Annotated in this window: 43 protein-coding genes and 2 pseudogenes (2 of these 45 cut by a window edge); 28 read left to right on the forward strand and 17 right to left on the reverse strand. The window is 69.1% G+C overall.

Annotated elements, in window-relative coordinates; all coding sequences use genetic code 11:
* The 6 genes from ABZ172_RS18080 to ABZ172_RS18105 all read left to right on the forward strand — a co-directional run.
* On the forward strand, nt 1-695 hold the 3' portion of the coding sequence (locus ABZ172_RS18080) for an RNA methyltransferase (RefSeq protein ID WP_356884715.1). The gene continues 145 nt to the left of window position 1, outside the view; only the last 695 of its 840 coding nucleotides appear in the window; its start codon lies off the left edge, out of view; its stop codon occupies nt 693-695.
* A 180-nt stretch (nt 696-875) separates the two neighbouring features.
* On the forward strand, nt 876-2,042 hold the full coding sequence (locus ABZ172_RS18085) for a PAS domain-containing sensor histidine kinase (RefSeq protein ID WP_356884716.1): 1,167 nt from the start codon (nt 876-878) through the stop codon (nt 2,040-2,042).
* A gap of 153 nt (nt 2,043-2,195) precedes the next feature.
* Entirely contained in the window at nt 2,196-3,323 is a 1,128-nt protein-coding gene (pheS, locus tag ABZ172_RS18090) for a phenylalanine--tRNA ligase subunit alpha (protein ID WP_356884717.1), read from the forward strand.
* Complete coding sequence (pheT, locus tag ABZ172_RS18095; RefSeq protein WP_356884718.1) at nt 3,323-5,872, forward strand: phenylalanine--tRNA ligase subunit beta; 2,550 nt, start codon at nt 3,323-3,325, stop codon at nt 5,870-5,872. Before pheS ends, pheT begins: the two co-directional genes overlap by 1 nt.
* A 360-nt stretch (nt 5,873-6,232) precedes the next feature.
* Entirely contained in the window at nt 6,233-7,573 is a 1,341-nt protein-coding gene (locus tag ABZ172_RS18100; protein WP_356884719.1) for a transcriptional regulator, read from the forward strand.
* A gap of 88 nt (nt 7,574-7,661) precedes the next feature.
* The gene (locus ABZ172_RS18105) at nt 7,662-8,192 is read left to right on the forward strand and encodes an NUDIX domain-containing protein (RefSeq protein WP_356884720.1); all 531 of its coding nucleotides are present in this window, start codon (nt 7,662-7,664) and stop codon (nt 8,190-8,192) included.
* A 155-nt stretch (nt 8,193-8,347) separates the two neighbouring features.
* Here ABZ172_RS18105 and ABZ172_RS18110 read toward each other — a convergent pair whose 3' ends face one another.
* Complete coding sequence (locus ABZ172_RS18110; RefSeq protein ID WP_356884721.1) at nt 8,348-9,334, reverse strand: type II CAAX endopeptidase family protein; 987 nt, start codon at nt 9,332-9,334, stop codon at nt 8,348-8,350.
* 1,111 nt (nt 9,335-10,445) lie between these two features.
* Here ABZ172_RS18110 and ABZ172_RS18115 point away from each other — a divergent pair.
* Nucleotides 10,446-11,996: an alpha/beta hydrolase gene (locus ABZ172_RS18115; RefSeq protein ID WP_356884722.1), complete on the forward strand. Its 1,551-nt coding sequence runs from the start codon at nt 10,446-10,448 to the stop codon at nt 11,994-11,996.
* A 528-nt stretch (nt 11,997-12,524) separates the two neighbouring features.
* Here the strand turns inward: ABZ172_RS18115 and ABZ172_RS18120 are convergent.
* Together ABZ172_RS18120 and ABZ172_RS18125 are read right to left on the reverse strand one after the other, a co-directional pair.
* Nucleotides 12,525-14,309 (reverse strand): HAMP domain-containing sensor histidine kinase, encoded by a 1,785-nt coding sequence (locus ABZ172_RS18120; protein ID WP_356884743.1) that lies wholly within the window; start codon nt 14,307-14,309, stop codon nt 12,525-12,527.
* Nucleotides 14,299-15,042, reverse strand: a complete 744-nt coding sequence (locus ABZ172_RS18125; RefSeq protein WP_356884723.1) for a response regulator transcription factor — start codon at nt 15,040-15,042, stop codon at nt 14,299-14,301. The genes ABZ172_RS18120 and ABZ172_RS18125 overlap by 11 nt, the downstream gene beginning before the upstream one ends.
* A gap of 147 nt (nt 15,043-15,189) precedes the next feature.
* On the opposite strand from ABZ172_RS18125, the gene ABZ172_RS18130 reads away from it, so the two are divergent.
* From ABZ172_RS18130 to ABZ172_RS18145, 4 genes are read left to right on the forward strand one after another with little or no spacing between them, the layout of a single operon-like run.
* On the forward strand, nt 15,190-15,831 hold the full coding sequence (locus ABZ172_RS18130; RefSeq protein ID WP_356884724.1) for a hypothetical protein: 642 nt from the start codon (nt 15,190-15,192) through the stop codon (nt 15,829-15,831).
* A 22-nt stretch (nt 15,832-15,853) separates the two neighbouring features.
* Nucleotides 15,854-17,236 carry a peptidoglycan-binding protein gene (locus ABZ172_RS18135; protein ID WP_356884725.1) on the forward strand — a complete coding sequence of 461 codons (1,383 nt, stop codon included), beginning with the start codon at nt 15,854-15,856 and terminating at the stop codon, nt 17,234-17,236.
* Nucleotides 17,233-17,922 carry an ABC transporter ATP-binding protein gene (locus ABZ172_RS18140; RefSeq protein WP_356884726.1) on the forward strand — a complete coding sequence of 230 codons (690 nt, stop codon included), beginning with the start codon at nt 17,233-17,235 and terminating at the stop codon, nt 17,920-17,922. Before ABZ172_RS18135 ends, ABZ172_RS18140 begins: the two co-directional genes overlap by 4 nt.
* Entirely contained in the window at nt 17,919-19,223 is a 1,305-nt protein-coding gene (locus tag ABZ172_RS18145; RefSeq protein WP_356884727.1) for an ABC transporter permease, read from the forward strand. Before ABZ172_RS18140 ends, ABZ172_RS18145 begins: the two co-directional genes overlap by 4 nt.
* A gap of 187 nt (nt 19,224-19,410) precedes the next feature.
* Here ABZ172_RS18145 and ABZ172_RS18150 read toward each other — a convergent pair whose 3' ends face one another.
* The 6 genes from ABZ172_RS18150 to ABZ172_RS18175 all read right to left on the reverse strand — a co-directional run bounded on the left by ABZ172_RS18150 (nt 19,411) and on the right by ABZ172_RS18175 (nt 26,714).
* Nucleotides 19,411-20,853, reverse strand: coding sequence for an FAD-binding protein (locus tag ABZ172_RS18150; protein ID WP_356884728.1), 1,443 nt, complete (start codon nt 20,851-20,853; stop codon nt 19,411-19,413).
* Nucleotides 20,854-21,016: 163 nt separating this feature from the next.
* Complete coding sequence (locus ABZ172_RS18155) at nt 21,017-22,267, reverse strand: peptide synthetase (protein WP_356884729.1); 1,251 nt, start codon at nt 22,265-22,267, stop codon at nt 21,017-21,019.
* 36 nt (nt 22,268-22,303) lie between these two features.
* Nucleotides 22,304-23,038: a DUF3159 domain-containing protein gene (locus tag ABZ172_RS18160; protein WP_356884730.1), complete on the reverse strand. Its 735-nt coding sequence runs from the start codon at nt 23,036-23,038 to the stop codon at nt 22,304-22,306.
* A gap of 73 nt (nt 23,039-23,111) precedes the next feature.
* Nucleotides 23,112-23,435 (reverse strand): hypothetical protein, encoded by a 324-nt coding sequence (locus ABZ172_RS18165; RefSeq protein WP_356884731.1) that lies wholly within the window; start codon nt 23,433-23,435, stop codon nt 23,112-23,114.
* Between the two features lie 927 nt (nt 23,436-24,362).
* Nucleotides 24,363-25,973, reverse strand: coding sequence for an alpha/beta hydrolase (locus ABZ172_RS18170; protein ID WP_356884732.1), 1,611 nt, complete (start codon nt 25,971-25,973; stop codon nt 24,363-24,365).
* Nucleotides 25,974-26,069: 96 nt separating this feature from the next.
* Nucleotides 26,070-26,714, reverse strand: a complete 645-nt coding sequence (locus ABZ172_RS18175; protein ID WP_356884733.1) for a hypothetical protein — start codon at nt 26,712-26,714, stop codon at nt 26,070-26,072.
* A gap of 128 nt (nt 26,715-26,842) precedes the next feature.
* Here ABZ172_RS18175 and ABZ172_RS18180 point away from each other — a divergent pair, with 128 nt between their 5' ends.
* Nucleotides 26,843-27,454: a TetR/AcrR family transcriptional regulator gene (locus ABZ172_RS18180; protein WP_356884734.1), complete on the forward strand. Its 612-nt coding sequence runs from the start codon at nt 26,843-26,845 to the stop codon at nt 27,452-27,454.
* Between the two features lie 216 nt (nt 27,455-27,670).
* Nucleotides 27,671-28,435: a MerR family transcriptional regulator gene (locus tag ABZ172_RS18185; RefSeq protein WP_356884735.1), complete on the forward strand. Its 765-nt coding sequence runs from the start codon at nt 27,671-27,673 to the stop codon at nt 28,433-28,435.
* Nucleotides 28,436-28,707: 272 nt separating this feature from the next.
* On the opposite strand, the pseudogene ABZ172_RS18190 reads toward ABZ172_RS18185, so the two are convergent.
* The 4 genes and pseudogenes from ABZ172_RS18190 to ABZ172_RS18205 form a co-directional block, all read right to left on the reverse strand.
* Nucleotides 28,708-28,818, reverse strand: a pseudogene (locus ABZ172_RS18190) (3-hydroxyacyl-CoA dehydrogenase family protein); the annotation flags it as partial.
* 98 nt (nt 28,819-28,916) lie between these two features.
* Nucleotides 28,917-30,188 (reverse strand): site-specific integrase, encoded by a 1,272-nt coding sequence (locus tag ABZ172_RS18195; RefSeq protein WP_129856935.1) that lies wholly within the window; start codon nt 30,186-30,188, stop codon nt 28,917-28,919.
* A 139-nt stretch (nt 30,189-30,327) separates the two neighbouring features.
* On the reverse strand, nt 30,328-30,849 hold the full coding sequence (locus ABZ172_RS18200; RefSeq protein ID WP_242534159.1) for a helix-turn-helix domain-containing protein: 522 nt from the start codon (nt 30,847-30,849) through the stop codon (nt 30,328-30,330).
* Nucleotides 30,850-31,101: 252 nt separating this feature from the next.
* Nucleotides 31,102-31,605 (reverse strand): SAVED domain-containing protein, encoded by a 504-nt coding sequence (locus tag ABZ172_RS18205; RefSeq protein ID WP_242534160.1) that lies wholly within the window; start codon nt 31,603-31,605, stop codon nt 31,102-31,104.
* A 398-nt stretch (nt 31,606-32,003) separates the two neighbouring features.
* Between ABZ172_RS18205 and ABZ172_RS18210 the strand changes: the two genes are divergently transcribed.
* The 5 genes from ABZ172_RS18210 to ABZ172_RS18230 all read left to right on the forward strand — a co-directional run bounded on the left by ABZ172_RS18210 (nt 32,004) and on the right by ABZ172_RS18230 (nt 37,449).
* On the forward strand, nt 32,004-32,489 hold the full coding sequence (locus tag ABZ172_RS18210; protein WP_129856936.1) for a hypothetical protein: 486 nt from the start codon (nt 32,004-32,006) through the stop codon (nt 32,487-32,489).
* A 404-nt stretch (nt 32,490-32,893) separates the two neighbouring features.
* Entirely contained in the window at nt 32,894-34,591 is a 1,698-nt protein-coding gene (locus tag ABZ172_RS18215) for a P-loop NTPase fold protein (protein WP_129856937.1), read from the forward strand.
* Nucleotides 34,591-35,436 (forward strand): hypothetical protein, encoded by an 846-nt coding sequence (locus ABZ172_RS18220; protein WP_356884736.1) that lies wholly within the window; start codon nt 34,591-34,593, stop codon nt 35,434-35,436. The genes ABZ172_RS18215 and ABZ172_RS18220 overlap by 1 nt, the downstream gene beginning before the upstream one ends.
* Entirely contained in the window at nt 35,433-36,701 is a 1,269-nt protein-coding gene (locus ABZ172_RS18225) for a queuosine biosynthesis protein queC (protein WP_129856942.1), read from the forward strand. Before ABZ172_RS18220 ends, ABZ172_RS18225 begins: the two co-directional genes overlap by 4 nt.
* Nucleotides 36,685-37,449 carry a TatD family hydrolase gene (locus tag ABZ172_RS18230; protein ID WP_129856943.1) on the forward strand — a complete coding sequence of 255 codons (765 nt, stop codon included), beginning with the start codon at nt 36,685-36,687 and terminating at the stop codon, nt 37,447-37,449. The genes ABZ172_RS18225 and ABZ172_RS18230 overlap by 17 nt, the downstream gene beginning before the upstream one ends.
* Before the next feature lie 48 nt (nt 37,450-37,497).
* Here ABZ172_RS18230 and ABZ172_RS18235 read toward each other — a convergent pair whose 3' ends face one another.
* Both ABZ172_RS18235 and ABZ172_RS18240 read right to left on the reverse strand, forming a co-directional pair.
* Complete coding sequence (locus ABZ172_RS18235; RefSeq protein WP_277989159.1) at nt 37,498-38,325, reverse strand: pentapeptide repeat-containing protein; 828 nt, start codon at nt 38,323-38,325, stop codon at nt 37,498-37,500.
* A gap of 160 nt (nt 38,326-38,485) precedes the next feature.
* Complete coding sequence (locus ABZ172_RS18240) at nt 38,486-41,344, reverse strand: serine/threonine-protein kinase (protein WP_129856944.1); 2,859 nt, start codon at nt 41,342-41,344, stop codon at nt 38,486-38,488.
* An 893-nt stretch (nt 41,345-42,237) separates the two neighbouring features.
* Between ABZ172_RS18240 and ABZ172_RS18245 the strand changes: the two genes are divergently transcribed.
* Nucleotides 42,238-44,361, forward strand: a complete 2,124-nt coding sequence (locus tag ABZ172_RS18245) for an AAA family ATPase (protein ID WP_356884737.1) — start codon at nt 42,238-42,240, stop codon at nt 44,359-44,361.
* The gene (locus tag ABZ172_RS18250; protein WP_165398545.1) at nt 44,354-45,847 is read left to right on the forward strand and encodes a UvrD-helicase domain-containing protein; all 1,494 of its coding nucleotides are present in this window, start codon (nt 44,354-44,356) and stop codon (nt 45,845-45,847) included. Before ABZ172_RS18245 ends, ABZ172_RS18250 begins: the two co-directional genes overlap by 8 nt.
* Nucleotides 45,848-46,184: 337 nt before the next feature.
* Here ABZ172_RS18250 and ABZ172_RS18255 read toward each other — a convergent pair.
* A pseudogene (locus ABZ172_RS18255) lies at nt 46,185-47,371 on the reverse strand (dihydrofolate reductase family protein).
* Between the two features lie 29 nt (nt 47,372-47,400).
* Nucleotides 47,401-48,828, reverse strand: coding sequence for a helix-turn-helix transcriptional regulator (locus ABZ172_RS18260; protein ID WP_129856950.1), 1,428 nt, complete (start codon nt 48,826-48,828; stop codon nt 47,401-47,403).
* 290 nt (nt 48,829-49,118) lie between these two features.
* Between ABZ172_RS18260 and ABZ172_RS18265 the strand changes: the two genes are divergently transcribed.
* The 8 genes from ABZ172_RS18265 to fxlM all read left to right on the forward strand — a co-directional run.
* Nucleotides 49,119-49,727: a hypothetical protein gene (locus ABZ172_RS18265; RefSeq protein WP_356884738.1), complete on the forward strand. Its 609-nt coding sequence runs from the start codon at nt 49,119-49,121 to the stop codon at nt 49,725-49,727.
* Nucleotides 49,728-50,028: 301 nt separating this feature from the next.
* Nucleotides 50,029-50,190 carry a DUF6302 family protein gene (locus ABZ172_RS18270; protein ID WP_351283702.1) on the forward strand — a complete coding sequence of 54 codons (162 nt, stop codon included), beginning with the start codon at nt 50,029-50,031 and terminating at the stop codon, nt 50,188-50,190.
* A gap of 44 nt (nt 50,191-50,234) precedes the next feature.
* Nucleotides 50,235-50,438, forward strand: coding sequence for a DUF5999 family protein (locus ABZ172_RS18275; RefSeq protein WP_129856952.1), 204 nt, complete (start codon nt 50,235-50,237; stop codon nt 50,436-50,438).
* Nucleotides 50,435-51,088: a hypothetical protein gene (locus ABZ172_RS18280; protein ID WP_097930521.1), complete on the forward strand. Its 654-nt coding sequence runs from the start codon at nt 50,435-50,437 to the stop codon at nt 51,086-51,088. The genes ABZ172_RS18275 and ABZ172_RS18280 overlap by 4 nt, the downstream gene beginning before the upstream one ends.
* A gap of 188 nt (nt 51,089-51,276) precedes the next feature.
* Nucleotides 51,277-51,456: an FxLD family lanthipeptide gene (locus ABZ172_RS18285; protein ID WP_028444064.1), complete on the forward strand. Its 180-nt coding sequence runs from the start codon at nt 51,277-51,279 to the stop codon at nt 51,454-51,456.
* Nucleotides 51,457-51,566: 110 nt separating this feature from the next.
* Complete coding sequence (locus ABZ172_RS18290) at nt 51,567-54,662, forward strand: lantibiotic dehydratase (protein WP_252938957.1); 3,096 nt, start codon at nt 51,567-51,569, stop codon at nt 54,660-54,662.
* Complete coding sequence (locus ABZ172_RS18295; protein ID WP_129856953.1) at nt 54,659-55,924, forward strand: lanthionine synthetase C family protein; 1,266 nt, start codon at nt 54,659-54,661, stop codon at nt 55,922-55,924. Before ABZ172_RS18290 ends, ABZ172_RS18295 begins: the two co-directional genes overlap by 4 nt.
* Nucleotides 55,925-55,945: 21 nt before the next feature.
* A protein-coding gene (gene fxlM, locus ABZ172_RS18300; RefSeq protein ID WP_129856954.1) for a methyltransferase, FxLD system crosses the window boundary here: on the forward strand, nt 55,946-57,671 show its 5' portion. It continues 344 nt past the right edge of the window; 1,726 of the gene's 2,070 nt are visible here — the first part of the coding sequence; its start codon is at nt 55,946-55,948; its stop codon lies beyond the right edge, outside the window.

Here is a 57,671-nt window from a genome sequence, read left to right on the forward strand (position 1 = left end):
GCGACGGCGAGCCCACCCTCACCGAGCTCTTCGCCACCGTCGAGGCGGCCGACCGGTACGCCGACATCGTCGGCGCGGCCCACGCCGCGGGCGCCCGTGTGCACCTCGCGGACCCCGACGTGCTGGCCGGCATCTCGCAGACCGTCACCCCCCAGGGGCTGATCGGCGTCTGCCGCTTCCTGGACACGCCCTTCGAGGACATCCTCGCGGCCCGGCCCACCCTCGTCGCCGTCCTCGCCCATGTGCGCGACCCCGGCAACGCGGGCACGGTGCTGCGCTGCGCGGACGCCGCCGGAGCGGACGCGGTCGTGCTCACCGACGCCTCCGTGGACCTGTACAACCCCAAGTCGGTCCGGGCCTCCGTCGGCTCCCTCTTCCACCTGCCGGTGGCCGTCGGCGTCCCCGTGGAGCAGGCGGTGCGGGGGCTCCGGGACACCGGGGTGCGCATCCTGGCCGCCGACGGCGCGGGACAGGACGACCTCGACGACGAGCTGGACGCGGGCACCATGGGCGGCCCCACCGCCTGGGTCTTCGGCAACGAGGCGTGGGGCCTCCCGGAGGAGACGCGCGCCCTGGCCGACGCCGTGGTCCGCGTCCCCATCCACGGCAGGGCCGAGAGCCTCAACCTCGCCACTGCCGCCGCGGTGTGCCTCTACGCCTCCGCACGGGCCCAGCGCCCGCGACGCGCGGACTGATCCCGCGGCGTGCGCGCGCACGCCGCACCGCCGGGACCGGTCCGGCACCGGATGTACCGGGGTGATCCCGACAACGCGGCGAGCGCGCCTCGGCGACAGGCGGGACTTTCGAAACCCGCCCGAGTAGGGTGGCGAACTCGGGTGCCCACTGCGCCGGTTCGAGAGGTGGGGTACGGGAAGATGGCTGTCGGCACGAGCGGGCCGCGGGAGGCGCACACGGCCGTCGCGCGCGCCTCCTCCGACGGGGCGGCCCCCGGCCGGACCGGCGGGGACATCGCCACGGGCATCGATCCGGACGACCTGCCCGACGGCCTCGTCGTCGCCGACGAGCACGGCCGGGTCGTCTGCTTCAACGCCGCGGCCGCCCGGATCACCGCCACCCCGGGCGAGTCCGTGCTCGGAGCCCCCATCGAGCAGGCACTGCCCCTGGAGGACCTCAAGGGACGCCGCTGGTGGGAGCTGACCGACCCCTACGGCGGTCTCGCCACCCGGGTCGGCCAGCCCGAACGGAACCTCCTGCTCCCCGGCGGCCGCGAGGTCCTGGTCTCCGCCCGCTACGTCCGCGAGAGCCCCACCGGACCGGTCAGGCGTCTCGTCGTGTCCCTGCGGGGCACCGAGGCCCGCCGCCGCACCGAGCTCAGCCACGCCGAGCTGATCGCCACCGTCGCCCACGAGCTGCGCTCCCCGCTGACCTCGGTCAAGGGGTTCACCGCCACCCTGCTGGCCAAGTGGGAGCGCTTCACCGACGACCAGAAGCGGCTGATGCTGGAGACGGTCGACGCGGACGCCCACCGCGTCACCCGGCTGATCGCCGAGCTCCTCGACATCTCCCGGATCGACTCCGGGCGGCTGGAGCTGCGCCGTCAGCCCGTGGACGTCTCCGCCGCCGTCGAACGCCACGTCCAGGCCCTCATCGCGACCGGCCAGGCCCCCGGCCGCTTCCTCGTCCGCACCCGGCAGCCGCTGCCCGCGCTCTGGGCGGATCCGGACAAGGTCGACCAGGTCCTCGGCAACCTCCTGGAAAACGCGGTGCGCCACGGCGAGGGAACCGTCACCATCGAGATCGCCCCTGCGCCCGCACCGGGCAAGAGCGACGAGCCAGGAACGGCGGTCACCGTGAGCGACGAGGGCCCCGGCATCCCCGAGGAGTCGATGGGCCGCGTCTTCACCCGCTTCTGGCGGGGCAGCAAACGCGGCGGCACCGGCCTGGGCCTCTACATCGTCAAGGGCATCGTGGAGGCCCACGGCGGGACCATCGCGGTGGACCGCGCACCCGGCGGCGGCGCCGAGTTCCGGTTCGTGCTGCCGGTCAGCGCACCGGGCTACCTCACAGAGGGGTTCGCGTAGGAAATCGGACAGGGCGGCGGCGCGGGACCCGGGGGCCTCGGCGGCCCACGGGCCGCCCCGCCCCCCGGCGGCCCGTAGACTCGACTCTCGGCACCTTTGCGTCCTCAGTCGTCGAACCAGGTCGCCACCAGCCAATCGGAAGCACGGGAAGAGATGTCGGCACCGAACAAGTCGTACGACCCAGTCGAGGTCGAGGCACTGAAACCGGAAGAGATCGAGCGCATGCGGGACGAGGCGTTCGCCGCCTTCGCTGCCGCCGGCGACCTCGACGCGCTCGCCCAGGCGAAGACCGCGCACACCGGTGGTACCTCGCCCCTGTCGCTCGCCAACCGCGAGATCGGCGCCCTGCCGCCGCAGGCCAAGGCCGAGGCGGGCAAGCGCGTGGGCCAGGCCCGCGGCGCCGTCTCCAAGGCGCTGGCCGCCCGCCAGGCCGAGCTGGAGGCCGAGCGTGACGCCCGGGTGCTGGTCGAGGAGGCGGTGGACGTCACCCTGCCCCACGACCGCACCCCGGCCGGCGCGCGCCACCCCCTGACGACCCTCATGGAGCGCGTCGCCGACGTCTTCGTCGCCATGGGCTACGAGGTCGCCGAAGGGCCCGAGGCCGAGGCGGAGTGGTTCAACTTCGACGCCCTGAACTTCCTGCCGGACCACCCGGCGCGGCAGATGCAGGACACCTTCTTCGTGCGGGGTGCCGACGGCGCCGGGGACGACGAGTCCGGTGTCGTGCTGCGCACGCACACCTCGCCCGTCCAGGCCCGCTCGCTGCTCAGCCGCACGCCCCCCGTCTACGTGGTCTGCCCCGGCCGGGTCTACCGCACCGACGAGCTCGACGCCACGCACACCCCGGTCTTCCACCAGATCGAGCTGCTCGCGGTCGACGAGGGCCTCACCATGGCCGACCTCAAGGGCACCCTCGACCACATGGTCCGGGCGCTCTTCGGCCCGGACATGAAGACCCGGCTGCGGCCGAACTTCTTCCCCTTCACCGAGCCGTCCGCCGAGATGGACATGGTCTGCTACGTCTGCCGCGGCGAGTCCGTCGGCAACCCGGACCGCCCCTGCCGCACCTGCGGCAGCGAGGGCTGGATCGAGCTCGGCGGCTGCGGCATGGTCAACCCGAAGGTGCTCGTCGCCTGCGGTGTGGACCCCGAGAAGTACAGCGGATTCGCCTTCGGGTTCGGCATCGAGCGGATGCTGATGTTCCGCCACAACGTCGAAGACATGCGAGACATGGTCGAGGGTGACGTGCGTTTCACCCGGCCGTTCGGGATGGAGATCTGATGCGCGTCCCGCTTTCCTGGCTGCGGGAATACGTCGACCTGCCGGCGACGGAGACCGGCCGCGACGTACAGGCCAAGCTCGTCTCCGTCGGCCTTGAGGTCGAGACCGTCGAGCAGACCGGCGCCGGGCTCAAGGGCCCCCTGGTCGTCGGAGAGGTCCTGACCATCGAGGAGCTGGAGGGCTTCAAGAAGCCCATCCGCTTCTGCACCGTCGACGTCGGCACCGCCAACGGGACCGGCGCGCCGCAGGAGATCGTCTGCGGCGCCCGCAACTTCGCCGTCGGCGACAAGGTCGTCGTGGTCCTGCCGGGCGCCGTGCTGCCCGGTGACTTCGCGATCGCCGCGCGCAAGACGTACGGCAAGACCTCGCACGGCATGATCTGCTCCACCGACGAGCTCGGCATGGGCGACGACGGCACGCACGGCATCATCGTGCTGCCGCCCGAGTACGAGCCCGGCACCGACGCGATCGAGCTCCTGGAGCTCGTCGACGAGGTGCTCGACATCGCCGTCACCCCGGACCGGGGCTACTGCCTCTCGATGCGCGGGGTCGCCCGCGAGACGGCCGTCGCGTACGGCCTGACGCTGCGCGACCCGGCGCTCCTGGACGTGCCCCCGCCCAACGCGCACGGCTACCCGGTGGAGGTGTCCGACCCGATCGGGTGCGGCAACTTCACCGCCCGCACGGTCACCGGCCTGCGGCCCGAGGCGCGCTCCCCGATCTGGATGCAGCGCAGGCTGCAGAAGGCCGGGATGCGCACGGTCTCGCTGGCCGTGGACATCACCAACTACGTGATGCTGGAGCTCGGCCAGCCGCTGCACGCCTACGACCGCACCCGCGTCGAGGGCCCCATCGGGGTGCGCCGCGCCCGGCAGGGCGAGAAGCTCACCACGCTGGACGGTGCCAAGCGGGTCCTGGACGCCCAGGACCTGGTCATCACCGACGACCGCGGGCCGATCGGCCTCGCGGGCGTCATGGGCGGCGCCGACACCGAGATCGCCGACACCGCCGAGGGCGCGGGGACCACCGAGGTCGTCATCGAGGCCGCGCACTTCGACGCGATCGCCATCGCCCGGACCGCGCGCCGCCACCGGCTGAGCTCCGAGGCGTCCAAGCGCTTCGAGCGCGGCGTCGACCCGCAGGCCGCCGCAGCCGCCGCGCAGCGCACGGTGGACCTGCTGGTCCTCCTCGCGGGCGGCACGGCCGAGGCCGGTGTCACGGAGATCACCGCCCCGTCCGCCCCCCGCACCATCGCGATGCCGGCGGACCACCCCGACCGGGTGGCCGGGGTCGCGTACGGCCGCGAGACCGTCGCCCGCCGCCTCCAGCAGGTCGGCTGCGACGTCTACGGGCAGGACGAGCTGATCGTCACGGTGCCGTCCTGGCGCCCCGACCTGGCCGAGCCGAACGACCTGGCCGAAGAGGTCATCCGGCTGGAGGGGTACGAGAACCTCCCGTCCACCCTGCCGACGCCGCCGTCCGGGCGCGGGCTCACCGACCGCCAGCGGCTGCACCGCCGCGTCGGCCGCGCCCTCGCGGGGGCGGGTTACGTGGAGGCGCCCAGCTACCCGTTCCTCGGTGACGCCGTCCTCGACCAGCTCGGTCTGGACGAGGACGACCCGCGGCGCCGCACGGTCACCCTCGTCAACCCGCTCTCCGACGAGGAGCCCGCGCTGCGCACCACGCTGCTGCCGGGGCTGCTCGGCGCACTGCGGCGCAACGACGGCCGCGGCAGCCACGACCTGGCGCTCTTCGAGACGGGGCTGGTCTTCCTGCCCCGCACCCCCGGAACCGACCCGGCGGGGGAGACCGCGGTCACCGGCGAGGCGAAGGGCGCCCTGCGGCTGCCCGTCGACCGCCGTCCCACCGACGAGGAGATCGCCGGGCTGGACGCGGCGCTCCCGCGTCAGCCGCGCCGTGCCGCGGTCGTCCTCGCGGGCGCCCGCGAGCAGGCCGGCTGGTGGGGCAGGGGCCGTCCCGCCGACTGGGCGGACTCCATCGAGGCGGCGCGCGTCCTCGCCCGCGAGGCGGGCGTCGAGGTCACGGTGCGCGCCGACCGGCACGCGCCCTGGCACCCCGGCCGCTGCGCGGCGCTGTACGTCACCGTCGACGGCGTGGAGACCCTCTTCGGACACGCGGGCGAACTGCACCCGCGCGTCGTCAAGGAGCTCCGCCTGCCCGAGCGGACCTGCGCCATGGAGGTCGAGCTCGACGTCCTGGAGCAGGCCGTCGACGGCGCGCTCCAGGCGCCCCGCATCTCCACCTTCCCGGTGGCGACCCAGGACGTCGCCCTCGTCGTCGACGCGGGCGTGCCCGCCGACACGGTGGAGCAGGCGCTCCGCGAAGGGGCCGGCGAGCTGCTCGAATCGCTGCGGCTGTTCGACGTCTTCACCGGCGAGCAGATCGGTGAGGGCCACAAGTCCCTCGCGTACGCGCTGCGGTTCCGCGCCCCGGACCGCACGCTGACCGTGGAAGAGGCCTCCGCGGCCCGGGACACCGCGGTCGCCCTGGCGGCCGAGCGCACCGGCGCGGTGCTGCGCGGCGCGTAGTCCGTCCCAAGGTGAGACGAAGGGGCGTGTCCGGCCACCGGACACGCCCCTTCTGTTCCCGCGGGGCGGCCGAGGGACCGCACACGGGCCCCGGCCGCCGTCGGGGCGGCGGGGCGTGCGGTCCGGCGCCGGCCGCCCTGCCTCGGAGTGTCGGGCAGGCCGGCAGGGCGATCGGCGCGGAGCGGGTCGTCGAACTGGACGAGGGGGAGCCGACGACCCGGCCGCCTCTTGCGAGGCATTCATTCAAGCGACCGGCGCACCGGCGCGGCAGAGCGCACAGCAGGACGGTTCGGGCATTACGTTCACACCCCGTGTGAACCGTGCTCCACTAGGCTCCTTGCGACACGCAATGGGGGGGCAATGGAGCCCAACGTCCTGCTCGAATCCCTGATCGACGAGGCGGGTGTGTCCCGCGCGGGGCTCGCCGGTCACGTCAACCGGGCCGGCCTCGCCCGCGGGCTGTGCCTGCGCTACGAACACACGGCGGTGTCCCGCTGGCTCAAGGGCCAGCGCCCGCGCGGGCAGGTCCCCGACCTGATCTGCGAGGTCCTGGCCCGCCGGCTGGGCCGGCCGGTGGCGCTCGACGACATCGGCATGGGCCTCACCGGGACGCACACGGAGGCCCGGGGGGCCGGCCTCCCCGGGTTCGTCGAGCACGCGACGGCCCTGTGGCGCTCCGACGAACAGCAGCGCCCGCACCTCGCCACCGCACCCGCCGCCACTGGCACCACGGCCGTGATGCCGGTCTGGGAGTGGGAGAACCCTCCCGAGGACGCCGACGTCTCCCGCCCCGGGCCGCCGTGCGTCGGCACGGCCGACCTGGCGATGCTCCGCGCGGCCCGTACGCACTACGAGCAGATGTACCGGAAGGCGGGCGGCCTCGCGACCAAGCCCCGCATCGTCGGCTTCCTCAACGCCGAGACGGCCCCGCTCCTGCGCGCCGGGTACAGCGACGCCACGGGCCGCCGGCTCCACCGGGCGGCTGCCGGTCTGGTGGCGGTCGCGGGCATCTGCGCCTACGACTCCGACGCCCACGGGCTCGCCCAGCGCTACTTCCACCAGGCCCTGCGCCTCGCCAAGGCCGGCGGGGACCGTGCCCTCGGCGCCTATGTGATCGCCCTGCTGGTCAACCAGTCGCTGCACCTGGCCGAGTTCCGCCGGTCCGTCGCCTTCGCCGAGGCGGCGCTGAGGGCGGCGGGCCCGCACCTCACGCCGGCGCTGGCCGCCGACCTGCACGCGATGCAGGCGAAGGCCTATGCCGAACTCGGCGACCGCCGCGGAGCCCTGGAGTGCATCGGCCGCGCCGAGTCCGAGGCCCGCCGCATCCGCAGCGGGGGCGAGCCGGACGAGACGGGGTACGTCCAGCCGGGTCTCGTCGACATCCAGGTCGCCGAGGCGCTGCTGACCCTCGGGGACCTCGCCTGCGCCCGGGAGCATGCGACGGCGGCCGTACGCTCCCCGGCGCACGACCGCGGGACCGTGCACCGGCTCGCCACGCTGACCCGCCTGGAGCTGCTCCAGGGAGAGGCGGACCGGGCGGCCCGCACGGCCTCGGAGATGGCCGAACGCGCCCGCGGGGTGGAGTCCCTGCGGCTCCGGGACCGGCTGCGCTCGGTGCGCACGGAGCTGGCCGCGAGCGGCAGCGCCGACGCCGCCGCGGCGGCCGGACTCATCGAAGGAGCGCTGCGCGTGCCTCTGTGAGCCCGCCCCGGCGGGGCCCTCACACGTTCCCCTGCGGCCTCGCCCCTGCTCCGATACTGCCATCGACCAGTCGGAAGGTGGCAGAACTGTGCAGTGGACGAACTTGAACGAGCGGACTGTGTATGAGAATCGCTGGTTCCGGGTCAATCTGGCGGACGTCGTCCTCCCCGACGGTCGGCACCTGGACCACTTCCTCATCCGGCTCCGGGCCGTCGCCGCGGCCACCGTCGTCAACGAGGCGGACGAGGTCCTGCTCCTGTGGCGGCACCGGTTCATCACCGACAGCTGGGGCTGGGAGCTCGCCGCGGGCGTGGTCGAGGACGGCGAGGACGTCGCCGCCGCCGCGGCACGGGAGATGGAGGAGGAGACGGGCTGGCGCCCCGGCCCGCTGCGCCCCCTGATGACCGTGGAACCGGCCAACGGCCTGGTCGACGCCCGGCACCACCTGTTCTGGTCCGGCGAGGCGACGTACACCGGGCATCCCGCGCACGCCTTCGAGTCCACGCGCCGCGCATGGGTCCCCCTGGCCCGCGTGCCGGACCTGGTCGCGCGCGGCGAGGTACCGGCCGCGAACACGGCGGCCGGCCTCCTGCTGCTCCACCACCTGCGCCGGGGGTGACGGCAGGCCGTCTCCGCGACGGGTGGGCGGGCGGTCGGGTCACCGTCCGCGGGCGGTCCGCCCGTCCGCGGGGGAGGGGAGAGGTGCGGAGCGGTCGCTGCAGACCCCAGGGAAATCACGGCCGTGCAAGCCTGACCGACTGGCCGGCCCGACCCCTACCGAATCATGAACGGTTCAGGGTGTGCTCCGGAGGAAGGCAGCGGGCTCGGCACGGGCCCCGTCCTGCGCGTGCACCACCAGATGATCGCGGTGATGACGATGACAACGAAGGCCGGAAGGAGCAGGGTGGGGGAACCGACTCCGGAGGACCGGTCGGAGAGTTGCCCGCCCAGGTCGACGCGCAGCAGCGAAGCGCCGAGCAGGGCGCCCGTATTGAGAATGGCGTGGAGGACGATCGCGATCTCCAGGCCCCCGGTGCGCCAGGTGATGATCGCCAGGCAGGTCCACAGCACGAAGTACCAGACGTTGATGTAGAGGTCGGTGGAACCGTGCACCGCCGTGAACAGCACACTCGAGACGAGTACCCCGGCGACGACTCCCGCTCGTGAGCTGCGGGTCCAACTGCCGATGACGCGGAAGACCAACCCGCGGACTCCGTATTCCTCTCCCGTTGTCTGCAGTGGTGTGAGGAGGAGGGTGGCGACGAACATGCCGACGAGGTCGGAGTGCGTCCAGGCCACCTCGGTACTCGGGGCCAGCAGACCGATCAGGTTCACGGCGGCCCAGACGGGGCCGAACACGAGAAGTGCCTTGCCGAACAGGTCGAACCGGAACCGAGAGGTCACCGAGTGCAGTGTCGCGCCGGGCATGCCGTAGAGCCAGCGCTGGATGAGCATGCTCCACGGGATGAGCAGGGCGAGTGACATCATCGAGCCGGCGTGGAAGAGCGGGGTGTAGTCGTCGCCGCCGATGATGGGCGGGGTGTCGCCCATCCGCTGGTCGATGGGGGCGAGCGCCCTGCCGATGGCAGTGGGGAAAATGACGAATCCGGCCAGCAGCAGGACGATCGCCAGGATGCCGCGTCCGATGCGGCGCTTCTCGCCGGCGAGAACGCGGTGGTAGGCCACTCCACCGGGTACGGCGCGGTCGTTGCGCGGCGGGGCGGGTGTGAGGAGCCAGCTGGGTGTGGTCATCGGGTTCATGTGCCTTTCTCTTTGGCGGATCAGCGGCCGGCGGCGTCGAGCGGTGAGGAGTACCGCAGCCGGAAGGTGCGCTCCGTGCTTGTCGGGACGGCGTCGGCGCAGGGTGACGTTCCGTCACAGGGGTGGGCGGACGGGCGCGCTTCGAACGTCCCGCCCCTCTCCGCGACCTGTGGTGTTTCCGACAGGGTCCGGCGAGCCGCGGCAGGTTCAGGCCCACGCCGATCAGAAGCAGCAGCACCGAGACGATGCCGGTCCCCCTGCTCGGCGTCGGGTGGTCGGCGCGGAAGCCGGCTTGCCATCCCTCGGCCGAGGCCGGACGGGAGAGAGCTGTCTGCCGCACAGCGACGGCATCCGTCGCTCTAATGGCATGTACCTGCCCTTTCGGTCGTCGGTCGCGATGCCACTAGTACGCCGTGTCAGTGAGACGCTAGCACGGTGTACTAGAGGTTGCGTAGGGGGCCGAGGAGCAGGAGAGGGGCGAGGGCACGCGAGAGGTTCTTGCACGCTGAGGCTGAGGTGATCGCCGAGGACGTGGGGCGAGGCTGAGCGGTCGCGGCACGTGTGGAATCGAGCGTCGGGTCAGCGTGACGAGCTCTCGGGGCCCGCGCGGCAGACCTAGGTCTACCCCACCCCCGACCTTGGTCGCAGAACGCCTTCCACCGGGGTCCAGGAAGGTTCGAGACATAGGTCCGATGTCATCGCGATGCCCGCTGGAACAGAATCGTTCGCGTACCGGACGGACGGGACACGGGACGGAGCACGCGGTGGTGAAGGGCGGCCACCTGGCTCCGGACGCCTTCGGGATGGTGCTCGCGGCGCGCTGGTGGCCCCCGCAGCGATCCGCTGGGTAACTGGGCCTGGAGCGGGTCTCCTTGGCCGAGCGACGGCCACCTCTGCGGACGGACAGTCCCGCTCGGGCCGGTCGTGGTCCGCAGCATCGTGTCCGGTGGCTGGGCCCACCCGGGGCTTCAGTCCCGTACCGGACGGAGAGTGCCGAGCGCCTGATCCCGTGGGAGCACGGCGCACCTGCCCCTGAAGCGTGCCGTCTGCCGGTCGACATCCGGCTGGCGGACAGCGACATCTGACATCTGACATCTGAGGAGATCATCGTATGCACAGGAAGAAGGGCCTGTCCCTCGGCCTCGCCACGTCGGCCGTGGCGGCGACCGCCCTCGCCGGGGTGTCGCTGGCGATGACCTCGGACACCGCCGAGGCGGGGACCGACACCTTGCGGTGGGGCTCGTGCAAGGACACCCAGAAGACCGCCGGAACCGGTCCTTCGAAGGCGCCGGGAAAGTCCGGCAAGGCCACCGCTCCCCAGCTGGAGTGCGCGACCCTGGACGTCCCCCTGGACTACACGGACCCAGGAGGCCGCACGATCGGCATCGCCGTCTCCCGGATCAAGAGCGAGAACCCCTCGAAGCGCCGCGGCGCGCTGCTGGTGAACCCGGGCGGACCGGGTGTCGGCGGGCTCGGCTACCCGTACGCGCTCGCCGTCTCGGGGCTGCCGCAGAAGGTGCAGGACGCGTACGACCTCATCGGTTTCGACCCGCGCGGCGTCGGTCGCAGCACGCCGGTGACCTGCGACCTCACGTCCGAGCAGTTGGAGCACCGGCCCGTGTACGCACGGACCGCGGCCGACGTCACGAAGGAGGCGGACCACGCGCGGGACGTCGCCCGGCAGTGCGCCCACTCGAAGACGTCGTGGATGCTGCCGCACGTCAGCACCGCCAACACCGCCCGTGACATGGACCGGATCAGGATGGCCCTCGGCGAGTCCAAGATCTCGTACCTCGGCACTTCCTACGGCACTTCCCTCGGTGCGGTCTACACGACGCTCTTCCCGAAGAAGAGCGACCGGTTCGTGCTGGACAGCAACCTCGGCCCGCAGGGGTACGACGTCAGGGCGATGCGGCAGTTCGGCCGGGGCATGGAGGACCGGTTCCCGGACTTCGCGAAGTACGCCGCCGCGCACCCGGAGTACGGTCTGGGCGACACCCCCCGGCGCGTGGAGCGGAAGTTCCACGAACTGGCGGACAGGCTGGACAGGAAGCCGGCCCAGGGGTACGACGGGACGCGCTTCCGCCTGGACACGTTCAGCCTGCTGTACCTCGACTCCAGCATGCCCCTGATCGCGCAGATCTGGCAGGCCCTGGACACGGGTGAGCCGGTGCCGCCGAATCCGTCGGTGCCGGGCCCCGAGAACTCCACGGCGTCGCGGTACTACGTGACCTGCAACGACAGCCGCTGGCCGAGCTCGATCGCCGCCTATCAGTACAGCACTGCGGTGGACCGCGTGAAGTACCCGCTGGTGGGCGGGTCCATGTCCACGATCGGACCGTGTGCCTTCTGGCCGGACGAGCGCACCGAGCCGCAGGTGCGGATCGGTGACCGGGGACCGTCGAACGTCCTCATGGTGCAGAACGAGCGCGACCCGGGCACGCCGTTGGCCGGTGCGAAGAAGCTGCGGAAGGCGTTCGGCAAGCGGGCCAGGATGGTCACCGTCGACCAGGGTGGCCACGGCATCTACCCGAACGCCTCCAACAGCTGCGCGAGCGAAGCCGTGACCAGGTACCTGGCCGCCGGAAAGCTCCCCGCCGAGGACATGGCCTGCGCCGCGGAGAAGTCGATCGACCGGTCGGAGGACGGGTCGGGCACGTGACTCGGGAGGGCAGTTGAAGCGGCAGCAGTCGCGAGCAGGAAGGGCGAGTGGACTTCATCGTGCCCTCCCACCCCGGGCACCCGCCCAAGAACCGCTGATCCGGCCTCACCCCTCAGCCTGACACCGGAGTTGTCAGGGCGAACTGGAAGCGCCTCGCCGCCCGGCCCGGGTGGCGAGGCGCTCGTGCTTTCAGGGAGTGGCCCGGAGGGCTTCCTGGGCTGGTCCGGCACTGCCGACTCATGTCGACGAGGGGTGCCGAACCAGAGGGACGGCACAGTCGGGCTGTCCCTGTCCCCGATGCCGGCACCGAGGATCGCACCTTGTTGACCGGGGTGCGTTGCGCCATGTTTCCGAGCCTGCGCGCGAACGGGCGGCGCGCCGCCCGGCGTGCTGAGCCCGCCTTGTGAAGGTGCGCCGGCGGCGGAGTTCATCGGTGCGATCGCCTCCCCCCACCTGAGAACTGGTCGGCTCTGGTCCTCAATCAGGAAAAGACCCTGCGACGGCAGGGAGGAAGTACCTTGCGGATGATCAGATCGGCAGCCGGACCGTGAACACGGTTTCCGTGCCTGGCCTGCTCGTCACGGTTATCTCTCCGCCGTGCGCTTGCACGAGGTGCCTGACTATGGACAGTCCGAGACCGCTGCCCCCGGTATCTCTGCTGCGTGACTGTTCGGCTCGCCAGAAGCGGTCGAACACCCGGGGCAGATCATCCGGTTGGATGCCGCTGCCGGTGTCGGCGACATGGAGCTCGACGCCGCCCTCCACCCGAGAGCCGCTGACTGTGACGGAGCCGTGTGGCGGTGTGTGACGTATCGCGTTCGACAGAAGGTTGCTCAGTGCTTGGCGTAGCCGGACGGGATCGCCCTCGATGGTGAGGTCATCCGTGAAGTGGCCGATCAATCCGACTCGTCCTGCCTGCGCGGCTGTTCGGTGGGCATCCAGCGACTGTTCGGCCAGCTCCCGCAGGCTCAGCTTGCGGGGATCGAGGCGCAGGGAGCCGGCGTCGGCCGCAGCGAGCACTTGGAGGTCGTCGATGATGTGCTGCAACAGGCCCGCTTCCTCCTGGAGCGAGGCGACGAGCGAGGAGTCCGGATCTGCCAGACCGTCCTGGGCTGCGTCCAGCCAGCCGCGTATGTTGCTGAGCGGGGTCCGCAGCTCATGCGCGATGTCGCTGACCATGACCCTGCGCTGTTCGTCGGTGCGTTCGCGCCGTTCCGACAGCCCGTTGAGGGCCGCGGCCAGATAGCCGATCTCGTCCTTGGTGGTGATGGGGATCCGGAGGTGTCGGCCCGAGGGGTCGCGGGCCGCGTTGGTCAACGTCCGCAACGGACGTATGAGCCGAATCGCGATGATCGCGGTGATGGTGATGGTCACGGTGAGGACCAGGCTGGTGGTCCCCAGGACGCGCAGTGTTCCGGCCCTGGACAGATCGAAGACAGGAGTGGCTGTCTGGGAGGGGCTGGTGACGAACAACAGGGCAGCCGGGGCGACATAGGGCGCCAGCTGTTCGCGCCGGCCTTCCTCCACGCAATCGTCGAGGGGGGAAGAGCCCCGTTCGAAGTCGGCCTGGCTCAGCCGGAACTGCGTGTCGATTGTCAGGGGGTCTTCCATGCGTATGCGATTGCGTTCCGCGCAGATCCTGACGAGTGCGGTGAGTTCGGTGAGGGCCTTCGCCTCGGTCGGCGTGGGGGCGTACAGCTCCTTGGTCGCACAGGCCTGCGGGGTGATCGCTCCGGAGCCGAGGGCCTGGACGACGGGCCTGCCGCTGGGTTCCTCGACGATGTGCGTGCGCAGCCCCTGGGTTTCATGGAAACAGGAGACCTCCTGGCGGGCGACTTGCCTCAGCTTCCTCCGTTCCTCGGTGGGAAGGCGGTAGGGGCCGACAGCCCGTGGATCGATTCGGGAGATTTCCTCCCGCGGGCCGGCGCCCTGGTCCGGGGGCGGACCGAGGTGGAGAGGATCGATGACAGCGCTTGCGTTGAGGGGCAGCCGGTCGGCGGCAGACCGGTCCGAGGCGGCGATGACCTCGCGTGCTCGCGTGGTGATGACGATGCCTCGCCCGGTCCTACGGGCGAGGTCCCGGACGGTGTGTTCGGCCTCGTCCCAGCTCGGGTGCAAGGCCGCGAAGCCTTCGAGTGTGTTCTGGATGGTGGCACCGTCCGCGAGGATCTGGCCGCGTTCCTGCTTGATGGCGAGTGTGGTGCCACGTGCCGTGAGCCAGGCGGTGGCCGCGATGGAGACCAGGGAGATGGCAACGGAGGCGATCAGGAGGCGGAGCAGCAGGCTGTTGCGCAGCGGCACTTCAGGCGCCATGGTCACCGCTGGCCAGTTTGTACCCGATGCCGTGAACGGTCACCAGGTGCTGAGGTCTGCGGGGTGAGATCTCGATCTTCTTCCGCAGGTTCAGTATGTGCACGTCCACGGTACGTTGGGAAACCGTTCTGCCGTGGTCGGTCAGGTAGTTCAGCAGTTGGGATCTGGTGAAGACTCGATCGGGTGAGGCGGCCATCGCGCAGAGTATGCGGAATTCGCCGGGAGTGCAGTTCACCGGACGGTCGCCGATGAATACCTGGTGCCGGATCGCATTCACCGTCAGCGGACCGACCGTGAGGACTTCTCGGTCGACGGCCGCCGACGGGGCCGCAGGAAAGGGAGAGTCTGCGGATGCCGGACGGGCCGTCTGGCGGCTGCGGCGCAGCAGTGTGCGGACGCGTGCGACCAGTTCGCGGGGTCTGAATGGTTTCGTCATGTAATCATCCGCTCCGAGATCCAGGCCCTGGAGAAGGTCGTCCTCGGCGGAACGGGCGGTGAGCATGAGGATGGGCAGATCACCGGCACTCCGCAGGCGTCGGCATATCTCCAGTCCGTCCAGGCCGGGGAGCATCCAGTCGAGGACGAGGAGGTCCGGTGGTCGGCGGGTGGCTTCCTCGAGTGCAGTCTCGCCGCCGTGTACGACGGTTACCTCATGGCCGTCGTGCACAAGGTAGCGGCGGATCAAGTCTGCCTGCTTCCGATTGTCTTCCGCCACCAACACGTATGTGGACATGGTCAGATCATAGGCCTGTGATGCAGGGGGCGGGCGTGGGTGTAGTGGATCGATTTCCCTGACAACTTCTTGACAATTGCGTGCTAGAGGTTGCCTTGTGCCCAAGCGCTAATATTTTCCTGACAATGCCATGCCAGGCTATGCCGCATGAGAACAGTTATGAGCGGTGCCGGCTCCCGTTCGTTGAGCCTTTCATGTGAGAAGCTCCATCTCGTTTCAGTGGCCGTGATGGCGGTGATGCTGCTTGCAGGTTGCTCCGGCTCCGATGGGAACGAGAAACCCGGTGTCGATTCCGTCGATGCGTCCGGAACGGCTGAGAAGGCGGAATCGCGGAGCGGGAATGGTGCGGACGAGGGGGCGGGCGGCTCCGAGTCCGGTCGTCCTCGGCTCCGGATGGACACTTCGGCTGTCGAAGAGGTGCGGATGAGCCAAGGGTATTTTCAGTGCTTGAAGGATCAGGGTGTCGACGTGAGGAAGATCGGGTCAAAATTGGAGGGGGGTGATCCGGAGCTTCTGGGATGGCCTGGCGGGAACGGAGCGGATGATTATCCCGAAGCGGAGAAGAAGTGTCTGGGGAAGAAGCCTGTTCGCCCCCCGGAGACGGACCCGGAAAGAAATCCGAACTACATGAGTAACTATGCTGACTACATTGACTGCATGAATGGGAAGGGGCTCAAGGTGGATCCCCTTCCCAATGGTGAGGGTTGGAACTTCAAGGCGGGCACGACGCCGCCCAGGAACGCTGACCAGATCGAACAGGAATGCATGATCGAGGCGTTCCGTGGGTAGTAACCGCGATTCTGACGAGACGATGCCGCTGCGCGTGACCGTTCAGGAGGGAAGCGGGGAGGTCCGTGACAATGAGGCGGACCGTCCTGAACCGACGGCACGCGGCCGGAAGGCGGCGGTATTTCTCGGTATCGGCGCCGTGCTCCTGGTGGGAGGAGTGGGAACCGGGTTGCTGTGGACGGGCGGTGACGGAAAGATGTCCGAGCCCGAACCCGGTCCGACGATTCGACAGGTTGCGGTGGCCAAGAGGGATATGTCCGGGGGCAAAGAAATGGAGGGCACACTCGGCTACGACTCCGTGCGCACCATCCAGGGCGCCGGCGAAGGAGTGGTGACCTGGCTTCCGAAACAGGGTGCCACGGTCGCGCGCGGTGAGCAGCTGTACCGCGTCGACGAGCGTCCCACCGTGGTCCTCTACGGCAGTACCCCCATGTATCGCAGGCTCGACACTCCCGGCAGTGTCGGCCGTGACATACGGGTCGTGGCCGACAACCTGAAGGCCGTCGGCTACGACATCGGGCAACAGCCGGCTGCGGGCACCGTCGTTCAGCAGCGGGCACCGGTGGGTCAGCAGATGTCGGCGGACGCCTCTCCTTCGACAGCGCCCGGAACGGATCAGGGGACCGCCGAGCCGGGCTCCGGTCCGCCCCCGTCGGCTCAGGGCGACGATGCCGACCAGGGGACCGGAGCCGGCCAGGAGGCGGAAGACCAGACGGGGGCGGGCCAGTCGCCCACGCCCGCCCGGCAGGTCACGGTCAAGGAGGGCGACGGTGTGCTCACTGAGGGCCTGATGTCCGCGATCAAGCGCTGGCAGAAGTCCGTCGACATCGAGCCGACCGGGGTTCTGGAGAGCTCCGATGTGGTGGTGACACGCTCAGCGGTCCGTGTCTCGGAGGTCTCCGCCCAGACGGGAGACGCGGCGGCGAACGAGTTGTTGTCGGTATCCGCCACCACCAAGTCCGTGCGCATTCCGGTGGAGACGCTCGACCTCGGGACCATCAAGGCGGGTCAGAAGGTCACCGTGATGCTTCCGGACGGGACCGAGACCGCGGGCGAGGTCGCCACGATCGGTACGACCATCAAGGCGGACCAGGAAGGAGAGAACGGTACGGGAGTAACCAAGATCAATGTCACCGTCTCGGTCGACGACGCCGAGGCCGTCAAAGGCATCGACGCCGCGCCCGTGCAGGTGAGGTTCGAGGGCGATACCAAGAAGGGCGTACTGGCCGTCCCGGTCGGGGCGCTGCTCGCTCTGCGCGAGGGAGGCTACGCGGTACGTCTGGCCGAAGGCCGATCTGTCGGGGGCAGGCTCGTGCCGGTCGACACGGGCATGTTCGCCCGGGGACTGGTCGAGATCAGCGGTGAGGGGATCGCCGCAGGGATGAAGGTGGAAGCCACCGCATGACCGAGGTCATCAGCGTCCTGGAGGCGAGCGTTGTCCACCCGCCCGAGGTGAGGGCACTCGACTGTGTGTCCCTTTCGGTCGCGCAGGGCGAGTTGCTGGCGATCCTCGGTCCTTCCGGCTCGGGCAAGTCCACCCTGCTCAACATCATGGGCACACTGGCCCTGCCGACCGGTGGCCGTGTGATCATCGAGGGATACGACGTTGCGGAGCTGTCCGACCGCGAACTGTCCGCCCTGCGCGGACGCCGCCTGGGCTTCGTCTTCCAGCACTTCCATCTGACGGACGGACTCACGGCGGCGGAGAACGTGGCGACCGGTCTGCTGTATGCCGGCGTGCCGCGCAAATACCGCAAGAGGAGGGCCACGGAGGCCCTGGCCCGGGTCGGTCTCGCGCACCGCGCCGACCATCTCCCGCACCAGCTCTCCGGGGGAGAGCGCCAGCGGGTCGCCATAGCCCGCGCAGTCGTCCACGAGCCCGCCCTCGTCCTCGCCGACGAACCGACCGGTGCGCTCGACACGGCGAACGGCGAGGCGGCGCTCGCCCTGTTGACCGAACTCAATGCGGCAGGCACCACGATCGCGCTCATCACCCACGACCGGGACATCGCCGACCGACTGCCGCGCAGGATCCATATGCGCGACGGGCGCAAGGTCGCGGACACCGCACTGACCGAGAGCCTCACATGACAGCCACCCACTCCCGCTCCAAGCGCCCCCGCTCCGAACCGTTCTCCACCCAGCACTCAAGTGCCCCGTCCCCGCGCTCACGCAGGTCCGCCACGAGCCGCGTCAAGCCCGTGTGGCTGTCCTTTCCGGATCTGCTGAGTCTGGGCATGCTCGGCCTGCGGACCCGCACGATGCGCGCGATGCTGTCGGCGCTCGGCATCTCCATCGGTGTCGCCACGATGGTGATAGTCACGGCAATCCCGGCCTCCAGCCACCGGGCGTTGATCGAAGAAATCTCGGCATTGGGCTCGAACATGCTGCGGGCCCAGCCGGTCCCCGGACAGGCCGAGCCGGTTCTGCTGCCCGAGGGATCGGTCGCCATGGCGCGCCGTATCGGGCCGGTCACGGGGGCGAGCGCCGTGGCCAACACCAATACGGAGGTGCAGCGTTCCGACGTCACCTCCGGGGAGGACTTCTCCAGCGCGGGGCTGAGCGTTCTGGCGGCCCGGCGGGACCTCCTGGACGTCGTGGGGGGCAGGGTCCTGTCGGGAAGGTTCTTCAGCGAAGCCGATGAACAGTTCCCCACCGCGGTCCTGGGTTACCAGGCGGCCAGCCGTCTCGGTATCGGGGAGATCCCCGCGGACGAGCCTGCTCCGGAGATACGGATCGGCAGATCATGGTTCACCGTCGTCGGCATCCTCCACTCCGTACCCCTGGCCGAAGAACTCGACGTCGCCGTACTGACGGGATGGACCGCCGCCAAGAACACACTCCGGTTCAACGGAAACCCCACGGTGATCTACATCAAGGCGGAAGAGGAGCACCTCGAAGACGTACGGAAAGTACTGCCCGCCACCGTTTTTCCGGAGCAGCCGGGGCAGGTTCAGGTCAGCCGCCCGTCCGATGCCCTGGCCGCCAAGCGCGCAACGCAGAACTCCTTCTCCTCGCTCTTCCTCGGGCTGGCCGGTGTCGCCCTGCTGGTCGGCGGAATAGGCGTGGCCAACACCATGGTCATCTCGGTTCTGGAGCGCCGTAGCGAGATCGGCCTCCGTCGGGCGCTGGGTGCGACCCGGGGCCAGATACGGGTCCAGTTCTTCACCGAGTCGGTGGCGCTTTCGCTGCTCGGTGCCCTCGCCGGAACAACGCTCGGTGCGCTCTCCGCTGTCGGGTACTCGGCCTGTCAGGACTGGCCGTCCGTCATTCCTCCGACCTCGGTCGTGGCCGGCTGTCTCGGTGCTGTGGCGGTCGGCATGGTGGCAGGGGTCTACCCCTCCGTCCGTGCGGCCCGGCTTCCCCCGACAGAGGCGCTGGCCGCAGCATGAACGATCGCGGACGAGCTCCAGCCGCCTGAGCGACTTCCGAGCGGGCACGAAGGCGAGCCGTCCCCGGCGGGGCACGCGGCACAGCGGCCGTGTGCCCCGCCAAGGCGCCCGTAGACCCCGGCGTTGACCGGCCCGTGGCCGGGGCGACGTCAATGCCGTTGACCAGGGCGCCGATGTCTCCTGCGCCTCACGCGCGCAGGGGCCCGCTGTCGGCGGCGTCTGTGGGAAGCGGTGTGGCGGTGAAGACGGAGTCCGGATCGACTGCGGACTTCACCGCGAGCAGACGTTCGGTGTTCGGCCCGTAGGAGTTCGCTATCTGGTCGGGAGTCTCCGGCCCCAGGAAGTTCACGTACCCGCCCGGCATGGAGAAGGGTTCGAGCGCCGTGTGTATCTCTTCGAGCCAGCGCAGGTGCGAGGAACTGCCCTCGCCACCGCCTGTGTGTTCCTTCTTCTCGCCGTTCTCCCACATGGAGATCAGCTCGACCATGAGATGCGGTTCGCGTCGGCCGAAAGCTGTGGAACCGGGAGATGGGCGGGTAGCCGCACCGTGGAACTGGTGCCAGACGATCGCGGAGAAGGGTGACGTGAACTCCTGGGCGGCTCGGGCCAGGACGGTCGCGATGGAGCCCGTGACGCTCTGGACGCTGCGTGTGCGGATCGCGCCCTTGCGTCCGGGTGGGAACATGGCGTCCGTCGCGGCCAGCGTCGAGGAACGGGGGACGGACCCGATGTCGGCGTGCACGGGTGTGCCGAGTTTCGCCAAGGCATGTACCGGTCCGTCCTCGGCGTTGCCCACCCCGAGGTCCCCCGACCAGGTCGGAGCGACGTATACCGTCGGTTTGCCGTCCGGACCGGGAAGGAACCCCACGTCCACCGTCAGCTCGTCGGGACAGTCCTGGAGGATCCCACCCAGGTCGGCCAGAAGGCGGTCGCTGTGGTCGATCGGGTACAGGATGGTTCCCGAGACCACGGTCGGAACGGGGTGCAGACGGATCCGCGCCGAGGTGACGACGCCGAAGTTCCCGCCGCCGCCGCGCAACGCCCAGAACAGGTCCGGGTGCTGTTCGGCGTCTGTGTTCACCCGTGAACCGTCGGCCAGCACGACCTCGGCGCCGAGCAGGTTGTCGGCTGCCAGACCGAATCGGCCCAGTAGGGGGCCGTACCCGCCGCCGAGCGTGAGGCCGACCATGCCGACGGAGCCCGCCGTTCCGGTGACTGCGGTCAAGCCCGCCCGCTCGGCGGCCGAGACGATGTCGGACGAGAGCGCCCCGCCACCCACCGTCGCGCAACGCCGGCTGACGTCGACCTGCACGTTCCTCATGTCGGTCAGATCGAGAACCAGCCCACCGGGACGGAACGCCCGGCCCCAGAAGTCGTGGCCCCCGCCACGCACGGAGAGCGGCACTCCGTGGTCCCGAGAAGCGCGTACTCCCGCCTGCACGTCAGCGGTGCTCGCGCACCGCACGACGACCGAAGGCCGGACGTCGACCGCTGCGTTGAACAGCGCGACGGCTCGTGTGTATTCCGGTCCGCTGGTGAGCACACGGTCCGCGGAAATACGGGACCGCAGCTCGCCCAGGAAGGCGGTGCCGCCTGTTGCACGGGTGTTCGCATCGACAGGGAACTGCATGGTCACTCCTGTGTGTCGCTCATCGGGTGCGGCTGCCGGGGGTGCAGCGTGGACGTGGGTGGAGGGGTGGGTTCGGTAGGACTCTGCCGGTTCGGCCAGGGCGTTCCGAACGGCCGGACCGGCCGGCGGTGTGCCGGGAACGGTGCTCGGTGTCCTGAACGCATCAGGGGGAGGGAACGTCAGGTTCGCTGCACCGCCGGGCCAGGACGGCGGCCATGTCGGGCAGCAAACCGGCCAGGGGGTGGTGGGTCAGCTCCGTCATGCGCAGGCGTCCCCCGCAGGTGGCGACACCCAGTACGTGCTCACCGGCCAGTTGGGTGGTTTGTGCCGGTCCCCACACAGCGCCGAGAAGAGTGCGGCCGTCCGCCGGCGCCTCGACCACCCCGAGATTGGTGATCTGGATGTCGGCGGCGGTGACAACGGTCATCATCGCCTCGGCCTCTTCGGGGGTGGCGGGTGGCTGCTGGGCCAGTGCCTCCGAACCGGCCTTGAGTACCTGCGGTGCGCGCTGGTGTTCCAGGGCCCGGTGGTGATGGCGGGCCAGCTTCCAGAAATCATCGGCCTGGGATGCCTCGCTGACTGTTCGCGCTCCGGCGAACCGGTTGGCGACGGCGTCGGGCAGACCTACGGCTCGGCGCAGGTCGATCGGGCTCAGCACCCTCACCCGAGTGCGGCCCGCGCGGTGGAAGACCGTGCTGGCGGCAGCGCACAGTGCGGCGTGCACGGAGACGCCCTCGACGCGGCAGCGGGTCACGAGCCGTGCGGTCGGACCGTGCTGCAGGGCCAGGGCGGAAACGTGCGGCAGCCGTCCCGAGTACCGCGTCAGCTCGCCGGGCGCATCGATCAGCTCGTCCTGGGGCGGGCCCACGGAGGGTGCCGTCGCGTGGAGAGCCTGCAGGAGGGTCTCCTGAGACGGCGGTACATCCCATTCCGAGTTCGGCTGGTGGCCCGCCTCGTCGCCGTCGAGGGCGGCGACGAGGTCCGTCACCACCCGCATGCCGCCGGTACCGTCAGTGATCTGGTGAGCGAAGGTCAGCACGATGACGCTGCCGGTCTCCGAGGCAATCAGTACGGCCCGCATCAGAGGGCCGGGCTCGTGCGCAAGGGGGCGAGTCTGCTCACCAGCGACAACAGCCTGCCACGGTGTTCCCTCGGTGGCTGCTTCGATCTTGATCGGCTCATCTGCGCGGAGGTACCGGGGCTGGGGAGCTCGGCGGTCCACCGAGACGCGGAGCAACGGGTGCTGTGCCTGCACCTTCTGCAGTGCTCTCGCCAGCTTCTGCTCGGAGACCTTGCGGTTGATTTCGGCGACCAGGGAGAACTGGACAGGGTTTCGGTGCATGTAGAGATCGATGGTCCGCTCGAAGGCTCCGAGTTCCCTCACGGTCTCCGTCTGCGTGTGGCTGATCGACATGAGGCTCCTTCCTCGTTGATGTGATGTGACTGCTCACTACCTGGACGCATGCCGGCGAGGCGGGTGCTCGGCCTGTTGCTGTGTGACGGCCGGGACAGGGTGGCTGTCCACCAGGCGCTTGGATGTGGCGCGGAAGGCCCAGGCGACGACCAGCGCGGCCAGCACGGTCAGGGGGGTCCCCATGGCGATCTTCGCGAAGGCGAGCCAGCCGGTGGCGTCGTGCACGTAGAGCCACTGCTTCACCGCGAATCGGGCCCCGAGGACGCTTGCCGCTGCGAGCGTGGCCATGTCGTGTGCCCGCAGAACCTGACGGTCCGCGCGCCAGGCGTGCGTGCCCCCGTGCAGGAGGTTCCACGCCACGCCGGTCAGGGGGCGACGAAAGAGGACCGAAGCGAAGGTCGCGAGGAAACCGGCGAAGGCCACCCAGATGCCCAGCAGAAAGAAGTCCTTGGCGGAACCGGTCAGCGCGACGATGCCCGCCGCGACCAGAACGCCGGTCAGGCTGCCCGAGGCGGCGAGCAGCCGTTCTCCTCGCACCAGCCGGGCCGCCGTGAGCACCGTCCCGGTTGCCACCGCCGCGATCACGGCTGCCCTCGTCGACATCAGGGCGAGTGCGATCACGAACACAACGACCGGGACGGTCGAGTAGACGAAGCCCGCCGCCCCGCCCATGGACTCGAGGAGGGGCGGCCCCGGGGCGGGGGACGGCGCGCTTGTTGCGCCCTCGTCGTGAGGTGGGGAGGGGGCGTGCTCGCCTTCGAGCCGGGTCATCGATCACTCCTGGTCACGTGCTGCGGTTGCAGCGTCGTCTCTCGGGAATTTCTGGGGGCGGTCGTACTGTGGTTCAGGCGCTCCAGCCGCCTCCCACGGCCCGTCTGGCGAGACAGGAGTCGCGCAGCGCCTTGCGCAGTCCAGGGACGAACGCGTCGAACCGCGCCGCTTGCGCTTCGAGGGCGGACTTGTGAGTGCGGCGGTCCTCCTTGTTCCGAACTGTCGGCGAGCCGTCGAACCTTTCCCCGGTCGCGTCCAGCAGAACGTCGCGCGCCGACTCGGTTATCGCTCCGGCCCGCAGCAGTCGGCCGCGCCCCTGGATGTTGTCGAGCTGGAATTTCTCTTTCTTGACGGTGTAGCAGAGCATGTACAGATTCTGAGCGAGAGTCGTGGGCATGCTAACTCCCCGTTATGTGGGTCGAAATGGGTAAGGATTCTGATCGCCGACAAGAGAGTGAAATGTGCGAAGTGCTCAACGTCGCCGGTGATGTCGCCCTTCCTCGAGCCCCTGCCGAGTGAACAGAGAGAGCGAATTGGACGTTCGCCCGTCTGTCAGGGAGTAACCACTGCGCCCTCGCCGCCACCCTGCGTTCCAGCGGGTCTCCTACCTCCGGTTCGAGTCGTGAAACTGGTGACGTTACGGCATAGTTCCAGGACCTCGAAACGGGCATTTCCACAGGACGCGCGCGGTCACGACGGTTCTCGCGCTGGGTTCCGTGAATCCTGGTCAGGCCGCTCGCTCGGTCCCCTGAGCCAGAAAGGGCTGGGGGGATCGCGCCGACGCGGAACCTGGAGTTGACGCCGGCGGAGGTGTGTGGGACGTGCGGTAACACCAGAGGGAGAGGCCGGCGATGTAACCGGAGTGGCCGATGAGGAGGCGGTCTCCCGCCAGAAATGGCCAGGCGATGCTGTGTGAGGAGCAGGGTGGCGACGAGGGTGAGGCCTTGTCTTCTCGGACCTGCGCGGTCGGCCAGTGCGCACATGGCCGAGGCCGCCTCGGCTGAGAGCGGCGGACTCGGAGCGGCTATCGCGAGGAAGACGGATCGGCACTGGTGGTTGTGTGGCGGCGGCGGTTCCCTAATTCGCAGTCAATCACGTCGTGTGTGATGTCGAGACGACAGTGCACCGCACGGCGAAGGAGCGTCCGCATACTGGATGTATGGGACGCTCCCGCGGTGAGGCGATGCGCCATGACTTTCGTCGCGCCCTCGGTGGGAATTGCGGGACGGTCCTCGACCGATGCCTTGAAAGCCAGTCAGCCCGCGAGCAAGCCCTTCCGCTCGGTCCACCGCTTATGCGTGCGCGGGCGTCGGCCTACTGTGATTCAACGCTTCGCAGGGAAGAGAGGACGCGTGGTGGCGGGCGCATCCGTCTTGCACACGGTGCCGTCGGCGGGGCGGGTGCCGTGCAGGAGCGCGGCGTCAACCGCTTTGCCGACGCATGTGTTGATGCCGTAGGAGCCGTGTCCGACTCCCTCACGTGTGAGCAGGACCGCGGAGTCCAGGGTCCGGGTCATGGTCTCGGCCCAGTGGTGCGGGGTGACGGGGTCCAGTCGGCCCCCGACCACCAGAGCCGGGGGCGCGCCGGCGCCGGTGAGCGGCTTGTCGACGCGGTCCCTGTTCGGTGCGGGCCACCGAGCGCAGTTCAGGGCGGAGTAGGCGGCCCGGGGCCCGATCCGCTTCGCCTCGGTAACGGCCTTGGTGGCTGCGGTCTTGTGCGCCGCAATGCCGGACGGGGTGTTCCAGTCCGCGCAGCGAACAGCGGTGTGGGTTTCGAACATCGCTGTAGGGACGGGGAAGGGGGATACCGTGACGCTGCTCCACAGGGTGTAGAGGGGCGCGCCGTTGCCCTTCTGAGCGGCCAGCAGCGCCGAGGTCAGCAGGGGCCAGGTGTTCTGGTCGCCGGCCAGGGCCCGGGTGGCCTCCAGAGCCATGGCGCCGTCGAGCTCGCCGCCCTGAGCGGCGCCTTCGGCGGGTGCGATCTTCAGCGGTTTGGCTTCCAGCGTGTCGATGAGTGTGTCGAACGCGGCCTGTGGGTCGCCTGCCCCGAACGGGCACACTGTGGTCCCTTCCGTGCGGCAGGTCGTGAACCAGGCGTCGAGGGTTCGTTCGCTTGCCACGGCGACATCGTTCTGGAAGGGGAGGGGGTTGCCGAACCACTGGTTGGTGTCGACGGGCGCGTCGAGCACCATCTGACGGACGCGGTGAGGAAAGAGAGTGGCGTACATCGGACCGACCACGGTGCCGTAGGACAAGCCGTAGTACGTGAGCTTGGCCTCGCCGAGCGCCGAGCGCACCTGGTCGATGTCGCGGGCCACGTTGTCGGTGGACAGGCTGGCCAGAAACTTCTTGCTCTGGTGCTTGGCGCAGCCGTCGGTGAACGTGGCGGCATCGGCCAGCAGCTGCGGCAGAGGCTTGCCCCCGGGGATCGCAGGGTCGAAGTCGGTGCCGGCAGCCTCGGCTCGCTGCTCGTCGGTCAGACAGTGAACGGCCTGCGACTCGCCGACTCCGCGCGGGTCCATCGCGACGATGTCGAATGCGGCGAGCACCGCGGGCGAGAAGGCGCCGGGGGTGCCGGCTGTTTTGGGCAGATTGCGCAGCGTTTCGGTGGCGGAGACCCCCGGGCCGCCCGGGTTGAAGATCAGGCTTCCGATGCGGTGGCCGGGATCAGTGGCCCGGTGCCGCATGACCGCGAGCGGAATCTGAGCGCCCTCGGGGTCGGTGTACTCCTGCGGCACCTTGATCGTGGCGCATTCCAGGTTCTTCCCGCACGCGCTCCACGCGAGCGGGTCCGGGGAGGGGGCCGGGGTCGACGCGCCCGTTGCGGACATGCTGTGCAGCCCCGAGGCGGCGGACGAACACCCCGTCAGGACCACGAGAGCCGCAGCGAATGCCGCCCCGTACGTGGCGGCGGCCCGTGGCCTCGACTGAATCATGATCATTTTCCTTTCGTTGCGTGCGTGTCGTTCGATGCGGCCAGGCCATGCCGGTCGTGCGGGAGGCCGCCCGAGGGGGGCCTTCCCCGCTTCCGGTCAGCGGCCGGCCGCATCGAGCAGGGAGGAGTACCGCAGGCGGAGCGCGCGCTCCATGCTCGCCAGAACGGCCCCGCCCCCCAGCGTGAGGTTCAGCCAGATCGGCAGGTGCACAGGCGATTCGAACGTTCCGATCCGCTGCGTGACAGGAGGAATGTGAGAGACCGGTTCAGCAAGCTGCAACACGTTCAGGCCCACACCGATGACCAGCAGCAACACCGATCCGATGGCGATCGCCCGGCTGAGTCCCGGATGGCGGGCGCCGAAGCGTGCCCGCCGCCCCTCGGCCGAGGCGGGGTCGGGCGTGAGCTGTGACGGCTGTCCGCCGGAGGGGCGGTAGTGGCAGCGCCTGATGCCGTAGCTGCTCATCGCCACCTCGATGACACCCCCGTCGACAGAGAAGGCCGCGGGCAGCTTCGACTCGGCCACGTGCCTGCCGTCCAGGAACAGGTGCGCCCGGATCCTGCTGTTGTCCAACCTCGCCCAGTGCCGGACGTCGACGGCGTGCAGGCGCACCTGCCCGCCACCGGGAAGCCGTAGCCAGAAGAGGGAGCGAAAGGGGAGCTGCCACCAGCGGAACCGCTCCAGTTCCCTGCCGTCTCCCGGCTTGAGGCGCCTCGCTGCCGCCCACTGCTTGAACGCCATGCCCCGCCCCTTCGTGCATCAGCTGCACCTTCACTGGTACAGCGTGTTAGACGTGACACTAGCACGCCGTACTAGTACAGCGTGCTAGTACAGTTGAGAAATCTGGGAGATGTGAAGGAGAGTGCAGTATGGAAACGCGCGAGAAGATCCTCAAGGCCGCTGCAGACATGATCGCCGAGGACCTGGCGGCGAAGCTGAGCGTCCGGGCGGTGGCCGCGCGTGCAGGGGTGAGCACCGGCTCGCTGAGGTTTCACTTCCCTACCCAGCGCGCCCTGCAGGACAGCTTGCTCGCGCGGATCTACGAAGACCTGCTGCCCGGCGACCCGATCCGGGACCGGACCCTGCCGCCCCGCGAACGACTGCTCAACTGCCTGCGGCAGCTTCTCGCATTGGTCGGTACCGACGAAGAAGCGCGAATCGCATGGGGCGTGACGTACCGGGCCTTCATCGAGCCAGAGCCGACCGAACCAGTACGCGCTGCGTACCAAGGTCTTGAGAGGGAGGCGGAGCGCAGGGTCGAACACTGGCTGGCCGTGCTTGCCGAGGACGGCGCGCTGCCCCCGGGAGACCACACCCGCAACGTCAGGTTTCTTCTGACCGTCCTCAACGGACTTTCGCTGGAACGCGCGCTGCCGACCCGTGAGTCCGTCCTCATCGCCGAGACCGAGACCCTCAACGCCGCTGTCGACGTCGTCCTCTCCGCCGGCCCCGCATCACCTGCCGGGCCGGCCCGGCAGTGAATCGAACCACCCTCTCTGTACCGGCTCGCGACGGAGAGAGATGCGGGAGCAGGCTTGGTCGGCGACCTCGATGGTCTCCGCGCCCCACCAGGAGGGGGCGGACCGCCACCTCGTACTCTCCGACCCGTCCCCGCCTGCCGGCGGATCATGGCTTTCCGTGGGGCCCACCGCGTGACCGCGTCCGCAACACCGGACAGTGAAAGGGAGATTTCGATCATGGCGTGGAGCACCCGGGAGATGTCGGAGCTGGCCGGCGTCAGCCTGAGGGCCGTACGGCACTACCACGACATCGGCCTGCTGGAGGAGCCGGAGCGGCGTTCCAACGGATACAAGCAGTACGGCGTCAGTCATCTCGTCCGCCTCCTGCGGATCAAGCGCCTCACCGCCCTGGGCTTCTCCCTCTCCCGGATCGCGGACATGGACGACTACCCGGATGCCGACCCTGATCCGCGCGATCTTCGTGCGCTCGACACGGAGCTGGCCGCCACCATCGAACGACTGCAACACGCCCGCGCCGAGGTGGGTGCCCTCCTGCGCGGACGAGCCACGAGCGATCTCCCTCTCCGCTTCGCCTCCGTGGACAAGACGGCCGAGCTCCCTGGTCCGGACCGCTCCTTCGTCACCGTCCTCGGTACGGTCCTCGGTCCCCAGGGGATGGACGCCTATGCCGACTTGCTCGATCAGAAGCCGCAGCCCGTGGCTCACGAACTCAACGAGCTGCCCGCCGGCGCCGACGAGGCGACCCGTCAGAGTCTCGCCGAGCGCCTCGTGCCGTACGTCATGGGGCTACGGTCCCGCCATCCCGGGCTCGGTGACCTCGCTTCGGACGCCCCGCGGGGCCGACAGCACACCGCCCGTACCATCGGCAGAGCCATCAGTGATCTCTACAATCCAGCCCAGGTGGACGTCATGAAGCGGCTCGACAGGCTGTTGTCCGATGTGGATACCCCGCGAGACCGCTCTCGGAGCGCCGCTTCGTGACTCGGTGAAGGGGCCCGGTGCGCGCCTGATGGTGTGACGAGCGGACGAGACGGCCGTCGCCAGGGCCTCACTGCCTGGATACCGGCTGCGCGACGGCACTGAAAGGCCCAGGGCTTCGGGTCAGCGCATCCGCGCCGTCGGCTCCGTAGCGCTCCGGCGCGGAGCCGGCCCGGCAGTGAAGGGCAGGTCCTGCTGGGCCGAACATGGCCCTGACCTCGAACGTGCCCCCGTCGGGCCCGGCCGCGTCGGCGCCGGGCCCGCCGTCAGGGCGGTCAGTAGGCGTAGAAGCCCGAACCTGTCTTGCGGCCGAGGCGGCCCGCGTCCACCATGCGCTGGAGCAGCGGGGGAGCGGCGTACAGGGGCTCCTTGTACTCCGCGTACAACTGGGCGGCGTTGCGCGTAGCCCTGTGACCTGCGGTTTCGTCGGTTGTGTGGCGGCTTTGACGGCGCCAGGGACTTCTCGGGGACTTTCGATCCCGCATCACACGAGCCACGTATCCATCGCGGCCAGTCCGCGCTTGCCTGCGCCCGGCATGAAGTGAGCGTAGTAGTCGAGCGTGACCTTCGGGGAGGAGTGTCCCAGCCAGGTCGCCACGCTCACGATGGACTCGCCGGCCTCCAGCTGCACACTCGCGAAGGTGTGGCGCAGGACGTGGAACATGTCCGGCCGTGAACGCTCGTAGACGGGGTGGAGGCGGACGCGGGAACCGTAACTCTCCGCCTTCTCGCCGACCTGGCGCAGAACCCCTGCGGCTACGAGAGCGGGCTTCCAGCTGCGCTCGTTCCAAGTCCCGGGATTGATCCGAAGCCCGTGGGAGGTGCTCAGCACGAGTCGAACGGTGATCGGCTTGCGCTGACGCTCTTCCAACTCGGTCGCCGGCGTCTCAGGATTACGCCACGGCAGGGTGCACTCGACCGGCGGGAAGAGCTGGAAGTGGAGCCGAACGCGGCGGGCGAGGTTCGGCGGAAGGGGAACATCACGGGTCTTTCGGCCCTTGGGGAGGCAGAAGTACGGCCGCCCTTTCCCATCCCAGCGGAGTTGGCGCCGTATGTGGACCACCTCCGCCCTGAAGTCGAAGTCCTCTTCCGCGAGGCCGAGCGCCTCGCCTTGGCGAACTCCGAGTGCGAGCCCGAGGTCCACGGCGATCCGGTACCGCTCCTGTAGGCCCTCCCGCACCGCATCGACTGTGGTTCGAGACCACGCCTTCGCCTTCTTGTCGACCGGCTTGGGCCGTTTGATCGATCGGTGGGCAGCGATGGGGCTCTTCAGTAGGCGCTTGTCATCAACCGCGGCATTCAGGATGGTGGTGAGGTGTATCCATATGATCTCGGCGGAAGACTCCTCGACTCGAGAGAGCAAGTCGGCCCTGAACCGGCGAAGGGCCGAGGCGTCGATCTCACGCAGAGGATACGAGCCGAGCAGGGGAATCAGGTGGTTCCAGATCCGGCTCCGCATGGGACCCGCAGTTGACGGCTCATCCGTTCGGCTGGGCCACCAGTGGTCGGCGATGTAATCGGCGAGCAAGATGGCACCATTCCGTGGGTCGACGAAGTCGCCCCTGCTGGAGTCCGTCTGAGCCTCAGCGAGCCAGCGCTTGGCGTCTTCGCTTGTGTCGAAGGACCTGTCCTGGATACCAGGAATGCCCTTGACTCGGTACCGCTTCCCCTTCCCCCAAATGGAAGTACGCTCTCGCTTGCCGGTCGCCTTGTCCGGCCTCTTCTTGAGCCAACGATCCTCGATGTAGCCCGCCATGAGGGCCTCCTACCTGTGCGAATGATGCGTTCCGGGTGCTTGACGGTGTTGGGAACGCTTCTTCGCGACAGGTCATATCCCGCTGTGGCAGTCGGAATTGATGTCGGGTTGGTGTCGATGCTCTGTGCTGCCGTGGATGTCACGATGTGCGACGCAGCGGCTTGCGGTTCAGTGGATTCAAGGCAGGATTCGATCGAGAGTCCGCCTTTTCCTGCCGGTCCACCCACTCGTCAAGCGCGGAAATCCTGTACATCACGCGTCGGCCCATCTGGAAGCTGGGCGGCCCTTGTCGGCGATGGCGCCACACATAAAGGGTGTTGGGAGAGATTCCGAGATACGCCGCGGCCTTGTCCAACGTGAGGAATGCTATTTCGGGCATGCGGGCCTTACTCTCGTCCATGGTGTGCTCCTGCCTGTCGAATCGACGTTTGCAAGAGTCCCTGACGAGTCCCGATTTGGGCGAACCGCGCTGGCGTGATAGGCGAGGGTCTCGTATTTCTGGTTCGGCAACGTTCACATGCCGTGCCCAGGCGCCGAGCAAAGTCCCGCCCAGCACCGTTGCGTCTGGATCCCGGCGAACGCCGTCGGCGTTCGCCCCGTAACCGGTGTCCGCGACCAGTACCGTGTGCCACAGGCTGCCCGCCCCGAGTTCGTCGAGCATGTCCAGCGTGAGCTGCTACTTCGACCGGTGATGCTATTGATCGGAGCCTCGGCACCGGGCCCGCCTCTCGGCAGCTTCGGCCCGTCCCAGCTATCAGGCAGGAACAGCTGCCAGGACAGCGTGCACGTCTCCGTGTCAGAAGCGGCGAGGACACCGAGCCCCGACGACGTCATGAACTGCCGTAACTACTGATGATCAACACCCAGGCGTCCGGCAGTGGAGCTGGTGCCGCTTTGCTGCCCCGTCGTGCAGTCAGGCTTGAACGAAGAAGGCTGGCTCATATACCTGTGCCGTGCTGACGTCTTCGTACACCACGGTGGGGCGCAGCCGGTTCCAGCGGTGGCCGAGGAGGAGGGCGAGTCCCATGGGGCAGGCGAGGAAGAGGTGGATCCGGGAAGTTGCGTGGCTGGGACGGCGCAGGGCATCGCGGACTCCGACAGCGAGGGCGTTGGCGGCGGGGCTATCGAGGACCGAGCGGTCCTTGGGTCCGGCTGGTGGTGTGAGGACGAGAAGTCTGGATGCGGGGATGTTCTGTCCTTCGAGGTATTCGAGGACGTCCTGGGTGAAGTGTTGTTCCTTGACCGTGACGTTGATGCCGACGGCGAGGTCTTCTACCCCACAGGCCCTGGACGCTGCCCCATACCCACGGATGCAGCGTCGAAGCGTCCAACTGCGGTGCGTCGGAGCCGAGGTTGTCCGCGAGCTCCTGATCCGCCTCCAACTGGGCGATGGCCCTATGTGCGGCCTCGCGTTCACGCCATAACGGCTGCCGCTTCGGCTCCGTCCACTCAGCTGTCCGCCACCCAGGGAGGGTGCGGTCGAGGACCTGCTCGATGATCTGTGTAGCGGCCTGGACCTCAGCCTTCGGCTTGTCCAACTTGTAGGTCCAGAAGCCCATCGTGTTCGGCCCGTCCGGCACGTAGGTGATTGAGGCGGCTTCGATGTAGCCCCTCAGCTTGGATATCGCCCACTCGCGATTGATCTGAGTCATAGCCGCATGATGCTCGCCCTCAACGGCATCCAGGGATAATTCGTCACCGAGACTGCGGCGTGTCGCAGCTCCCAGCTGGTCGGGCGCTGCGTTCCGGCCGGAACGCCGACGTTGGGCCGCTACCGTTCTCGCACCACCGTGCACGGCACGCCCAGGGGGGCCCATGACCGACACCACGACCGACCAAACACCCGGCGAAGCCGAATCCACCGACCACCTGCCAAAACCCCTGCACCGGCGGATCGCCGACCAGTGGAACAGCGTCAACACCGCAGGGAGACTAGCCCTCCTCGGTGGCGCGGTCGTCGCCACCATAAGAGTCCTCGCCGCCCTCGAAGACGCGCGTAATCCCCCAGTCGAACCGGACAGCGATCCCGGCCGCTACGACCACCTCGGCACTCACGTCCAATGGAACAACCACGGCCTCTACTACATGTGCCGCCACCACGCTTGCAGCAAGAAAGTGGACTGGACCATCACCCGCCACGACTGTTGCGGACGATGCACCCCTGGCCGGAACTGTCTCAAGGAAGCGCAGCGCGACTACGCCGGGCCCGGGAACTTCGCGCACCGCTTCTGGGACACACTCATGCACCCCGACGTCTGCGCCACCTGCGGTGCGCAGCCCGAGGCGCACCCAGAGCGGTAACGACCGTGCCGCCGCCCCTGCCCGGTTCGGGTGGGGGGTGTCGTGTTTCTGCTGACTCTCACTGCAGCGCTGTCGTCTACCACGCGAGCGTCAGTGGCTCGTAACAGTGCAGCCCACAGACCCGGGGCGTACCGCGTCACGCCCCGGGACGACGCCCGAGGTAGGGCTTACGAGTGGCGACGTTGGGCGGCGCGCACTGAGGGCACGGCAGCGTTGTGATATGTATGGCTTTTGTGGAGAGGGTAGGTGCGGCGATGCTGACACCGAACTCTTTGGCGTGTGTCTGAATCGCCGGGAGCAGCACCAAAATTAGCGCTGCCCTGCCTGTCGAAAAGGTCGCTGAGACCGGTCGGCTGGCGAGGTGAAGCGGTGAGCGCGTGGATCGGCCTGCCGGGGGGCACCTGATGAGCGAGTTGCAGCTGTGGGACGACAATCCAACGACGGTTGATCTTCTCGGATTCACCTCAATTGTCGATACCGTTGTGGCTGCCCTCCAGTCACCTTCTCTGGATCCCGTGACCATCGGGGTCAATGCACCTTGGGGCGGAGGGAAATCCACCGTCCTCGGCCTCCTGCACGAAGCGCTGGACAAAGAACCCGGATACCGTGTGATCCGGCTCGATCCATGGGAGTTCGACGACCAGTTCGATGTACGCGGCGCTGTCATCGGTGAAGTCCTGCAGGACCTGCTGACCGCCTACCCGGACGAACCGCTTGAGGACCCAGTCAATGACCTGCTGGAACGAATCAGTTGGGCACGTGTCGCGGCCAGCATGGCCCGCGGCCGACTGGTTGCGCAGACCGACGAGCTCGTCAAGGCGTTCACGCCCCAGTCGAGGGAGGATGCCAAGAGCCTGGCGGGGTTCCGTGGTGAGTTCGCCAAACTGCTCCACAACCTGCCGCCCTTGACGCGTCTGGTCGTCCTGGTGGACGACCTCGACCGGTGCCTGCCGGATGCCGTGATGGCCACCCTGGAGGCCATCAAACTATTCCTGTCCGTCAAGAAGGTGGCCTTCGTCCTGGCAGCCGACCAGGAGATGGTGCGGGAGTCCATCGCCGTCAGCCTTGACGCCACGGGTCGGGGCGAGCAGTTCGCGCTTCGTTACCTGGAGAAGATTGTTCAGCTACCGCTGTCCTTGCCGCGTATCAGCACGGATGAGGCGGGCGCCTACATCGCCCTCCTACTTTCCCAACGTCGGTGCGAACAGGAAGACGAGTTCGCGCAGTTGGTCGGACACGCCCAGCAGCGTCGCGCTCAAGGACACTCACCCGTCCTGGCTGACATGCAGGGCCTGCCGTGGGAGCCCGGCGCCGAAATCCTGGGACTGGCCAGCCGCTTTGCCGCAGGCCTGGCCGCACACCGCTCGGGAAGCCCTCGCAGCATCAAGAGGTTCCTCAACGCATTCGCGCTGCGCACCCGGATTGCCGAACGGCACGGCATCGACATTGATGCCTCGGTGATCGCCAAGCTCATGCTGCTGGAGGACAGCCACAGCAAGGATTTCGAGACTCTGGTCCGCCTCCAGGAGGCCCAGCGCGCCGAACTACTGGAACGCTGGCAGGCCTGGGGTCGGGACGAGCAGGACAAACCTGCCGAGGTCACTGAGGACAGCAGGGAATGGGCTGCATCCGACCCCGATCTCACCACCGCCCCGATCGGCCCCTACCTGAGTTTGGCCGCATCCCTCGTCAGTCTCACCGCCGCAGCGTCCATGACACAACAACAGCTCACCTGGGTGGGCGGCTTGGCCAGTGCCTCCGAACCGCACCGACGTGATGCCCAGGCCGAGATCGTGGCCGCACTGATTGCCGACCAGCAAGCTGTGGTCGCTGCGCTGGTTCAAAGGGCGCGCCGCGAGAGCGAAACTGATCCACTGGCCGAATCACTTGTGCATATTGCGGTCCGTACTCCCGAGCTGCGTTCAGCTGTGGCAGAGGGACTGTGGGAGATCCGCAAACACCTCATGCCCGGGGCCGTGGTGGAGCTGGACAGCAGCGGCGTCGAGGAACTGCAAGCTCTGATTCCCCAGCTGGCCACAGCCACCGATATCGACCCGGCGACACAGGAATTCGCAAAGATCACGACGGAGCGGAAGCCCTGATGGGCACCTCCGGCTCCTACGGAGGCAGCGGCAACGCGGACTGGAAGCAAACCCACGACGCCTTCGACGCCCTGCCCGTCGCCGCCCTCTCCGGAGCCGGCCCCCAAGTCCCGTCAGATCCCACAGTTGTTCAGCAGCAACTCCTCGACAACATCCTCGACGCGCTGTCCACAGCGTTGCAGAACGACGACGCGGACCGTGGAAGCCCACCTGCCGCCGGATACCCGCTCTCAGCGCTGCTGATGACATCCCCCCGAGCCAGCGGCGGCGGGGGAGGAGGAGCCGGAGGGACGCACACACCCAATGGACGAGCCGGCGCCGGATCACGACGCCAAGTCATCAAGGGCTCTGCCCGCGGCGCCGCTGCCCTGGCCGGCGCCTACGCGCTGCGCAACGGTGACGCAGCCCGCCTGCAAGAACTTGGCCTGAACCTGACCGAATTGCGCAACCTGCGCCCACTCGCGCAGATCTCCCGCATCCTGCAAACGGTCCTCGGCGACGCAGGCCACCCCGACGAGGCCGCCCTGCGTAAAGCGGCCACCAGATACGTCAAGGCCGTACTCCTCGATCCTGAACCGCCCGCACAACAGGACGGCTTGCGCGGACTCGTCACCGAATGGATTTACGAGCTCGCCCTGGTCGAACTCGGATCGCAAAAGGCCCAAGGCAACCTGACCGCGCAGGAAGCTATCGCCAAGCAAAGACTGGTCCGTTCCTGGCTGGAGCGCCGCCTCAAACACATCCGCATCCCTGACACGCGACACATGACCGTGCGGGAGTTCTCCGCAACAGCAGCCGAGGTGACCGGGGAGGCACTGCGCATGCTTCGCGCACGACGCTCATGACAACCGCCATCGAAGTGCTGCCGCACGACGCTCAGCAGCACGAACTCTCCGCCACACCCCTGCACTGGGCCCGCACCTCCGCCGACGGCCCCACTCTGGAAGTGGCCGGCACGCTCGGATGGGACCTCGACCAGATCGGCCCCGTCCCAGTGGCGGCCGCAGACCTGGTCCGCATCGCCACCTCGGCCTACCTCGCCGACCGCCGAACCTCCCGGCCCACCACCTTCGTCAGGACAATCGAACTCACCGCCCACACGGTCAACCCCGAACCCTGGAACAGCGCACCCGGCGAACTCATCGAAGAGCTCCTGCACTGGCTCACCGGAGACGTGTGGCATCTGCACGCCGTGCCCGCCACCCCCACCGACCGGGCCCAGACCCCCCTCCCACCCGCCGACGACGTCATGCTCCTCAGTGGCGGCCTCGATTCGCTGTGCGGTGCCATCGACCACCTTCAGGACGGCACCGAACGGATCCACCTCAGCCACTACGACGGCAGCACCGCGGTACGCCGCGCACAGACCACCGCCAGCTTCTGGCTGCGCAGCCATGCCTCCCATCCTCTGCGACACCGCACCATCAAGATCCGCCAGAACGGCCCGGCTGAACCCACCTCCCGCAGCCGGAGCCTGCTGTTCGCCGCGTTCGCAGCCGCGACCGCGGCCACCGCCTCAAGCCCGCAGGTCACGGTGCCCGAGAACGGATTCACGAGCATCAACCCACCGCTGACCACCGCACGCGGCGGCACCCTCACCACCCGGTCCACCCACCCCGGAACCTTCCATCGCCTCAACGCCCTCCTAGCCGCCCTCGACATCCCCGTCACCATCGCCAACCCCTATCTCCACTGCACCAAGGGAGAGCTACTGCAACGGGCCCACGACCAGGCCGGGGACGCGCTCCTCGCAGCGGCAGCCGCGACACTGTCCTGCGGCAAACTCGACGGAGCCCGCTACCCGGGCGGCAACGCCAACCTCAACTGCGGCCTATGCGTGGCCTGTCTGGTGCGCCGAGGTTCCTTCACCGCCGGCCCCCACTCCGACCCCACCGTGTACCTCGTCGACCACCTTGCAGGCCCCCCGCGGGAGAAGCTGCTCAGGAACCGCCGCAAAGACCTCACGGACGTCCAACAAGCTGTCCTCAGCGGCATCGACGAGATCGATATTCTTGCCGTGGGTGATCTGCCCCCGGAGACCGACTTCGACGCCATCGTGGACCTGTGTCAGCGAGGCCTTCAGGAACTGAGCCGTGTCCCTCTTCCCTAACGAACTCCCCGCCCTGGACTGTCACGCCCACATCGCCCCCGATGTGACCGCCCCCCAGATCGACGCACTGAACGGGGCCGTTGTCTTCGCGGTGTCCCGCACACCGGCCGAGGCCAGCCACGCCCTCCGACGCCGGGACACCACCCTGGTTTGGGGCACTGGCGTGCACCCGGCGGTGCCCGCCGCTCTCAAAGCCTTCACCCCGCAGCAGTTCCGCACCACACTGCAGCAGACCTGCCTCATCGGAGAAGTCGGCCTCGACCGCCGCGGCAGCCTCGAACTGCAGCGTTCCGTACTCACTCAGATCCTTGCCGCCGCACATGACGAACCGGTCATCCTCTCACTGCACAGCAGCGGACGCACCGGCCCTCTGATGGACCTGCTCACCAGCCACCCGCATCCGGGGATCATCCTGCACTGGTTCCTCGGCAGCCCCGCCGAGCGAAAGCAGGCCATCAACATGGGCGCCTACTTCTCGGTGAACGCCGCCATGCCCGACGAGGCCCTCGCCACCCTCCCCCTCCAACGCCTACTGCCCGAGACCGACTTTCCCGCCAGCAGACGGGCCACCGGTGCGACCCGCCCAGGAGCCGTAGCCCCGCTCGAGCAGCGCCTGGCCGAGCTCCACGCCACGACTCCACAGATGATCAGACGCCGCTTCTGGCAGAACCTGCGCGAACTGACCACCCGCACCCAGGTCCTGGACCGTCTGCCGGAACCCATCGCGAACTGGGCACTGGAAGCCTGAACCCGCCGCCTCCGGCGCATCATGTTCACGACCGTCCAAGGGGGGCCTTCACACACTCGGGGTGAGGCGTGCAGCGACTGCGTTGTCTGCGGCAACAGCCGCCGGCAGTCGGCACCCGAGCAGACTGCCAGCCTGGAGGAGCTGCGCGACGGTCAGCCCCAGCGCCGAGGACAGATCCGCGCCGGTGAGATCGGCGCCGGTGAGATCGGCACCCTTGAGTTTCGCACCGCGCAGGTCTGCATCTCTGAGAGTGGCGCCCTCCAGCAGCGCACCGTGCAGATGCGCATCAACCAGCTGCACCTTGCGCAGATGAAGACGGGCCAGGTTCACAGGCACACGACTGCCACCACTAGGGCGCTCCACCGTCAACGCACGAAGCGCCTCCTGGACATGCTCATCCGGCTTTTCGGCCAGTTTCGTCGCCTCAAGCCGTGACGTCGCAGCGGCCTGGGCATGCTTGCGCACGAAGGAATTGAGTACCCGCGCCGCATGATCGCCCTGATCCGGCGCATCCTGCACAATCTGCTCCATCGCCAGGACACCTCCGAGACGTACATACGGCTCGCCCGAACTCAGCCGCTCCAACGCCTTTGTGAAGCGATCGGTGACCTGTCCCCGCCGAGTGAGCCGGAACGTACGGGCCGTATAGGTCAGGGCGATGCCGGCCCCGACAGCAGCCACAACCTGAACGACAGCAAGACGCAACTGGCCCACGGCCGCTGCCCGTGCAGCAGCGTCCAGAGCAGACCAGTCATCGCTCGTCACCCAGCGCGCCAGACGCCCAGTGAGCGGAGTGAAAACAACAGCCAACACTCCGCAGAGCAGCCCCGCACCAATTACAGTCAGGACACTCAACCGCGCCCGCTTCCACCACATGCGACGTTTCTACCGGACTGGCCCCAGGCGTGCACACCTTCCAGTCCTACCCGGACCGCGGACCCTGGAACCGGGGTAGGTGCTGTAGACGCGTCGGCCGGGCGTGATCCGATCCCTTATGAACGGCCTGATCCACCTGCCGCTGGCCGCCGGACCTGATTCAGCCGAGCTCGGCGAGGGCCGCGTAGATCGCACTTCGCAGGCTCACATCGACACCGCGTTCGTCGGTGAGCTCGGCGAAGTGCCGTGCGCTGTGCGGGTGCTGGCGCAGGACCGAGGCGACCACAGCCGCGGGCTGCCCCTTCAAGGTGCGCAGCCACTCCCTGATCAAGTTCTGCGGCTTCCACTGATCACACGCGCCGTCCCACTCGCACATGCTGTCCGCTGCGGCATCCAGGAGGGCCCACTGCTCTTTCCGTCCTGCGGCGGTGGCGGCAGCCAGCAGCCAGCAGATGGCTCGGTCTATCTCTTCGACCCGCGGCCAGTTGCCGTGCTCGTCTCCTCGGGCATGGGAGGCCAGTGCCCTGAACACCGTAACCGTCCGTGGTACGTCCGACAGCAGCACAGGGCGGGCGGCCTCGATGTCGAGCGCGGTGACTGCTTCCAGGTAGAGCTCGTAGTCGCCGGGTCGGTCGGCCGCGAGGTCGAGCAGCTGTCCAGCTGCCGCCACCTCGCCGGCGGCTGCAGCCTCAAGCAGCCGCCGGGCGCGGACGATAGGCAGCCCGACGGCCGGGGACGTCTCCCTCTCAACCAGGTCAAGGAAGGCACCGATGTCTTGTGGCCTGCGGGAAGGGTCGAGATGCGTGGCCCGGCGTACGACGCCGTACCACGGGCCCGGCGGCGGGAGCAGCGGGACGTTGGGTTGGGGCCAGGTACCGGTGAGGATCCACCCGATGAGCTGGCCGAGGCTGTAGATGTCGCTCGCGAAGGTCGCCTCGTGCGCACCGACTGACAGTTCCGGGGCGGCGAACCCCTCGGTGCCGATCGCGCCGTGGGTGAGGACGCCCAGGTCGCTGGTCTGACCGCGTGGTCGGCGCGCGATGCCCCAGTCGGCCAGCACCCACCGGTCCTCCAGGGAGAGGACGTTGGACGGCTTGATGTCCCGGTGCAGCCACCCGTGCTCGTGCGCTGCGGTGAGCGCCGAGGCGACGGCGTCCACCAAGGCCCGAAGCCTGCCTGCCTCCTGGAGCTCAGAGCGTAGGTCCTGGGCGGTGGCCTCGGCCACTGGCATCACGAACCAGGCGTGATCCGGGCTGAAGTCGAGCACCGACATCACGTGGGGGTGGCCGCCCAGCCGCTGCGCAAGCTCGATCTCCCGGGCCATGCGCCGACGCTCCCGGGACCCCTTACCCAAGCGGCGCTTGAACGCCACGACGACGCGCGATGCCTTGTGCATAGCACGGAAGACCTCGGCCTGCCCGCCCTCGGCCAGCGGCAGTCGTTCGAGCCGGTAGTCCTTCTTCTCTCCACGGGCGGAGCCGCTCACCTGCCCGTACTCCTGCGCCCCCGCCCCGACCAGGGCGGTGTCCCCTTCGGGGGACTCAGTGGCCAATTGGGGGTTGGTGAGCTTGACCACGACAGGGCGGACGCTGGAAGGGTGGTTGTCCGGGAGCGAGGCGAGCAGGTAGACAGGCCCATCGGCGTTGTCGGTCTGGGCTAGGCCGAAGACCTGGGAGAGCCGGAGATCGGCCATCGTCTCGGCGGAGCGGTCTGCGATCAAAGTGCGGTGCAGCAGGACGTGGTTGCCCGACCCGTCGGGGGAGGCGCTGAGCACGCTGCCGCGCCCGTCGGCCAGCAGGTGCGCCGGGTAGTGTCCGGCGGTGGGAATCCAGTCCTCACGGCGGCCGGCATCCGTGCTCCGTCCCAGGTCCACCACGGCACTGCTCCCGCCCGCTGCGAGGAAGAAGCGACGCCCTTCCAGCCAGACGGCCGACCGGACCGCTGCCTCGAAGGCGATGGGGTAGCGCAGCTGGTTGCCGAGCTCACCACCGACGCGGGTCAGAGCGAGCGTGCCGTCACCGGCACCGAACGTGACACCGGAACCGGAAAGCACCCACGGCTCCCCGCCTGGGCCCGCCAGCAGCTGGGCTCCCTCTTCAAAGGCACCGGCCAGGACGGTCAGTGCGCCCTCGTGCCAGCGGACCAGCGCCGACCCGCACATCACCAGCAGCGCATCGTCGGGCTGAAGCAGCGCGGCTCCGTGACACCCGGACAGCTTCAGGCGCCAGAGCGCGGCCCCGCGCATGCCGATCGACGACACACCGTGGGCGCCGGTGATCAGCAGGCTGGTTCCGCCCGGTCGGCCGTTCCCGCCCGGCCACGAAAGGACTGTGAGGCCCGAGGGAGCATCCGCCAAGGCCCGACCCATGAAAAGCACCTCAGCGGCCAGGGGTGCCTGAGCCTGCATCTCCACCCGAACCGTTGGGCTCAGACGCGCCGCAGGCGTCATCGGCCATGCATGGTCCGGCGGGGAGGCGGTGCACAGCAGCTGAGCGAGGTCAACGTGTGGCTGGCGCTGCCGGAAGGTGTCGCGGATCAGCTCCGGCAGGGACCGCAGGCCGGCCACGGCCGCGTCCAGATGAGTTCGGTCCAGCACCACGCCGAAACCCCGCACGGCGTCCTCGACCCGGTCCAGATCCTCGTCGTCGGGCGTGACCGTGGCTGTCCACCACAGCAGAGCCCACTGCTCGGACTCCAGCCCCGACCGGCGTGCGGAGAGCACCGCCCGGCCCATAGCATCCTTCGCGCCGATGGCCAGGCTAAGCAGATAGTCCCGCCCTTCGTACTCGAAGCCGAGCCCGGGAAGCCCCTCAAGGTCGACGCGCTGCACGGCTCCATCGGCACTGACCTGACTCAAGAGAGCGGCCACCAGCTCGGCTAGAGCTGCGTACTTCTCCGCATCGGTTACGGTGTTGTCCGTGGCCCACTGGCCGTAGTCGGCCAGCAATGCCCGTGCCTCATCCACGCTGTTCGTGTTCTCCCGCTCCCCGGTGCCGACGCCCGGGTGCGGGGTCAGCATGAGCGCATTGTGTCCCATCGCGGCCTTGCGGCGCCGGTGTCTGCAGTATCTGTGTGCCTGCGGACGATGGCGAAGCCGGGGGCGGCACAAGATCACACCCGGTCAGAGTGCGATAGCGCAGGGCATCAGCGGTCAACCCGTACCCGAGCTCCGCACTGGCCAGGGGCACCAGCGCGGCCAGCAGCACCAGGAACCACCGGGGCCAGTCACAGGTTTGGGTGTACGGCAAAAGTCGGCCCGCCTGATCAGCGCGGGGCGGTCTTCCACGGTTCCGTCAGACCTGGGCGAGGTGGTTCAACATGTTGAGGGCGGCGGTCGTGACCGTGAGGGCGGTGTACAGGCCGAGAACCTCGTGGATGGTCGGGTGGGCCAGACGCGGCCAGTCGGCCGGTGCGGCAGGCCAGGAGGCAGGTGCACCTCCGCGGCGGCCAGGCCCAGGTCGGCGGTGACGTTCCAGACGCTGAGGGAAGCCGACTCCCAGCTGAGGCGAATGCGTGCCGCGCACCCCATGCCGAGCGGTGTACGCGGCGCACTGGTATCGCAGAGGGGTGCCGTGTCGAGTTGACGGTGGAGGCGTTGGCCCGCGCGGTGGGCTCCCGCATCGGGGATGCCCACCGCGACGAGGACCTCGCCTGACCGGTCAGTGGCCGGCCTCGGGCCGGCCACCGGCGGGCCGACAGTGGCCGAAGGGGCGGGCTGATCGGGTACCTGGCCCAGGGCCCGGATGCGCCGGCATTTAGCGATGGATCCGGGCTCAAGCGAGCTACCTCTTCAGGGAAATGTCAGTGGCATGGGTGATGATGAACGCCGTCGTACTGATTGACCTGTGGGGGGACATGGTGCACCTGAGTCGCATTGCGGTCAGCGGCTTCCGGGCAAGCGCGGAGGGGGCAATGGCTTGCGACCTCCCCGGTCGTTTCAGTGCGCTGATCGGAGCGAACGGCGCCGGTAAGACGACCCTCACGGACGCGCTCTACCTGGCTCATCCCACCAGCCGCTTCCCGGTCCTGCCGAGATACGGTTCCGCCGCGCTCGCGCCGGAGAGGTCTACCCGCGCCATAGAGGTCGCCTACGAACTGGGCGACAGCCTCGACGAGGAAGGGCATCTCGGCCGCCGACTGCACCAGGTCGACCATCGGCCTCTTGGCCAAGTTGCCCAGAGCTGGGACGTCAGGCTGGACCGCCGGCTCGGCGGTGTCGTCCCGAAGGTCGTCAGCGCGCACGGCAGGACGCTGGATCTGGACCCGTACAAGTTGATCTATCTTCCGGCCTGGCGCCATCCACTGGACGAGCTGGCGCGCCGCGAGGCACGGATCCTGGTGGAGTTGCTCCGTGCCGAACAGCAGCGCCTGAACGGTACCCGGAACCTGGTGGGACTCCGGGCGCGCGCCTCCCAACTGCTGGAGGAGCTGGCCAAGGAGAGCATCATCGATGCCGTCGAGAAGAGGATCGGCGGATACCTCACGGATCTGTCGGCCGGGGTGGACCGCCAGTGGTCGTACATACGCGGCCAGGTCATCGACGACACCTACCTGGCCCGCGTACTGGAGGTCATGCTCGCCGTCATGGAGGGACGCAGGTTTGCCCGGCCCCTCGAAGTCTCCGGGCTGGGATACGTCAACCTGCTGCACATTGCCGTGACCCTGGCGGCGATACCGGACTCTGCCGAAGCTCCGCGAGGGGATGCCTGGCCTCCCCCGGACGCTCATGATCGGCCGCCTCTCACCGAGGAGGAGCAGATCCAGCAGGCGACCCTGAACCTCGAACAGGCGCAGGCCGATGCCGATGCGGAGGAGGACTCCTTCTTCGGTATGAAGCCCTTCCACGCGACGGTCGTCATCGAGGAACCCGAAGCCCACCTCCATCCGCAGCTGCAGCACGCTCTCGCCCGCTACCTGCGCAGGACCGTCAAGAAGCGCCCCGAACTGCAGATCATTCTCTCCACCCACGCGCCGGACGTCATCACGGCCTGTGCCCCGGAGGAACTCGTCGTCGTGCGCCGGACGGCGAGGGGCAGGGTCTGCCGCGCAGTTGCCGACGTCGTACCGGAGAAGGACCGCGCCGTCACGCTGCGCAAGACACGGCTCCATCTGGACGCGAGCCGGTCCGCCGCGCTCTTCGCCGAACGTCTGGTGCTGGTCGAAGGCGTCACCGACGCAGCCGTCGTCCGGGAGTTCGGCAGGACGTGGGCCGGCGCGGATGCGCGCAAGCACTCCTTCATCGACGCGCTCAGCATCGTGCACATGGGGTGGAAGGTCGGACAGTGGCCGGTGCATCTGCTGGCGACCCAGGGCAGGGAACTCTGCACCAGGCTGGCGGTCCTCGTCGACAGCGATCTTCCCTTCGAAAGCGAAGACCGCAAGAAGCCGAAGTGGCTCTCTGCGCACGACCCGTCAGTCGTCGACGCCTTCGTCAGCCACCCGACCCTGGAACCGGCCATCACCGAAGGCAACAAACACCTGATCGAGGCTGCCCTGGAGGAGGTCGGACTGGAGGTGCCGGAGGTGACGCCCCAGTCCGTGCACGAGCTGTTCCGCAGCGCTCGGACGGCCAAGGGCGAGCAGCCCGCTATCCCGGCGGGGCTAGGTGCCAAGAAGAAGGGCGACTTCGCGCTGGCTTTCGCCGGTCTCCTCGCAGAGGCCAACGAGGTGGACCCCGAACAGGCGTCGAACCTCCCAACTGTGCCCGAGCACATGCGGCAGCTGTTCGAGTTCCTCTACACGCCCGACGCAACTGCTGAGGGCGATTTTGGGTCGGAGAACGACCCCTTGGCTCCCCTCGACGAGCCGGACTGGCTCGCGGTGGTGAAGGAAGAGCGGGAAAGGGACAGCCACCCCGCCGAGGACATCGCGGACTTCCTTTGGCCCGACGATGAGGAGAAGGAGGATGGCGACTGGGCGGACGAGTACGCACCAGAGCCGGACGCACCGCCCTGGGAGGAACTCCTTCTCCAGCGCCCTCCCCGTCGGGGGGCCTGGCCTACGGCCGCACCTCGAACGACGACCTTCGATGAGTAGCCGTCGGCCCGGTGAACTCGTCCTCACGCCAGAACAGCTCCTCGTCGCGGCGAACCCTCACCGCCTCCTCTACATAGAGGCGTTCCCGGGCTCAGGGAAGACGACCGTCTCGCACCAGCGCTTCGGTCTGCACCGCTTTGCGCGCACGACAGATCACCGGGCTGTCGTGGCGGTCAGCTTCACCCGCTCGGCCACCGAGGAGTTGCGCAGCCGGGTGTCCCGACAGTGGGGGCCGTCGGCGCTGACCTGGCCCCATCGCATCGCTACTCTCGACTCCGTCCTGAACGACCTGCTCACCCACCTCCTGCGGTCCCGCATCCTCCACTGGCCGGGCGGCCATGAGGAACTGGAGGTGCTGGACACATGGCCGACCCACCTGCCCACCACCCCAACGAAAGCGAAGCCGGTCCTTCGCCTCGCGGGCACCCGAGTCGTTACCACCTACCAGCAGGAAGAGGAAACGAAGTACCACATCAAGCCGGTGGACTTCTCCTCCGCGATCGTCGATGGGCGGTGCACCCACGAGAATGTGCGTGAGGTCCTGCGCGACGCCCTCGATGCCGAGGACATCCGCGCCCGCGTCACGGCCTACTTCGCCACGGCGATCAGGTCCCTGCTCGTCGACGAGGTCTACGACGCGAACGACCTGGACGTGGAGATCATCCGTGTGGCGGCGAACGCGGGACTGGCCGTCACCCTGGTGGGAGACCCCTGGCAGGCGCTTTACGCCTTTCGCGGCGCCCGCCCGGAGAGCGTGCGCCGACTCCTCGGACTGCTGGAGTTCGAACGCGGCGAACTCCGGACCACGTTCCGATGGCGCGACAGCGCGACCCAGACGTCACTGACACAGGGCCTGCGCCTCGGGCAGAGCACGATCCTCCCCGAGGGAACGGCGAAAGACGTCAATGCCGTGCTCGCGCGAAAGTGGCAGTCGCTGTGGGACTGCGACCCTCAGGTCCTCCCCTTGGCCACTGCCAAGTGGAGGATGGGGCCGCTCCAGAAAGCCCTGTGCACCTTGCTTCTGAACGAACTCACCCAGACGACCCTCGGCCTGTCGGCCTTGTTCCTCCCCGAAGCCTGGACCACCCTGGGCATCAAAGAGGCCGAAACGTTGGAGAAGCTGCGTCCGAACCTGCAAAGCACACTCCAACGCCTGGCGGGCCAGGACAGTCTCGCCGAGATATGGACTGCTCTGGTGCGTACCGTGGTTGCTACAGGGCACGTCGAGCCGCCGGAAGGGTACAAGCAGACAACACCGCGAAAGGCTCTCGGTCACCTGCGTACGCGCCTGAACGTAGAGCATGATCGCCTGGTACTCGGGCTGACCTGTCACCAGGCGAAGGGCAGGGAATGGGACAGGGTCGGAGTGCGGCTGGAGGAGACTGACGTGGCCGCCCTCCGCAAGGGCCTCGACCCTAGCGACGAGACCCACCGCGCGCTCTACGTCGCACTCACCAGAGCAAGACACCTCAGTGTCAAAGTTTGAGGTTTCTTGAGCCCCGGGCTCGGCGGCGCAGTCGAAGGCGAATTGCCCGGCCGGGACAATCCTGATGCCAATCACAGCGGCCCCGCCGCCGATCAGTGCACCGAGGAGGGCGCTCCCGGCACCGACCAAGGCGATGGTCATCTCACTGCCCATACGGCCGATCTTGCGCGCGTGGGACGGGCGCAAGCAGTTGATGGGGCGAACCGGCCAGCCTCATAGGGCAGCACGCTCCTGGGCTAGCACTGGAACGTTTCCTTCCTTTCTGACCGCGTCCCGTGCCGCTGATTCTGTCGACTAACGAACTCGTTAGCCCCTGGAGGTTCCCTGAATCCGAGGATCAGAGCAGGTGCCGGTTCGGCGCCTGTGCTGCGTTTGCGTACTCAGGCAGTGCAAGAACTGTGACGCCGGCGTCTTCGAGGGTCTCGGTGCCATCGGCGCCGACGACGAACGTATCGGGTTCGCTCCATGCGGTGACGACGCGGCGGAGGCCCACGTCGCGGATGAGCTGGGCGCAGGGGCGAGGTCGGGACGCCCGTCTGGCGCAGGGCTCCAGGGAGCTGTAGATCGTGGCGGTGGCGAGCCGGGCGTCCTCGGCGGGGAGCTTGGCGAGGGCCCCTTCCTCGGCATGGTCGTGGGGATCGCTCTCACGGGAGTAGCCGCGGGCGAGTTCGGTCCCGTCGGCCGCGACGACGACTGCCCCCACGCTGAAGGCGGTCTCCGAAGGTGGGCAGAGGGCGGCCAGCTCACAGGCGAAGGCGAGCCAGTTCCGGTCTGCGGTGTTGGGCTCGCGGCCGGTGCCGGGGGCGCCGGCTGAAGGGGTGGTGCTCATCGGGGCTCCGTCAAAGTGTCCTTGGGGGCGTACCTCAGGAGTACCACGTCACCGATCTGGCGGGCCTCCAGGAGCCGAAGGCGGGCGGCGGGGCCGCCAGGGTAGCTCGCGGGGCCGAGCATCCTTACCGCATCGAACTGGCCGACCAGGAGCGGGGCGATGACGAGTTGGAGTTCGTCGGCAAGAGCGGCTTCGAGGAGCTGTGTGTGAACGGTGCCACCCCCTTCGACCATGAGCCGCTTGACGGCGTACTCGTCGCCGAGGAAGTCGAGCGCGGCCGGCCATACGGCCTCCTCGGGGACGCTCTGAACGGTAGCCAGGTCGCCGAGGTTGGCGCGGGCTTTCGTGGTGGCCTGGTGGCCCACGGCGAAGACGAGCTTGTCTCCGCCGTGGTGCCAGAACTTCCAGTGCGGATCAAGGTTGCCCGTGCCGGTGATAGTGACCTTCAGCGGGTACTCCGGCTGGCCAGCGGCGACCCGGGACGCCCTGCGTTCCGCCGAGTTGACGAGGAGGCGTGGGTTGTCGGCGCGGAGTGTGCCGGCGCCGACAAGGATCGCGTCGACACTGGCTCGTACGGAGTCGACGCGTTCGAAGTCCTCCTTGTTGGAGAGCAGGAGCCGGTTCTCGCCCGGGCGGGTGTCGAGGTGGCCGTCGATCGATACAGCTGCGGACAGCAGGACGTACGGGCGGGGCACGGTATCTCCAGGCGGTGTGCGCGGGTGAGTCAGGCGGGATGAAGAACGATGCGGTCGAGTGAGGCGCGGAACTCGGCGACGCCGTCCTCGCCGGTTGCGGGGGCCAGTGCCTGGTCGAGCCGGTCGAGCTGTCCGAAGATGCGCGCGGATCCGGTCTCGGCGGCGATCCCGACGGCCTGCCCGCCGATTCGGGCAGCGAGGGTTACGTTGCCTGTGCCCGCGTGGGCACGTGCAGCGCGAGCGAGGTAGACACCGCGGTCCCGGCGATATGCGGGCGGGAGCACTGCGAGGGCGCTGTCGAAGCCTGCTGCGGCCTGCGCATACTCGCCGAGTGCGGCGAGGGAGCGGGCTCGGGCGGTGCTGATGTACGCCGCATCGAGCCAGGAGCCCCAGACGCCATCGGAGCCCGCGCGAACGAGAAGAGTCAGCGCGGTGTCGTACGCCTTGTGGGCTTCACTGCCTTCACCGAGTACGGCATGCGCGTGGGCCTCGTGCAGAACGGCGATGACTTCGAGGCGGCTCCCGGGCCGGGCGGTGCGTCGGGCGGCTGCGGCGAGGCCGAGAGCGTCGGCAGGATGACCGGTGTCGACGGCGAGCTGGGCCTTACGGCCGAGGATGTACGCGGTGAGATCGGTGTCGCCGGTGATGTGGGAAGCGTCCAGTGCTTTCGCGGTGCGGCCGTGGGCGGTGCGCTCGTCGCCGATGTCCTGGGCGAACCAGCCCGCCAGCTCTTCGTATCGCGTCTCCAAGGCGAGAAGCTCGATGGCGTCGGCGCCACGAGCGGCTCGACGTCTCGTGGCAAGGGAGACGAGGTGTTGTTGCAGGGCGGGCAACACGTGCCGGGGGCCGATGAGGTTGTCGGTCTGGATCATCACCCGGCGGAGTTGCGCGAAGTGCTCGAAGGGAGACCCCATGTCGGCGAGTTCGGTGGCAGCCGCCGGCGTCGCGGCCGGCATGGCTGTCGCAGCCAGGCCGGCGATCCCTGATGCGAGAACAACGCGGCGGGGCACGGGCACGAAGAGGATCCTTCCGTGGATGCGGGCGGGGACGACGACCGTGTCCGTGTCGTCTCCAAGCGAGCCTGCCCGCACGACCGCGTTCATGGCCAGGGTCTCCGGGGCGCTGGCCCCATGACCCCGTGTACTGGCCCCATGAGTTGCTGTCCCGGCTCTGGACACCGGGACAGAGCAATCCTGGGGGGCCTCGCGCTCCGCGCTGTCCCAGCCACGAACTAATGCACCGGCGGCATCGAGGATGTCGTCGAGAGTGATGGCCGCATGTTTCGGGACGGGACGTTCAGCGCGCTCGAAGCGCCCGAGATGTGAACGGTCGATCAACGCCCTGCGAGCCAGAGCCTGCTGCGACAGCAGACGGGCCTCGCGGAACTGGCGTAGCTCGTAACCCCAGCGGTGCCATGGGCCGGCGTCCGGAGTCAGCTCGTTCGGCTGCTGCCCCACGCTTCCTCCTCCGCCGTGGACTTTCGTTCACCCGCGGTCGATGTCAGCGACAGGGGCGGGTCTCCATGGGGCCTGCGGAGCCAGCGTGTGAGGCTCCATCTAGGGCCTGCCCACCGGGGTTCCGTACCGCTTTCATCGTCGGTACGAGCTGATCACACGGTATCCGAACGGCGCCTGGCACGGACCTGATTCACGTCGGTAGCGAACGTAGTGGTCGGTCGGACCGAACGCATTGCGCAATCGTCGGATGAGCCCTGCGCGGGCTGAGCGCGATCTAGGGGAAGGCGACCATGAAGACACGTAGAAGCCTGGGCGACATGATCGCCGTCTCCAGTCCACGGATCAGCCTGATGGGATCCCGGAACGGGACGGACGCCGAGACTGCTCGAACCCAGGAGTGGCACCGCAAACCCGCCCCGCCGGAGCGTCCGGCGCGCAGCGGCGAGCTCGTCCGGCTCCGTCAGCAGTTCCGTCGCAAGGCGACCGAAAGGTGCGACCGCCGCTCCGGTGATCGCCGTCTCCGGGTGTTGGCGTACAGCTTGGTGCTTAGCAGAAGTGCCAGGCCGGATGAGGACTGGAACACCCTCCAGACCGAGGCTGAGCAGCGTGGCTACGCAATGGGAGCGAGGTTTCACGACGTAGCCGTTCCCGTGACCACGACGGGCCTCCCCGGCTCGGGTGCCGGCCGTGGCGTTCACGCGCCGCCCTGGCAGCGCCCTGGCTGGGGGGAGGTCGAGCGACTGATCCGAGGCGGCTTCGCGGACGGCGTGATCGTCCTCGACCGGCACAACCTCAGCTCCGATGACGACGAGTATCGCGCTGTGATCAACGAGCTGGGTGAGCGGTACCAGGCATTCATTCACCTCGTGATCCCCGAGGAGCTGTCCGGTCCGACTTGAAGGCGACCGTTGCGGTGGATGGATGCGAAGGGCTGGGGCTGGAGACAGGCCAGCGCTCAGGTTCTCCTCGTCGTCACCGTGTTCGCAGTGCTCGTCACCGTCTACCAATCCGCCTGATCGGAGGGCCGTTTTGACGTTCGAGGGATACACCAACCAGGCAACACATTTCCTGCCGCTCCGTGAGGTGGGACTCGACCTATGCATCGTGCCTGCAGGTGACCCGCAGGGCGCGGCATGACCGCGATCAACGAGACCTGCGCGTGCAGTGGTCATCTCACCCGGATCCCTGCTTCGTTGTCGAGTGGGGGGAGAGAGACCACTCACGCTCGAGGGCGACCGCACTGCCACCACCCTGGGGCGCTTCTACGGCTACAGCGAAGCAGCCATAGCGGCCTTCATGGGGCGGTGCCACAAGTCCCCCTCTTCGGCCGTGCCCGAACCGTGTTCCCCCACGGCACCGTAGCTGGCCGAAGAGGGCCCAACTTCCCACCCGAGAGGACGAGCACCATGTGTGCGCACAACCCGCCGTGCCCCACGGCCATGGCTCCCGACAGGGAGGCCGCGCGACCCGTCGCGCACCACCCTGAGCAGGGCTGGAGCCTGCTGTGCAACGGAGTGCTTGTGTTCGAGGACACCGGAGAACTCCTCCCCGACGGCCGTATCGTCGCCCCCCACCGGCCGCTCGCGCTCACGGTCGGAAGCGCGGCATGACGATCACCGCAGCCGACCTGGTCGTTCCGTACATCACCGCTCGTGAAGGCGAAGAGGCGGACTCCCTCCTCAACCTGAACGTACGCATCGGTCCTGACCGGCGCCCGCGGCTCGGGTACAAGGACGAGGCAGGGCCCGACCGAGATCTTCGCGGCGTGCTGTGGGCCCGGTACTCCATGTCACTCGGCTTCGCGGGACAGCCCACCGGGAACCCGAGGTGGCGGCTGGTGCACCCGCTCCGCCAGCGCATCACGATGGCGCTCCTGCGCTGCCAGGTGTGCACGGTCCCGCTGAAGCGTAGCGACGGCATCCTCTTCGTGGAGACGGCCGACGACGGCGACGACTACACCGGGCCGGTGAAGACCGCGCAGCCGCCGGTGTGTCTGGAGCACGCCCGGATGGCGGCCCGGCGGTGCCCCCGGCTCAGGAGCCAGGGCCACGTCGCCCTGCTGGCCACGCGGTTCCCGCTCTACGGCGTCATCGGCACCCCGTACCAGTACACCGCCGACGGCATCCAGCCCCTCGCCGCCTCGGACGCTCCACTGCCCTACAACCACCCCCAGATCGACTGGTTCCTCGCCTCTCAGCTCGTACGCGAACTGCGGGACTACGAGGTCGTCAGCCTGGACGATCTTGTGCCCGCCGCATAGACGGCTGCTCGACGGTCCTGGGCAAAGGACCGGACCGTCGAGCGGCACCCCAGAGCTTCCCGGCCCGACCATCGGACCGGGATGGCCAGAACCTGACCCCATGGCGTAGCCCCGTCGCTACGCCACGGTCCTCAGTGCGCTGGCAAGCACCACCTGTCCTACACACCAACGAATCACCTGGAGTTGTTATGACGCGAATCGTCACCAAGAGCACCACCCAGGTCCAGGAGCCGACGGCCGGCGGCCAGTCGGACGGGTTCGACCTGAACGTCTCCCTCCTGGAGGTGTCCGATGCGGCCGGGCTGACCGTCCTGACCGACGACGGGTGCGGCAGCTCCTGCGGTGCCTGCGTCACCTTCACTGACTGACCCTGACCGTCTGAACCCGGCCATCAGGTCATGAACCGCGGTCGGTGCTGTCGCGCTACTCGGCGCGTCGGCTCCGACCGCCCCTCCAGACGCACGAAGGGACACGTCACGTGGCTATACCCCCAGCGTTCAAGGCGGGCACGACCGCCCTGGTGCGCGCAGCCGCTCGACCGTCGGTGACCCAGCTTCCCCTACCGGACTTCGACGACCGGTCCTTCCGAGCCGAGGAGTTGGAGGAGGTCACCACCGGACGCCTCGCCTGGATTCGCAGCATCTGGCACGACCCGGGCATCGCACAGGCCCTCCGCCATGCCAGCCCGGTTCTCGCCGCCGAAGTCGAGGTCCTGGAGGGTGCTAACTCCCCTTCTACCCGCGAAGTCCGCCGCGTTGGAGTGTCGGTGGCGCGCTACCTCCTGCGCGCGCTGCACCGGCCCACACCGTTCGGACTGTTCGCCGGAGTCACCACGGCCACCTTCGACGCCGAGCCTCACTCCCACTGGGGCCAGAACCACCTGGTCGTGGCCCGCGCCGGTGCGGAGTGGGTGGGGAGGCTGACCGAGCAGTTAGAAAGAAGCGGAGAGCTGCTGCCGCTCCTGTCGGTCGTCGTCAACAACACCACCTTCGAGCGCGACGGCAGTCTCGTCGTTCCCTACCAGGACGACGGGCCGACCGGTCAGCGGCGAGCGGTCGAGGTGTCCGTCGAGCTGTCGGCGCCGGTCCGGCTTATCCTCCGCGCGGCTGACGCGCCGATCCGGATCGGGGAACTCGCCGAGAAGCTGATGGCCGAGTTCCCGGCGGTGGCCCCGGAGCGCGTCAAGCGGCTCCTCGCGGGCCTGGTGCGGCGGCGCGTGCTGATCACCAACCTCCACGCGCCGGCGACCGAGACCGACGCGCTCGGTCACCTGGTCACCCAGCTCGACGGGGTCCGTGCCGAGGACATTCGTCTCCTGGCACCCGTCGTCCGGGAGCTGCGCGCCGTCCACGCCGGGCTGGAGCAGTGCGGCACCACAGAGGGCCGGGACGCCGTAGCGACCCGGATGCGTGATCTGGTGCCGGGCCTCCGACGTCACCCGCTCGCCCTGGACCTGTGCCTGGACGCCACCGTGGTGCTCCCTGATCTGGTCGCCCGCGAGGTCGAGCGCGCCGCCACGATCCTCACCAGGATCTGCGCCCGCCCGTACGGCACCGAGCCGTGGAACGAGTACCACCAGCGGTTCTACGAACGGTTCGGCGTCGGCACGATGGTGCCGCTGCTGGAGGTCGTCGCGGACAGCGGCATCGGCTACCCCGACGGGTACCCGGGCGGGCCGACCGGAGCGAGCCGCCGGCGCCTGTCGCCGCGGGACGACGTGCTGCTCGGCCTCGCCCAGGCCGCCGCGCTCGACGGCCGCGACGAAGTCGTGCTGACCGACGAGACCGTGACCGCCCTGGAGCGGGGACCACAAGAGCCACGGGTACCGCCCCACTTGGAGGTGGGCGTGCGACTGCACGCGGCCAGCCTTGCCGATGCCCGCCGCGGTCGGTTCACCGTGGAAATGACCAGCGTGGCCCGCGGAGCGGGGGTGACCGTCGGACGCTTCCTCGGCGTCCTCCCCACTGCGCAACGCGAGCGCCTACAAGCGGAGCTGGCTGACCTGCCCACGGCCGACGCCGGCACGGTGGCCGCGCAGCTCTCCTTCCCCGCGCTGTTGCCCGACACCGCCCACGTCACCCGAGCCCCGCGTGTGCTGCCGCTGGTGATCAGCCTGCAGGAGCACCGCGCCCCCGACGCCGCGGTGCTCACGCCGGCGGATCTGGCGGTGGCGTGCGACGGGCGCCGGATGTACCTGGCTGCTCCGGACCGCGGGCTGCGCGTCGAGGCCGTCGGCATGCATGCGCTCAACCTTGCCGAGCACACCCCGCCCCTGGCGCGGCTGATCACCGAGGTGTCCCGGGCGCAGAACGCCCAGGTCACCAGGTTCGACTGGGGCGCCGCCGCAGCGATGCCGTTCCTCCCCCGCCTGCGGTACGGCCGCATCGTGCTGGTAGCAGCCCGCTGGAGGCTGGAGGCCGACGACCTCCCCGACCGCCACCGGCCCGGCGCGGACTGGGCCGCCGCACTGTCCGGCTGGCGGGAGCGCCGCCGCCTGCCGCAGCACGTGCTCCTCGTCCAGGACGACCGGCGGCTGCCGCTCGACCTCGATGAGCCCGGCCACCGGAGCCTGCTGCGCCAACACCTCGACCGCGCCGGTACGGCGCTGCTGACGGAAGCCGCTCCTCCTGGGGCGGACGGCTGGAGCGGGGGCCGCGCCCACGAGATCGCGGTCCCCCTCAAAGCGGTCCGGCCTCCGGCCTGGCCTGCGCTGCCCACTCCGACCACCGCCCGCACGCTCTCCCCAGCCCAGATCCAGACCCCCGCCACCTCCCCGGTGATCCTCGTAGCCTTGTACGGCGACTCGCGGCGTCAAGACGCCCTGCTGACCCGGCACGTGCCCGACCTGATGCGGCGCCTCGGCTCTCCCCGCTGGTGGTACGTCCGCTTCCGCGACCCCCAGCAGCACCTTCGCCTGCGGATCGCGCTGCCCGACCCGGACGACTTCGCCGACACCACCCACACGGTCAGCGCCTGGGCCGACGAACTGCGGACCGCCGGGCTGCTGGCGGACCTGCGCTACCCCACCTCCTACCGCGAGACGGGCCGGTGGGGCTCCGGACCGGCATGGGACGCGGCCGAGACCGTGTTCCGCGCGGACTCCGTGGCCACGGTGGCGCAGCTCGCCCAGCCTGTCCGGCCCGCGCAGCGCACGCTCGTGGCCGCGCACTTCTTCGCCATCGCCTCCGCCCTCCTCGGCAGCCCGGACGCCGGCGCGCGCTGGCTGATCGACCACATTGAGCCGACCGCGCCGAACCCGGTACCCCGCTCGCAGTTCACCGACGCCGTGCGGCTGGCAGACCCGCGCGGTGACTGGGCGGCCCTGCGGTCGGCGCCCGGCGGCGCCGCGATCGTCGACGCCTGGGCCGAGCGCACCGCTGCGCTGGCCGGGTACGGGCCGCACCTGTCCGGCCCGCACGCCGACGGCATCGCAGTGGACGGCGTACTGACCTCCCTGCTGCACGTCCACTTCGTGCGGCATGTCGCGGTGGACTTCCCCGAGGAAGAGGTCTGCCTGTACCTGGCCCGCGCCGCAGCCCTGGCCTTCACCGCCCGCGCCGGGAGGCGACCGTGACCCACACAGCAGCCGCAGTGGCCGCCGCCATCGCCGACCGGCTCGCCCACCCCGACCAGGTGCCGGCGGCGGCCACTGACGACGCCAACCGGCAGCACCTCGCCTACGGCCCGACAGGCATCGCCCTGTTGCACATCGAACGCGCCGCGGCCGGGCTTGCCCCCTGGCAGCGCGCCCACGACTGGCTGGCCGCCTCGACCCGCGAGCCCTTCACCAGCGGCCCCGACAGCCACCCCTTCTACGGCGCCCCGGCGCTCGCCCATGCCGTGGCGTGCGCAGCCGACCACCTTCCGGACTCCTACCGGCGCGGCCTCGATGTGCTGGACCGGCAGGTGACGGCAGACGCCCGGCGGCGCCTTGACGCCGCGCACCGCCGGATCGAAGTCGGGCAGCTTCCGGCACTCGCCGAGTTCGACGCCATCCGGGGCTTAAGCGGGTACGGCGCCTACCTGCTGCGCCGCGACCCTGCGGGCCCGGTGACCCGGGCCGTTCTCGACTACTGCGTGCGCCTGACCGACCCGGTCACCGACAGCGGCGAACGACTGCCGGGCTGGTGGGTACCGACCGGGCCGTCCGGCAGGCCGGACGACCGCTTCCCCGGTGGGCACGCCAACCACGGCATGGCACACGGCGTCGGCGCGGTCCTCGCGCTGCTGGCGCTTGCCGCCCGCCGCGGCACCACCGTCACCGGCCACCATCAGGCGATGCGCACCATCCTTGCCTGGCTGGAGCAGTGGAAGGCGCCCACCGGGCGCGGCACGGCTTGGCCGTACTGGATCAGCCGCGAGGAACTGCGCAGCGGCCGGCCCGCGGCCGCGGCACCACGGCGGCCGAGCTGGTGCTACGGCACCGCGGGCCTGGCCCGTGCCCAGCAGCTCGCCGCGCTCGCCCTCGGCGACAGCGACCTCCAGGTCGAGGCCGAGGCCGCCCTGCTGGACGCGCTGAGCGACCGCGTGCAGCTTCGCATCACCACGGACAGCGGCCTGTGCCACGGCTTCGCCGGTCTGGTCCACATCGCGGCGCGTGCCGCCGCCGACGCCGACCGGGCCACCGCCGGCCAGCTCCGCGCCATCATCCCCGCCCTTCTCACCATGCTGGTCCCGCCCGGCACCGCCTCCGGCGTCGCCGCCGCCCGGCTGCTGAAGGACGCGGCGGGCGCCGGTCTCCTCGACGGTGCCGCCGGAACCGCGCTGGGACTGACCACCGCGGACAGCACGGACCCGCCCCGCACCGCCTGGGACGCCTGCTTGCTCACCGCCTGAACCCGACCGAAGGACTTCTCGATGTGTTCCGATCGCTGGCAGCAGCACAACATCACCTTCCCCGACCGGGACACCGGGCGACGGGCTGTCACGGAACGCCTCGCCCCCGTTCTGCTCGCCGCCGAGGCCGACGGGCAGCTCAGCGGCTGGTGGTTCATGAACAAGCAGCCCTGGCGCCTTCGGTACGTTGCCGACCAGCCGTCACCGACCGTGCTGACTCTGCTGGACGAGTGGGGGGCCGACGGCACCGCGCAGTCCTGCACGGCCGGGAACTACGAGCCGGAGACCGAGGCATTCGGCGGTGCGGACGCCATGGCAGCCGCGCACGCCCTCTTCCACGAGGACAGCCGCCACCTGCTCACCTATCCCGTCAAGGACGGGCACCTGGGGCGGCGCGAGACCGCCATCCTGCTGATGAGCAGCCTGATGCGTGCCTCGGGTCTCGACTGGTTCGAGCAGGGCGACGTGTGGGCGAAGGTCTCCGCACTGCGCCCCGGTACCGGCACGCCCGGGTCCCCGCGCCTTACCTCGGCAATGCGGACCCTGATGACCACCGAAGCCCGCAGCCTGTGCCGCGAGCGCGGGCCGCTGGACGGCCACGGCGACTGGGTCGCCGCCTTCGAGCGTGTCGGCACCACGCTCGCCTACCTTGCCGCCCAGGGCGACCTGACCCGCGGACTGCGCGCCGTCATCGCGCACCACGCCATCTTCCACGCCAACCGTGCCGGTCTGCCGTCCGCCGACCAGCACACCCTGTTCAACATCGCACGAGAGGCAATCATGGGTTCGAGTGAAAACACCGCGTCAGCAACAGAATCAGGCTTTGCGGCCCATAGCGTCAGCACGGTGAACACCGACACACTCACCGCCCCCGGGGCCAACGCCGAACAGCTTCGCAACGCCCTGGTCGACCAGATCAAAGCCGACGGCCACGCCCGCACCCCCGCGGTCGAAGCCGCCCTGCGCACCGTGCCTCGGCACCTGTTCGTCCCTGACACCTCGCTGGCCGACGCCTACGACAACAGCCCGGTCAACGTGAAGTACGACCCCGAGGGCACCTCGATCTCCTGCGCCTCCCAGCCAGCCGTCGTCGCCCTCATGCTGGACCAGCTCGAAGCCCAGCCGGGCGAGCACATCCTCGAACTCGGCGCCGGCACCGGCTACAACGCCGCCCTGATCGGCCACCTCGTCGGCCCGAGCGGACACGTCACCACCATCGACGTCGATGACGACCTGGTCGAAGGCGCCCGAGCCCACCTCGCCGCCGCTGGAGCCACCAACGTCGAGGCCCTGACGCGCGACGGCGCCCTCGGCCACGCCGAAGGTGCCCCGTACGACCGGATCATCGCCACCGTCGGCGCGCACGGCATCCCCCACGCCTGGCTCGACCAGCTCGCCGAGGGCGGCCGACTCGTCACCCCGCAGCGACTCACGGGCAGCGTCTCGCGCTCCATCATCTACGTGGCGCGCGAAGGTCGGTGGCATTCGGTCGGCTCGGAGATGAACACCTTCATGCCGCTGCGCCGGGGCATCGCCGACGACGACCGCCGCGCCGTGCCGCTCAGCACGGACGGCGCCGTGCGCCTCCAGGCCCCGGCCGGACTGGCGCTTGACGCCGATGCCCTTGCCGGTGTTCTTGACCAGCCGCGCGTCGAGGAGTGGACGGGGATGACGGTCCGCGCCGGGGAGTCCCCGGAGTGGATGGAGCTGTTCGTCTCCTGTGTCATGCCGTCCGGGCTGATCCGGA

The sequence above is a fragment of the Streptomyces sp. NPDC006296 genome (genome assembly GCF_040613235.1).
Classification (GTDB): domain Bacteria; phylum Actinomycetota; class Actinomycetes; order Streptomycetales; family Streptomycetaceae; genus Streptomyces.

What these genes read in the sequence shown, in the direction of transcription:
- ABZ172_RS18085 (WP_356884716.1), top strand. Translation starts at nt 876, where the DNA reads ATGGCTGTCGGCACGAGCGGGCCGCGGGAGGCGCACACGGCCGTCGCG.
- pheS (WP_356884717.1), top strand. Translation starts at nt 2,196, where the DNA reads ATGTCGGCACCGAACAAGTCGTACGACCCAGTCGAGGTCGAGGCACTG.
- pheT (WP_356884718.1), top strand. Translation starts at nt 3,323, where the DNA reads ATGCGCGTCCCGCTTTCCTGGCTGCGGGAATACGTCGACCTGCCGGCG.
- ABZ172_RS18100 (WP_356884719.1), top strand. Translation starts at nt 6,233, where the DNA reads ATGGAGCCCAACGTCCTGCTCGAATCCCTGATCGACGAGGCGGGTGTG.
- ABZ172_RS18110 (WP_356884721.1), bottom strand. Translation starts at nt 9,334, where the DNA reads ATGAACCCGATGACCACACCCAGCTGGCTCCTCACACCCGCCCCGCCG.
- ABZ172_RS18115 (WP_356884722.1), top strand. Translation starts at nt 10,446, where the DNA reads ATGCACAGGAAGAAGGGCCTGTCCCTCGGCCTCGCCACGTCGGCCGTG.
- ABZ172_RS18120 (WP_356884743.1), bottom strand. Translation starts at nt 14,309, where the DNA reads ATGGCGCCTGAAGTGCCGCTGCGCAACAGCCTGCTGCTCCGCCTCCTG.
- ABZ172_RS18125 (WP_356884723.1), bottom strand. Translation starts at nt 15,042, where the DNA reads ATGTCCACATACGTGTTGGTGGCGGAAGACAATCGGAAGCAGGCAGAC.
- ABZ172_RS18130 (WP_356884724.1), top strand. Translation starts at nt 15,190, where the DNA reads ATGAGAACAGTTATGAGCGGTGCCGGCTCCCGTTCGTTGAGCCTTTCA.
- ABZ172_RS18135 (WP_356884725.1), top strand. Translation starts at nt 15,854, where the DNA reads ATGCCGCTGCGCGTGACCGTTCAGGAGGGAAGCGGGGAGGTCCGTGAC.
- ABZ172_RS18140 (WP_356884726.1), top strand. Translation starts at nt 17,233, where the DNA reads ATGACCGAGGTCATCAGCGTCCTGGAGGCGAGCGTTGTCCACCCGCCC.
- ABZ172_RS18145 (WP_356884727.1), top strand. Translation starts at nt 17,919, where the DNA reads ATGACAGCCACCCACTCCCGCTCCAAGCGCCCCCGCTCCGAACCGTTC.
- ABZ172_RS18150 (WP_356884728.1), bottom strand. Translation starts at nt 20,853, where the DNA reads ATGCAGTTCCCTGTCGATGCGAACACCCGTGCAACAGGCGGCACCGCC.
- ABZ172_RS18155 (WP_356884729.1), bottom strand. Translation starts at nt 22,267, where the DNA reads ATGTCGATCAGCCACACGCAGACGGAGACCGTGAGGGAACTCGGAGCC.
- ABZ172_RS18160 (WP_356884730.1), bottom strand. Translation starts at nt 23,038, where the DNA reads ATGACCCGGCTCGAAGGCGAGCACGCCCCCTCCCCACCTCACGACGAG.
- ABZ172_RS18165 (WP_356884731.1), bottom strand. Translation starts at nt 23,435, where the DNA reads ATGCCCACGACTCTCGCTCAGAATCTGTACATGCTCTGCTACACCGTC.
- ABZ172_RS18170 (WP_356884732.1), bottom strand. Translation starts at nt 25,973, where the DNA reads ATGATTCAGTCGAGGCCACGGGCCGCCGCCACGTACGGGGCGGCATTC.
- ABZ172_RS18175 (WP_356884733.1), bottom strand. Translation starts at nt 26,714, where the DNA reads ATGGCGTTCAAGCAGTGGGCGGCAGCGAGGCGCCTCAAGCCGGGAGAC.
- ABZ172_RS18180 (WP_356884734.1), top strand. Translation starts at nt 26,843, where the DNA reads ATGGAAACGCGCGAGAAGATCCTCAAGGCCGCTGCAGACATGATCGCC.
- ABZ172_RS18185 (WP_356884735.1), top strand. Translation starts at nt 27,671, where the DNA reads ATGGCGTGGAGCACCCGGGAGATGTCGGAGCTGGCCGGCGTCAGCCTG.
- ABZ172_RS18195 (WP_129856935.1), bottom strand. Translation starts at nt 30,188, where the DNA reads ATGGCGGGCTACATCGAGGATCGTTGGCTCAAGAAGAGGCCGGACAAG.
- ABZ172_RS18200 (WP_242534159.1), bottom strand. Translation starts at nt 30,849, where the DNA reads ATGCTCGACGAACTCGGGGCGGGCAGCCTGTGGCACACGGTACTGGTC.
- ABZ172_RS18210 (WP_129856936.1), top strand. Translation starts at nt 32,004, where the DNA reads ATGACCGACACCACGACCGACCAAACACCCGGCGAAGCCGAATCCACC.
- ABZ172_RS18215 (WP_129856937.1), top strand. Translation starts at nt 32,894, where the DNA reads ATGAGCGAGTTGCAGCTGTGGGACGACAATCCAACGACGGTTGATCTT.
- ABZ172_RS18220 (WP_356884736.1), top strand. Translation starts at nt 34,591, where the DNA reads ATGGGCACCTCCGGCTCCTACGGAGGCAGCGGCAACGCGGACTGGAAG.
- ABZ172_RS18225 (WP_129856942.1), top strand. Translation starts at nt 35,433, where the DNA reads ATGACAACCGCCATCGAAGTGCTGCCGCACGACGCTCAGCAGCACGAA.
- ABZ172_RS18235 (WP_277989159.1), bottom strand. Translation starts at nt 38,325, where the DNA reads ATGTGGTGGAAGCGGGCGCGGTTGAGTGTCCTGACTGTAATTGGTGCG.
- ABZ172_RS18240 (WP_129856944.1), bottom strand. Translation starts at nt 41,344, where the DNA reads ATGCTGACCCCGCACCCGGGCGTCGGCACCGGGGAGCGGGAGAACACG.
- ABZ172_RS18245 (WP_356884737.1), top strand. Translation starts at nt 42,238, where the DNA reads ATGGCTTGCGACCTCCCCGGTCGTTTCAGTGCGCTGATCGGAGCGAAC.
- ABZ172_RS18250 (WP_165398545.1), top strand. Translation starts at nt 44,354, where the DNA reads ATGAGTAGCCGTCGGCCCGGTGAACTCGTCCTCACGCCAGAACAGCTC.
- ABZ172_RS18265 (WP_356884738.1), top strand. Translation starts at nt 49,119, where the DNA reads ATGAAGACACGTAGAAGCCTGGGCGACATGATCGCCGTCTCCAGTCCA.
- ABZ172_RS18275 (WP_129856952.1), top strand. Translation starts at nt 50,235, where the DNA reads ATGTGTGCGCACAACCCGCCGTGCCCCACGGCCATGGCTCCCGACAGG.
- ABZ172_RS18280 (WP_097930521.1), top strand. Translation starts at nt 50,435, where the DNA reads ATGACGATCACCGCAGCCGACCTGGTCGTTCCGTACATCACCGCTCGT.
- ABZ172_RS18285 (WP_028444064.1), top strand. Translation starts at nt 51,277, where the DNA reads ATGACGCGAATCGTCACCAAGAGCACCACCCAGGTCCAGGAGCCGACG.